We start from the raw sequence: 57671 nt of genomic DNA, 5'->3' as shown, positions 1-57671 counted from the left end.
CTACCCGGTCACCTACACACACGGCCACGGAGATCGCCATGCAGCGCTCGCCGCACGAACCGTAGGCGGCGCCCATCAGCGCGCTAACGGCGTTGTCCAGCTCGGCGTCCGGCATCAGCACCGCGTGGTTCTTGGCGCCGCCCAGGGCTTGCACGCGCTTGCCGCGCTTGGTGCCTTCAGCGTAGATGTACTCGGCGATCGGGGTCGAACCGACAAAGCTCAGGGCCTTCACTTCAGGCGCCTCAATCAGTGCGTCCACCGCTTCCTTGTCACCGTGCACCACGTTCAGCACGCCATTTGGCAGGCCGGCTTCGTGCAGCAGTTCAGCGATCAGCAGAGTCGAGCTTGGGTCACGCTCGGACGGTTTGAGGATGAAGCAGTTACCGCAGGCAATAGCCAGTGGGTACATCCACAGTGGCACCATGGCTGGGAAGTTGAACGGAGTGATGCCGGCTACAACGCCGATTGGCTGCAAGTCGCTCCAGGCGTCGATGTTTGGGCCGACGTTGCGGCTGTACTCGCCCTTGAGGATCTCGGGAGCAGCACTGGCGAATTCGACGTTCTCGATACCGCGCTTGAGTTCACCAATGGCATCTTCAATGGTCTTGCCGTGCTCTTCGCTGATCAGTTGGGCAATACGCTGCTCGTTCGCCTCCAGAAGTTGCTTGAAGCGGAACATCACCTGGGCGCGCTTGGCCGGCGGAGTGTTGCGCCAGGCCGGGAAGGCGGCTTGGGCCGAGTCGATGGCCTTTTGCACGGTGGCGCGGCTCGCCAGACCCAACTTGTGGATAGCCTGGCCAGTGGCCGGGTTGAAAACGTCAGTGGTGCGCGCATCGTCAGCGACGTGTTCACCGTGGATCAGGTGCTTGATAGTAGCCATCTTCTTTCCTCAAGCTTGGTGCCAAGCTGTTTGTTTGTTGTATGGGTGCAAGCGCGGGTGCGCAGACTGATCAGTTGATGCCTTGGAGAGCTTCTCCCACGGCATCGAACAGACGATCCAGTTCCTGGGGTTTGGTATTGAAAGTTGGTCCGAACTGAAGGGTGTCGCCGCCAAAGCGGACATAGAACCCAGCTCGCCAGAGCGCCATGCCTGCTTCGAATGGGCGGATAGCGGCATCGCCATCGCGAGGGGCGATCTGAAGCGCACCAGCCAATCCGCAATTTCGGATATCGATGATGTGCTTTGCCCCACGCAGACCATGAATGGCCTTCTCGAAATACGGTGCCAGGTCCGCGGACTGTTGAACCAGGTGCTCTTTCTCAAGCAGTTCCAGCGTCGCTAGACCGGCAGCGCAGGCCACAGGATGGGCCGAATAGGTGTATCCGTGAGTGAACTCAACTGCGTACTCCGGAGACGCTTGGTACATGAAGGTGTTATAGATTTCGCCCGAGGCGATCACCGCGCCCATTGGAATGGCGCCATTGGTGATCTGTTTTGCCACATTCATAAGGTCCGGTGTGACACCGAAATACTCTGCTCCGGTCATGGTGCCCATGCGACCGAAAGCGGTAATGACTTCATCGAAAATCAGCAAGATGTTGTGCTGATCGCAGATCTGGCGGAGGCGCTGCAAGTAACCTTGCGGTGGGACGATCACCCCTGCCGACCCCGACATCGGCTCGACAATCACCGCGGCAATGTTCGAGGCGTCATGCAGTTCGATCAGTTTCAACAGCTCATCGGCGAGCGCGACTCCACCGGTTTCAGCAGCGCCTTTGGTAAACGCAAGATCTGGTTGCAAGGTATGCGGCAGATGGTCGACATCCATCAACTGGCCAAACATCTTACGGTTGCCACCGATGCCACCCAGGGAAGTGCCAGCCACGTTGACGCCGTGGTAGCCACGAGCGCGACCGATCAGCTTCGTTTTCTGCGGCTGACCTTTCAGGCGCCAGTACGCTCGGGCCATCTTGACGGAAGTGTCGGCACTCTCCGACCCCGATCCTGTGAAAAAGACGTGATTGAGGTTGCCCGGCGCAAGGCTGGCGATTTTCTCGGAGAGCTGGAACGAGAGGGGATGCCCGTACTGAAAGGCCGGTGAGTAGTCCAGGGTCACCAATTGTTTCGCGACAGCGTCGGCGATTTCCTGTCTGGAGTGCCCAGCGCCGCAGGTCCAAAGCCCTGAGAGGCTATCGAACACCTCACGGCCATGCTCATCGATCAGCCAGTTCCCTTTCGCGCCAACGATGAATCGCGGGTCTTTTTTGAAATTCCGGTTCGACGAGAAAGGCATCCAGTGAGATTCGAGCCGGAGACCACTGGCCAGAGATAACGGTGCTTGCAAGGCCTGATTCATGACAGTGGTCCTGAACGTGGATGATGGGCGTAGCTTGTGCCGGAACCTCACATACGTTAAATCTATATTTTCTTGCGCTCAGTTATCGGATTGCTCACGCATGACAAAAAAAATACCGCTACAGCAGATCAGTGATTTTGATTTAAGGCTTTTGCGAGTCTTCAAGACCGTCGCCGAATGCGGCAGTTTCTCCGGTGCTGAGAGCGCCCTGGGCATTACTCGCTCGGCTATCAGCCTGCACATGGGCGACCTTGAAAAACGGCTGGGAATGCGGCTCTGTCAGCGCGGCCGAGCCGGCTTCGCACTGACGGATCAAGGGCGCGAGGTGTTGCGAGCGAGTGAAACGGTCCTGGTTGCCATCGAAGGCTTCCGCAGCGAAGTCAACCAGATGCACCAGCATCTGCGGGGCGACCTCAATCTGGGGATCGTGAACAACTTGGTGACGCAACCCAAGATGCGCATCACCCACGCGCTCAAGGCGGTTCGCGCTGAAGGCAGCGGGGTCCGGATCAATCTAAGCATGAGCACCCCTGGAGAAATCGAGCGCGGCCTGCTGGATGGGCACCTTCATGCGGGGGCCGTGCCACTGATCTCTCCCCTCTCAGGGCTGGACTACAGCCTCCTCTACGAGGAACGATCCAACCTGTATTGCAGCCATGAGCATCCACTGTTTGCCAAGGCATCCAGCATTAGCGACGAGGACCTGATGTTGGCCGATGCAGTCGTTCCAACCTACAGGATGACAGCCGAGGCAATCGGCTTGCACCAGTTGCTGAACTTTGCCGCTTCAGCCACTGACCGCGAAGGCATAGCGTTTCTGATCCTGACGGGTAGCTATATCGGGTTTCTCCCTGACCACTACGCCGCTTCGTGGGTTGAAAAAGGGCTGATGGCGCCCCTGGACCCTGGTAGGCTGTATTTCGACTCCAAGATCGCCATCGCTACCCGAAAAGGACGCAGACAGAACCTCATCCTTGAGCGTTTCCTAGACACACTGCACCTCAGCAATATGCCCGCCTAACATCCCGATCATCCCCTCGCGTCCTTCACCCCCACTCACAAAAACATCGTGAGCGGGGGTGCTTTGCTCCAAAAAATTATTTCCAGCGTGTTGACACACTCCGCACAACCGCAATAGCCTGAATGCACTGCTGCACACAATGCGGCACTCAACATAAAACAACGATTCGCCCGCTTACTCTTCTGCCTACAAGAACAAATCACCGGAGAGATTCAACATGGCACGGTCCTTTTCCAGCAAAGTCGGTGGCAGCCTCGCTTGCATAACCACAGCGCTGACCCTCCTGATCCAGCCCGCCGCCCACGCCGAGGAACAAACATGGCAGAGCGTGCAAAAGGCTGGGGTCCTTCGCTGCGGCGCAGCGGTAGCAGCACCCTACGTGATGCGCGATCCCTCTTCAGGTCAGTACAGCGGCTACTTCGTCGACCTTTGCCGCGATTTCGCCGAGAACGTGCTGAAGGTGAAGGCACAGTTCGTTGACACCAGCTGGGATAACCAGGTGGCCGGTTTGCAGAGTGGTAAATGGGACATGGCAATGGCGCTCAATAAGACGCCAGAGCGTGCCAAAGCGGTGGCCTTCTCCGTGCCCGCCACGGACTACCAGATCTCGTTGCTGGTCAACAAAAAGAACCCCAAGTTCGCAGGCCTCGGTAACAACCTGGCCGACTACGACAAGCCCGGCGTGACGATTGCCGTGATCTCCGGCACCGCCGCGGACAAGGCAGTCTCCGCGGCGATCAAGAACGCGACGCTGATGCGCCTTCCAGGGTCCGATGAAACCCGTATGGCACTGATGTCCAAACGTGCCGATATTCTTGCCGACGCCAACGACACCAACCATCTCTTCGCCATGGCTAACGACTGGACAAATGAAGTGCTTCCAGTGCCGGCACTGGCCAAGCAGGGCGTCTCTTTCGCCCTCGCCCTTCAGACTCCCCCCGAGGATATGGCTCAACTCGATGCTTATCTGGCCCAACGCCGCGAGGCAGGTGAGATCGACAAGCTGGTAGACAAAGCCTCTGCCGAAATCCTTGCGGGCAAAAAAGCCCAGTAACCCCTGCCGATATGCCGAGGGGCCTGACCAAGGGCACCCTCGCGGAGACGACACTGATGATCAGTCCTCATTTGGTGGCCTCGCAGCCACAGGCTTCGCTCAACCCGAATTTCGCTCAGGGCGGCTCTTTCATCCAGCTTCAAGGTGTACGCAAAGCGTATTCCGAACAGCTGGTGGTCATGGACGGCATGAACCTGGATATGCGTGCCGATGACCGCCTGGTGATCATCGGGCCGTCCGGCAGCGGCAAAAGCTCACTGCTGCGTGTGCTTATGGGCCTAGAGGGCATCCAGGGTGGCAGCATCCAGTTCCAGGGCAAACCGTACATCGACGGCAGCCGCAAACACGGTAAGCCACTCGACGAAACCCTGCACAAGCAGATCGGCATGGTGTTTCAGCATTACACCCTGTTCCCGCACCTGTCGGTGCTCGGCAATCTGATCCTGGCCCCCGTGAAGGTGCACGGATTGAGCAAAGCCGAGGCCACCGAAAAAGCCCGTGCCTACCTCGCCCGCCTGGGCCTGGAAAGCAAGCTGCACGCATATCCCAGCCAACTTTCAGGTGGCCAGAAGCAGCGTGTAGCAATCGCCCGGGCGTTGATGCTTGAGCCGCGCCTGATGCTGTTCGATGAAGTCACCTCGGCGCTGGACCCGGAGATGGTCATCGAAGTGCAGAACGTGATGATGCAGCTGGCCGAGCAGAAGATGGCGATGATCATTGTTACCCACGACATGCACTTCGCCCGTCACATCGCCACGCGCGTGGTGTTCTGCGCCAATGGGAAAGTGGTCGAGCAGGGCCATCCCGAACAGATCTTCACCCAGCCCAAGGAAGCTCGCACCCGCGAGTTCCTGGAAAAGGTCGTGCATTTCGAGTGAGGGCACTGCCATGAACTATCAATTCGACTTCCATTTCTTGAACGGCAGCCTGCCGGCGCTGCTGGACGGGCTCAAGGTGACACTGGAACTGGCCCTGGTCTCGAACCTCATCGGTCTGACCTGCGGCTTCCTTCTCTGCCTGATGACGCTGAGCCGCTGGTTCTTCGTACGCTGGCCAGCTCAGCTGTTCATCGAGTTCTTCCGCTGCACACCGGCTCTGTTGCAGATCGTCTGGTTCTTCTATTGCGTGCCGATGTTGTTCGACGTGTTCATCGACCCGATCGTCATGGGCTTCCTGGCGCTGGGCCTGAACCTCACCGCCTTCAACGCTGAGGCCTACCGGGCCGGCGTACAAGCTGTGCCGCGCGAACATGTCGACGCATCGATCGCGCTTGGCCTCAAGAGCTGGCAACGCACCGTTTACGTAATTCTGCCGCAGTCCATGCGTAGTGCATTGCCCGTGCTGATCACCAATGGCATCGGCACCCTGCAACAAAGTGCGCTGGTCGCCATCGTTGCCGTAGCTGACTTGATGTATGTGGGCAAAAGTCTGGCCACCGAGGCCTATCGCCCACTGGAAACCTACACCCTGATCGCGTTGATCTACTTCGCCCTGTCGCTGCCAATCGCGCAACTGGTGCAGTGGTTCGAGCGGCGTCAGGAACTGGCCGGCCAGCGCTGAGGAGATAGCCATGCCACTCGATTTCTCGGTTGTTCTGGCGTACTGGCCAGTGCTGCTCAAAGGCCTGCTGCTGACCTTGGCGTTCACCGGCGCCTGTGCCCTGCTGGGCAGTTTGCTGGGCTTCGTGGTTAGCATGCTGCGCCAGGTGAAGACCCCACTGCTGCGCCTACCGCTGACTCTCTACGTAGAGTTTTTCCGCGGCACGCCGCTGTTGATCCAGTTGTTCTGGGTGTTCTTCTGCTTCCCTGTGGTGTTCGGCCTGGACATCCCGCCGTATGTGTCGGTGTTGATCGCACTGACGCTGTTCATGGGCGCCATCACCAGCGAGACCTTCCGCGGCGCGCTGAAGTCGATCGCCAGTGAACAGCATGATGCCTGCACCGCGCTGGGCCTGACCTCGAAGGTCAAGGTGCTCTACGTGATCTTCCCGCAAGCCCTGCTGCGTGCCGTGCCACCCCTGCTGTCAAACGTGGTCAGCTTGTTCAAGGAGAGCGCGCTGATCTCCTCGGTGGGTGTCGCTGACCTGATGTTCGTTGGCCAGAACATTTCCAACAGCACTGCCCGCCCGGTCGAGTTCCTCTCGGCGGTGGCAGTCATTTACTTCCTCGTAGCCTTCCCGCTGACCCGACTGGTCGGCGTGGTTGAAGGGCGCCTGCTGCGCCGCTACGCCTACTGACCCGACCTGACCGGTCTTGATCAACTGAAATAACCACCTGGAGATACTGATGAAACTGAATGGCATCCTGCCCGCCCTGGTTACCCCTTTTGACGCCGCCGGCAAAGTCGACCACGACACCCTGGCATCCATCTTGGAGCACCAGCTCAAGGCCGGCGTGAGCGGTTTCGTACCGCTGGGCTCCACGGGTGAATACTACGCCCTGGCCAACGACGAGCGCCGTCAGGTGCTGGCAACTGTCAAGGAAGTGGTCGGTGACCGCGGCACTCTGATTGCCGGTGCCAACGGCTCGTGCACCCGTGAAGTGCTGGAGCAGATCAAGCAGACCGTCGAGGCCGGCTACACCAACCTGCTGATCGCCCCGCCCTATTACGCGCTGCCTTCCCAGGAAGAGCTGCTGGCCCACTACAACACCATCCTTGAGACCTTCCCTGAAATCAACGTGGTGCTCTACAACTACCCGGTGCGCACCAACGTCGAAGTGGGCCTGGATGTCATCGCCGCGCTGCACGAGCACCCGCGCGTGATCGGCATCAAGGAAAGCAGCGGCAACCTGTTGCGTGCCATCGAAATCGGTGAAAAATATAAAGGCATTCAACTGTCTTGCGGCTCCGACGACCAGGCTTTGGACTTCTACCTGTGGGGCGCCGATAGCTGGATCTGCGGCCCGGCCAACATCTTCCCGGAGAAGGTCGTTGCCTTCCATAAAGCCTTCACCGGTGGTGATATCCGCGGCGCGCAGCAGATCATGCGCAGCCTGTTCCCGGCCATGGCCAACCTGGAAAGCGGCAAGTTCGTACAGAAGGTCAAGTACGGCGCCGAGCTGGCAGGCTTCAAGGTCGGCCCAGCACGTGCCCCGCTGCTGCCGCTGACCGACGACGAAAAAGCCGAGTTCCGCAAGGTGTTCGAAGCTTCTCAGCAGTAATGCTCCACGGGGCCGCTATGCGGCCCCCTCGCACCCTCTCTTGATACGAGACAGACTCATGAACACCCCACAATCGTCATCGCAGAACGCCGTAGTCATCGGCGGCGGTATCGTCGGTGTCTGCTGCGCGCTGTACTTGCAGCGCGAAGGCCACAAGGTCACGCTCATCGACCCCGCCGCACCGGGCGACAGTACCGCCAAGTGGAGTTGCGGTCAGATGGCGGTCAGTGAAGTCATTCCATTGTCCAAGCCGGGCATTCTGATGAAGATCCCGGGTTGGCTACTGGACCAGAAAGGCCCCCTGGCCCTGCGCCCAAGTGCACTGCCGGGCATCCTGCCTTGGTTCCTGCGTTTCCTGGCCTGCGCCCGTTCCTCGAAGATCCATGAGATCGCCCAAGACATGGCCCGCCTGACCCAGCATGTTTACCAGGATTACGCCCCGTTGCTCGAAGCTTGCCCGGACAAGACCTTGTTGGGTGACCGGCCGATCCTCGAAGTATTCGACTCGCCCGCAGGCCTGGCCCACGAACGTCCCCACCTGGAGCTGCGCAAGCAGCTGGGCTTCAAATCGGAAGAACTGGATGGCGCGGCGATCGGTGACTTGGAGCCGGCATTGGCCGGCAAGTTCCAGCATGGCCTGATGTTCCCGGACTGGCGCGCTGTCAACGACACCGAAGGCTTTATCGCTGCGCTCACCGAAAGCTTCATCAACCAAGGCGGCACCCGCCTGCGCCAAAGCGCCGTGAAGATTGATGAGAACCACGACCGCGCTAGCGGCGTAACCCTGGCCGACGGCACTCGCGTGCCGGCCGACCATGTAGTGGTCGCCGCAGGCACAGGTGCCCGCCCGTTCTTCGACAGCCTCGGGGTGAACATTCCGCTGGCAGGAATTGCCGGTTACCAGGCCGTCCTGCCCCAGCCGGAGGTGGAAATCCGCCACTCGGTGATCTACGCCGACGGCGGCTTCTGCTTTGCCCCAATGACCCGCGGCTTACAGATCGGCGGCACTATCGAGTTTGCCGCACCTGGCGCCGAGCCGAACTTCAAACGCGCCGAAATCATCATGGAAAAGGCTCGCCGCGTTCTTCCGCAGCTCAATACCCAGGGAATGGAGTTCGGTGTGGGTTACCGGCCGTTCTTGCCAGATACAAAGCCAGTTATCGACCGCTCCCCCCGCCTTGACAACGTAATCATGGCCTTCGGCCACGGCCAGCTCGGCCTGACGCTAGGCGCCACCACCGGCCGCCTGGTTGCCGACCTGGTAGCACACCGCACACCAGCACAAAGTCTGACCGCATTCAGCGCCCGTCGCTTCGCCCTTATCGGAGGTACTGCATGAACCGCTACGACCAGTTCTACATCAACGGCCAATGGGTCAGCCCAATCAACGGTGGCAGCTTCGAATCTTTCGATCCCAGTGACGAGAGCCTGATTACCACCGTGGCCTCCGGCTGCGCCGAAGATATCGATGTTGCGGTCAAAGCCGCCCGCGCCGCCTTCGATGAAGGCCCATGGCCGCGCCTGAGCGGCGCCGAGCGGGGCGAGTACCTGCGCAAGATCGCCGACGGTATCCGTGCCCGGCAAGAGGAATTGGCGACCATCGAGGTACGTGACAACGGCAAGCCATTCCCGGAAGCCATGTGGGACATCGGCGACACCGCTGGCTGTTTCGACTTTTATGCCAACCTGGCCGAAGAGCTTGATCGTAACCGCGAAAAAGACGTGAGCCTGTCCGACGACCGTTTCAGCTCGATCGCCCGGAAGGAGCCGATCGGCGTTGCCGGTGCCATCGTGCCGTGGAACTTCCCGATGCTGATGGCTTCGTGGAAGATCGCCCCTGCCCTGGCGGCAGGCTGCTGCATCATCCTCAAGCCCGCCGAACAGACCTCGCTGACCGCGCTGGAGCTTGCCCGCATCGCCGACGAAGCTGGCCTGCCGGCCGGTGTGCTGAACATTGTCACCGGCCCGGGTTCAAAGGTCGGTGCAGCGCTGACCGCGCACCCAGGCGTGGACAAGCTGGCCTTCACCGGCAGCGTGCCGGTGGGCAGCCGCATCATGCAAGCCGCCGCCCAGGACATCAAGAACGTGACCCTGGAGCTGGGCGGCAAGTCGCCGTTCGTGATCTTCGCCGACAGCGACATCGAGAAGGCCGTCGAGTGGATCATGTTTGGCATCTTCTGGAACAAAGGTGAAGTCTGCTCGGCCACCTCCCGCGTGCTGGTCGAGCGTTCGGCCTATGAGCCGCTGCTCAAGCGCCTGGCCGAGGAAACTCGCAAGATCAAGATCGGCAACGGCATGGAAGAAGGCGTGCTGCTCGGCCCGCTGGTCAACCGTAACCAGTACGATGGCACCTTGCAGGCCATCTCGCGCGGGCTGGAGGCAGGCGCCCGCCTTGTATGCGGCGGCGAGCGTCCAGCGCATCTGGACAAAGGCTTCTACCTGCAACCGACCGTATTCGCTGATGTCCCAGAAGATAGCTGGATCTGGAACGAGGAGATCTTCGGCCCGGTCGTGTGCATCCGCCCATTTGACACCGAGGAAGAAGCTATCAAGTCCGCCAACAACTCGCGCTTCGGCCTGGGTGCAGCGGTCATGTCCAAAGACTTGGAGCGCTGCGAGCGTGTCGCCCGTAAGTTCCGCGCGGGTATCGTCTGGATCAATTGCTCGCAACCGACGTTCACTGAAGCACCATGGGGCGGCTACAAGACCAGTGGCATCGGCCGCGAACTGGGTGAATGGGGCCTGAACAACTACCTGGAAACCAAGCAGATCACCCGCTACGACAGCGAACAGCCTTGGGGCTGGTACATCAAGTGAGGGTATAGCCATGCGTTGGAAACAGACGCTTCAGCTGGCTGAAGTGCACTGCGAAGGCGAGATCGGCAAGGTCATCACCGGGGGCGTCATTGGCGTCCCGGGTGCCACCATGCTCGACAAGATGAACTACATCAACGAAGTCGACGACAGGCTGCGCCGCCTGGTGACGCTGGAGCCACGTGGTTGCCTCCAGATGTCGGTCAACCTGCTGCTGCCGCCAACCCGCCCTGAGGCGCATGCCGGCTTTATCGTGCTGCAAGCTGACAAGGCCCACCCGATGTCCGGTAGCAATTGCATCTGCGTGGTCACTGCATTGCTCGAACTGGGCATGGTGCCGATGCAGGAGCCGGAAACCACGGTAGTGCTGGATACCCCGGCCGGCCTGGTCACCGCCCGCGCTCAATGCGCGGACGGCCGTTGCCTGAGTGTGTCGCTGGACATGGTGCCAGCCTTCGTCGAGCACCTGGACCTGGCCATCGAAACCGAAGCGTTCGGCACGATCAACATCGATGTGGCCTTTGGCGGTGTCTACTACGCCCTGATTGATGTCGAACAGACCGGGCTTTCGATCGCCCCGGAAAATGCCCGCGCCTTGGCCGATGCCGGCGTTGCATTGAAGGACGTGATCAACCGTCAGTTGAACATCCAGCACCCGCTGCTGCCCTCGGTCAACGAAGTGGCATACGTGATGTTCCGCAACCGCCTGGACGATCGCACCTATCAAACCTGCACCACGCTGCCACCAGGGCGGGTTGATCGATCGCCCTGCGGCACCGGTAGCTCGGCTAATCTCGCCACCCTGGCAGCACGTGGATTGGTACAGCCAGGCGATCATCTGGTTTCCCAATCGACCATTGGCGGCCAGTTCCAGGTCGCCCTGCTGGGCCATGCCGAGGTAGCCGGCAAGCCTGCGGTTTTACCACGGGTGACCGGTCGGGCGTGGATTTACGGCCTGCAACAGCTGGGGGTCGATCCTGACGACCCACTCGCGGGGGGCTTCATGCTGAGTGATACGTGGGGAGTCGGCTTGAGTCAGTGACCCATTGTTTACCTGTGCTCGGGTTAAACCGAGCACAGCTGCTTAATTTGAAATTGAAAAGCCAATAACCTGCATCAGACAGGTGTTGATCGGGGCGCCCATCCCCAATGGACTTACTCTTCAGCTATATGGATGGCCACTGTTTGACGCTTAATACTCCCTCCCCCATGCTAGGGGGACGCAAAGTCAGCAGAGACTGAAAATTATCAAGGGCTGACCTGTATGATACCGGGCAGACCAACCGAGACCTGATGATGGCAAAAGATAACGACACCGAAAGCGGCCCTCGTCGGCACAGTGGACGGTACATTTATGAAGAGCTTCGTAAGCAAATTCTGACGCTCAAGCTCAAGCCTGGTGTTCAGCTAGATGAAGTATCCCTGGCCGCCCAGTTTGGGCTCTCCCGCTCCCCCGTACGTGATGCATTGGCGCGCCTGATCACTGAAGGCTTGGTTGTCATTCTGCCCAACCGTACGACGCTGGTTACACCGTTCGAGATCGAGGAATTCCCGAACTATGTTTCAGCCCTCGACCTGATCCAGCGGGCTGTTACTCGCCTCGCGGCAACCCAGCACAGGCCGGAAGATCTACAAGCGATCCGAGATGCGGATGCGGCCTACTTGAAGGCGGTGACCACAGGCGATTTCCAAGCCATGTCGGAACTGAACAAAGCCTTCCATATGGCGATCGCTCATGCAGGTCGCAACCCCTATTTCATCACTTACTACGAGCGCCTTCTCGGTGAAGGGCAACGACTCCTGCATCTGCACTTTGATCACGTCGTCAGCTCTGCAAGCGCTCACCGCCTGGGGCGCGACCATGACGAGATGATCGACGCAATCGCAGCCCGGGATGCGGACGCCGCCGAGGCCGCGGCTCATGAACATACCATGTTGTTCCAGCGTCGCTTCCTGGACTACATGCAACAGAACCTTACTGCCCGCATGTCGGTCGGCTGAGCGCCGCAACGCGCAAAAGATGCGGCCCCCGATCACAAAAATCATGGGCCGCAGCGTCGCGTCAGCTATATCCAAACTTCTCTCTTCACCTTGCACCAGCCTGGCCGCAGGGACATTGGCATGAATGAAAACCGAGCCTGACTAGCCACTTTCATGGCATGCGGAAATCAAATTGTGCACCCTCCAAATTATTGCATGCAAACTTGCATACATGATATTCATAGCTTGAAGCGCGCCACCCCTTTCACAACAACAATCGGTGAGGTCCACGCTCAATGAACAGATTTGCTAACAAGGTAGTCATCGTTACCGGAGCAGCCGGCGGTATCGGTTCGGCAATCGTTACACGCTTCGCTCACGAAGGCGCAACAGTGGTCGTCAGCGACGTAAATCTGCAAGCAGCTCAGGCAGTGGTTGATGACTTGCAGTCCGAAGGCTACCAAGCACTGGCCATCTCGGCAGATATCAGCCAGGGGGAGGCTTGCCGCGGATTGATCAAGGACGTGCTGGCGCAGTTAGGCCGGATCGATGTTCTGGTCAACAATGCCGGCATCAACCGCCGCGGCAATCTGCTTGCGTTGAGTGAAGATGACTGGCACAGCAGCTTTGCGGTCAACGTCGACTCGATGTTTCACCTGTGCCGGGCCGTATTGCCTGCGATGATCGAAGCCGGCGCTGGGGCGATCGTCAATACTGCTTCGCAATGGGGCCTTCACCCAGCTCCCGGCCATATCGCCTACAACGTCACCAAGGCAGCTGTAGCCTCTTTTACCCAGAACCTGGCGCGCGATTACGCCCCGCATAATATTCGAGTGAATGCTGTGTGCCCTGGTGAGATCCATACCCCGATGCTTGAAGCCGGCGTGGTTCGTTCGGGTCGCACCATTGCAGACCTTGACCGAATGGTGCCGCTGGGGAGGATTGGCAAACCTGGAGAAGTTGCGGCGTTGGTGGCCTTCCTAGCCTCAGATGAAGCAGCCTTCATGTGCGGCTCATTGGTCGAAATCACTGGCGCTCAGGCCGTAGCTTGACGCTGAGTAATCGAGGCCACTCGGCAGAAGTGGCCCCTTCCCTAAACAGCGATTAACTGCCTACGAGGCACAATGTTTAGATCGACAACGCTCGTTCACGTAATTCGCTGTTCAAGATGCGGTCGTTTTCGCTGTAATCGACCGGGCAGTCGATCACATGCACGCCAGGGTTGGATATGCAGTGGTCCAGCAACGGCAGCAAGGCGTCGGCGCTTTCGACACGGTAACCATTGGCACCATAGGCTTCGGCATATTTGACGAAGTCCGGGTTGCCGTAGTCCAGACCGAAATCGGTGAAGCCCATGTTGGCCTGTTTCCAGCGGATCATGCCGTAGCCGTCGTCACGCAGGATCACCACGGTGATGTGCATCCCTAAGCGAACAGCCGTTTCCAGCTCCTGGCTGTTCATCATGAAGCCGCCATCACCGCAGACCGAAATCACCGGGCGGTCCGGGTGCACCAGGTGCGCCGCCATGGCCGATGGCAGGCCGGCGCCCATGGTCGCCAGGGCGTTGTCCAGCAGCACGGTGTTCGGCTTGTGCGCCTTGTAGTTACGGGCGAACCAGATCTTGTAAATGCCGTTGTCCAGGGCAACGATGCCTTCGGACGGCAGCACACGACGGATGTCGGCGACCAAGCGCTGCGGGTACACCGGGAAGCGGTTGTCATCGGCGCCTTCGGCGGTCTGCGCTTCGTTGGCTTCACGGATGGCCATCAGGCGGGTGAAGTCCCAGTGCGAGGTATCGGTCAGCGCTTCGCTGATCTGCCAGACGGCGTTGGCGATGTCGCCGATCACTTCGACCTGCGGGAAGTACACGGCATCGACTTCGGCGGAACGGAAGCTGATGTGGATGACTTCGGTGCCACCACGGACCATGAAGAACGGCGGCTTTTCGATGACGTCGTGGCCGATGTTGATGATCAGGTCTGCGGCTTCGACGGCGCGGTGAACGAAGTCACCCGACGACAGCGCAGCGTTGCCGAGGAAACGCGGGTGGCGCTCGTCGACCACACCTTTACCCATCTGGGTGGTGATGAACGGGATGCCGGTCTTGTCGATCAGTTGCTTGAGGACCTTGGCGGTCATCTTGCGGTTAGCGCCAGCACCGATTACCAGGATAGGGCTACGGGCTTTTTGCAGTTTTTCAACAGCTGCTTCGATGGCCACATGCTCGGCCAACGGGCGACGGTGCAGGCTGCGCGGGATCGGCAGGGCATCGGTCTGCTCGGCAGCGATGTCTTCTGGCAGCTCCAGATGCACGGCACCCGGCTTCTCTTCTTCGGCCAGGCGGAAGGCTTCGCGCATGCGCGAAGGAATATTGTCGGCCGAAGCGAACTGGTGAGTGTACTTGGTGATGGGGTCCATCATGCCGCACACATCAATGATCTGGAAGCGGCCCTGCTTGGACTTCTTGATCGGCTTCTGGCCGGTGATCATCATCATTGGCATGCCGCCCAGGTAAGCGTAGGCACTGGCGGTCACGAGGTTGGTGGCACCAGGACCCAGGGTCGACAGACTGACGCCGGTCTTGCCAGTCAAACGGCCATAAGTGGCCGCCATGAAGCCTGCGGACTGCTCGTGGCGGGTCAGTACCAGCTTGATCTTCGACTTGCGCAGGGATTCCAGCAGGTCGAGGTTTTCCTCACCAGGAATGCCGAACACATACTCGACACCTTCGTTTTCCAGGCATTGCACAACGACATCGGCGGCCTTAGCCATTTCGCTCATCACCTCAGTTGCTTCATGATTACTTAGAATTTTGTCTAGTGCTTGCACACGCCAATGCGATGCGCTGACCCCCACCTCGGCATCCCTGTCGCAGAAATGCGGAAATTTTTATAGTCAACAGCTCAGTACGAGGCGCCATTCAGAAAGCACTTATTACAGGTCAGTACGGCCAACATTGTCTTAAGCCAGAGGAGACTCAGGCTTTTGCGCTGATAGCCTGCGAATAGGGCTCAGTCGGACCACCCAAAGCAGCAGTCGCTTGCGCTGCCATTCTCAATACGGTGCCACGAACGCGTCGAATCTGCTCTGCGTTGAAGCGATCGGCGGGCCCTGACAACGTTAACGCGCCGGCCAGGACATTGCCTGCATTAAAAACAGGTACTGAAATCGCAGCGGTATCGGGGTCGCGCTCGCCGAACGATTCAGCCCAATACTGCTCACGGATGGCGTCAAGGGATCGATCAGTTGAAGAGCCAAACGCGCGAAGCACCTTACCCGATGCGCCTGCATTGATAGGGAATCGATCACCCTCATGAATGGAGACTCGCACCGATCTTTTTGGCTCAACCCGCAGCAGGACGACTCGGCTTGTCCCTTCTGAGACATAGAACGAGGATGTTTCTGCGCACTCCTGAGACAAAGCTTCAAGGATCGGCAAAAGTACATCACGCAGGTTGAAGGCACCTTGGTAAAGCTGGGCAAGCCTTAGCGGTTCGTGGCCGACAGCAAACTGGCCATCCGCCAAACGGCGCACGAAACCTGCTCGCTCCAGGGACGTCATCAAACGCAAGATCGTACTCTTGTACAAACCTGTGCGCCGCGACAGCTCGGCCAGTGGCAGGCTAGGACGATGGGCATCAAAGGCAGCGAGGATTGCAAAAGCGCGGTCTACGGCGGCGACACCGCCTGCTGAACTGTCTGCGCCGTCATCACTAGGTTGATTGCTGTTGGTAGGCATAGCATCACTATATTTTGCTTGAAAAAGGCCTGCCCGTAGGCAGGCCAGCCAGAACCACTACGTCCCAACATAGAGAATTGAATATGTCTACGCAACAGAACACCGTTCTGGTCAGGCCTCACGCATAAACATCTTGAGCACCAGTGCCATCGTCGCTGCGAAGAACAGAATGCAACCCATGACCATCAGACCAGCAGTAAAGGATTGAGTCGTCTCCTTCAGGTAGCCCATCAGGTAAGGCCCAACGAACCCCCCGAATGCACCAATCGAGTTGATGAGGGCAATACCACCCGCCGCCGCCTGGCCACTCAGGAATTTCGCCGGCAGGGTGTAGAAAATGGTTTTGGCCGAAATGGTGCCAACCAGTGCCAGAGTGATGCCGATCAGTGCTGGAATCAAAGCGCTCATCTGCAAGGCGAAGATCAATGCCAGCCCAGCGAGAACCAGAGCGATCACCAGGTTGAAGATACCTTTGCCGGTACGGTCCACATGCTTCGCCCAGAACAGCAGGCCGATGGTCGAGAAGAAGTACGGAATGGCAGCGACCCAACCAATCATGCCCAACTCGACGCCCTGAGCTTTGAGCATCTGCGGCAGCCAAATGCCGATGCCGTAAGTACCGATGGTGAAACTGAACGTGATGGAGCTGAGCACCCACACCCGTGGGTCTTTTAGAGCAGCTTTGAATGCATGACTTTTTTCGGCTTTTCCACGTTCAGCAGCCAACAGCTGGTCCAGTGCGTCACGCTCTTGAACGTTCAGCCATTTGGCCTCGCTGGGACGATTTGCAAGAACTTTCAGCGTGATCAGGCCCAGAACACAGGCTGGAAGCCCTTCGATCAGAAACATCCATTGCCAACCGGCCAGCCCGAGCGTGCCGTGCATCTGGAGCAGCCAGATAGATAAAGGTCCCCCGACAAGGAACGAAATCGGTGTGGCTACAGTGAACCAGGCGAGCACACGGGTGCGGTACTGAATCGGGAACCAAAGCGTCAGGAAGAAGATAACGCCCGGAAAGAAACCGGCTTCAGCAACGCCAAGAATGAAGCGAATGATGTAGAAGCTATAAGGCCCGACGACGAAAGCGGTTGCCGCGGCCGCTAAGCCCCAGGTAATCATGATCCGGGCCATCCAGAGCCGGGCACCAAAGCGATACATAGCCAGATTGCTTGGTACTTCGCAAAGGCAGTACCCGACGAACATGATGCCCGCACCGAGGCCGAACTGTGCAGCTGTCAGCCCCAGTTGGTCAGTCATTTGCAGTGCGGCATAGCCGACGCTCGTGCGGTCGAGATAGTTGAAGAAATACGCCAAAGCCAGCAGCGGGATCAACCGCCAGGCAGCTTTGCGAAGTGCAGTTTGCTGTATCGCAGACAAAGTCACTGGCTGTGACAAAGGGGCAGAGTTTGCTGGAGTCGTGACGTTAGCCATGACAATTTCCTCGATTTTGTTCTTATGTGCGGCCAGACGGTGTCGTCAAGGTCGATGCTTGGCCAACACCCAAATTGAGCGTTGGCATTGCACGTCCATTTGCGGCGGTCCTAACCGGACCTTTCAGGTCCGAATCAATCCAGCGGATACAAGGCTATCGATGGCAGCACTCTCGTACCCCAACTCGGACAACAACTCGCGAGAATGGCTGCCGACTTCAGGGGCAGGCAGTCGCGCCCCAAATCGCTGACCGTCCATCTCGAATGGCAACATCGGGACCTTCGTAGTCTCACCATTGCTAAGCGTCAATTCGGTGAGGCCACCTGACTCATTCAGGTGCTGATCATCGAACAGGTCTTCTGGACGCTGGATCGGTGAGAACGGCAACCCTGCCGCCTCGCACATCGACATCACCGTCTCTTTGCTCATCGATTGGAGACGTGCACGGACGATTGGCATAATTCGCTCACGCGCCTGTACCCGCTGATTATTCCGTGCAAGCGATTCGTCGTTTGCGAACTCCGCAAAGTCGAATGCCTTGCAGAACGCAACCCATTGGCTATCACTCACCACGCCCATGAAAACTTGCTGGCCTTCATCAGCCGTTTCGAAAACGTCATAGATTGCCCAGGCCGAAATGCGGCTTGGCATCGGTGCGGCAGCGGCACCCGTGACGACCTTCTGCATCATGTGTTGAGCAACAAGGAATGCGGAGTTTTCGAACAGGCCAGTTTGCACGAACTGGCCTTTGCCGGTTTCCTTGCGTTGCAGCAAAGCGGCCAGTACGGAGACAGCACTGAACATGCCGCCCATGACATCGTTGACCGATGCCCCTGCGCGCAGGGGCCGGCCCACTGGACCAGTCATGTACGCCAAGCCAGTCATCATCTGAACGACTTCGTCCAGTGCGGTGCGTTTCTCGTACGGGCCAGGCAGGAAGCCTTTCATCGAGCTGTAGATGACATCGGGCTTGATCGCTTTGACATCGTCATAGCCCAGTCCCAATTTTTCCATTGCACCCGGCCGGAAATTCTCGGTCACTACATCTGCGGTTGCTATCAGCTTTTTGACCGCAGCCATGCCCTCTTCCGACTTGATGTCGACAGCAAAGCTTTTCTTGTTGCGGTTGTAGGTCAGCCAGTAGCCTGCACCGGACCCCATAAGCCGACGCGTATTGTCACCCTCGGGAACTGGTTCCACCTTGATAACTTCAGCGCCGAGATCTGCAAGCAATAAACCGCAGGTCGGCCCCATCACCATGTGTACAAACTCAATGACACGGATGCCAGCGAGGGGCAGGTTTTTTTCTGTGGACTGGCTCATACGGCCTCCTTCGCATAGGTGAAGTTCTTACCGACGCCAGCATCTGGAATGAAGCCATACAAGGCCTCTCCCGGCAGGCCCTGACGGAGCCATTCCCGGGATGCGACCAGGCGGTCGATGTCGACACCGGTGCGCAAGCCCATGGACTCCAGCAGATAAACCAAATCCTCAGTCACGATGTTGCCGGAGGCCCCAGGAGCATATGGGCAGCCGCCAATCCCACCCTGGGAAGCGTCGAAGGTAGTTACCCCAGCCTCCAGGGCAGCGACGACATTGGCCAGCCCTTGGCCGCGTGTGTTGTGAAAGTGAGCACTTCCCGCAACGGTACCGAGTTCATTGCGAAGACGAGTGAAGACGCGACGGACTTGTGCCGGGTTGGCGTAACCCACGGTGTCTGCCAGGCCTACTTCGTCAACCCCAAGCTCGGCCATTTTCACAGCCATGGCGATGCTTTCGTCATCAGTTACTACCCCTTGGAGGGTGCAACCAAACACCGTCGACAACCCTGCTTCGATTTCGATACCGGGGAAGCGCTCGTTACGCAGAGCAACTACCGCCTTGACCTCATCGAAGACCTGCGCATGCGTCTTACGAATATTGGAGAGAGAGTGCGGCTCACTGACAGAAATCGGTAGGGTAATTTTCTGCACCCCTGCGTCAAAAGCTGCCTGGGCACCTCTGAGGTTTGGCACCAACGCAGTCACGAACAGACCAGAAATCTGGCGGGCGTGAGCGACAAGCTCAGCGCAATCAGCCATTTGAGGAAGCAGCTTGGCTGGCACGAATGAGCCGACTTCAATCTCGCGCAATCCTGACTCAGCCAGAGCAGAGATCCAACGAAGCTTCAGCTCGGTGGGCATGGTCGCTTTGATGCTTTGCAGGCCGTCGCGAGGTGCGACTTCACTGACCAATACATCGATATCTGAACCGTGGTGCATGGAGGTTCTCCTCATCGGCTGGAGAGCCTTTGGAACATTCACGCGGCAGGCCACTAGGTAGCACAGATCCGTTTTTTTATGATTGTTCTGTCAGGCAGAATGACGTTCTGTGCAATAGTATTCGCGCCATTTTGTCGCACTGTCAATCCCCACTCGTCTCCAATGAAAATCCATGCGCCTATCACATTGGTTGGAAGTTGATTGGGCTTGACAGAGCCGAGAAATTTCTAAAAAGTGTTCCATACAAAGCAACGCCGTTCCACCCAATAGAACGGCGATTACAAGAATCGCGTCGTTGAATGCTCACCCATCGCCTAAGATGGATGGAGTGCTTGCACGCCTTGCTGGAGATGCTGCCAATGAGCCTGTATGCCCCTCCTCAAGACCTCCAAACCGAGGTCTTCAGCCGTATGCCCGAGAAGTTCTGGCGCGACGGTGATTCGGATTGGGTGAGAGCCAACAAACCTGGGCAGCGCGTCACATGCTTCCTTGAAGGCCCATCGTTCGACAGAGCCGGCAATCTCTACGTGACCGACATCCCTTACGGTCGAATTTTCCGCGTTTCGCCAGCAGGTGAATGGGAACTAGTGGTTGAGTACGATGGCTGGCCGAACGGGTTGAAAATCCATGCCGATGGCCGGATCTTCGTCGCCGACTACAAACGCGGCATCCTGCTGCTAGATCCCGTCAACAGGTCCATTGAGCCATTCCTCACCCACCGCCGCAGCGAAGGTTTCAAGGGCGTGAACGACTTGTTCTTCGACCACGCAGGCCACCTCTACTTCACCGACCAAGGCCAGACCGGCATGCATGACCCGTCGGGCCGTGTATTCCGATATGACTTGCAGCAGCAGCGCCTGGACTGTCTGATCGACAATGCCCCGAGTCCGAACGGCCTGGTGATGGACGTAAAGGAGCAAGCGCTGTTCGTTGCCATGACCCGCGGCAATGCCGTTTGGCGCCTGCCCATTCAGAAAGATGGCAGCACGACCAAAGTGGGGGTCTTCACACAGATGGCGGGGGGTGTCAGCGGTGCAGATGGCATGGCACTTGATGCCGAGGGCAATCTCTACGTCTGCGATGCTGGCAACGGATGTGTCTGGGTATTTGACCCGCATGCAGTACCGCTATACCGGATCAGGGCATGCTCAGCAGGCAGAACCGTCACCAACCTGGCTTTTGGCGGTGACGGCAACCGCACGTTGTTCATCACCGAATCGGCCACTGGCCACATTCTGAAAGCAGTTTTGCCACACGCCGGAAAGCCGCTTTTCTCACACGCATGAACTGATACCCGGAAACGTCTGCGCGCAGCCGCGTAGGCCTTCGTTCGTCCGCAGGATGAGCGCAAAAGTCTTCACTATAAAACAGATAAAACGAGGGACTTCATGATCACGATCCTGAGCTACAGCATGATCGTCTGCTTCATGTACCTGATCATGTCAAAGCGGCTCTCCCCGCTAGTAGCGCTGATTCTGGTACCGATTGCTTTTGCTTCTGCTGCCGGTTTTGCCGCCGACCTGGGCCCGATGATGTTCGACGGCCTGAAGATGCTCGCCCCTACCGGCATCATGTTGACGTTCGCAATCTTGTACTTCTGCATGATGACCGATGCCGGTCTCTTCAACCCGTTGATCGAAACCGTGCTTCGGGTGGTCAAGGGAGACCCGCTGAAGATCGTCCTTGGCACTGCCGTACTGGGTATGTGCGTGGGCCTGGATGGTGACGGCGCAACTACCTACATCATCACCACCGCCGCCCTGCTGCCGCTCTATCGGAGGACCGGCATCCGCCCACAGGTAATGGCGACCGTACTGCTGCTGACGATCGGCGTGATGAACATCCTCCCGTGGGCGGGCCCGTTCTCACGTGCTGCCAGCGCCATGCATGTCGACATCACCGAGCTGTTTGTCGAGATGCTGCCAATCATGCTGGCCGGCCTGGTTTGGGTACTTTTCGCGGCAGTCATGCTAGGCCGCCAAGAGCGCAGGCGGCTGGGCGTTACTCAGATTGATCTGGAACAGCTGATTGCCGAACTGGAACAATCCAAGCTGACTGGATGGCGGTTCGCTTTCAGTGCCCTACTCACCATCGCGCTTATTGCCCTGATGATGGTGAACATCATGCCGTTGCCTATCCTCTTCATGATCGCATTCGGCTTGGGCCTGGTGGTTAACTACCCTACGCTGAAGGCGCAAAAGGAAGTGATCGACAAATATGCAGGTAGCGTTCTCTCGGTGACTTTGCTGATCTTCGCCGCCGGTATCTTTGTCGGAGTGATGTCCGGCACCGGCATGATCAAGGCCGTTTCCGACAGCCTTGTGCAGATCATTCCCGACTCCACGGGGCATTACATGTCCGTGTTCACCGCCTTTATCAGCATGCCGTTCACATACATACTCACCAATGACGCGTTCTATTTCGGTATCTTGCCCATCCTCGCCGAAACGGCAGCGCATTACGGAATCGACGGGAAAGAAATGGCCATTGCCGGGCTGATCGGCCAGCCGGTTCATCTCTTGAGCCCGCTGGTAGCATCGACCTATCTGCTCTGCGGCCTGCTGAACGTGGACTACGGCGATAATCAGCGTGCCTCGATCGGCTGGAGTATTGGTACATGCATGGTCATGTTTCTTGCCGCTATCATCTTCGGCTCAATTACGGTTTTTGCTTGAGAACCTTGAGCGCAGAGCATCCTGCCGATCGAGATCGGCAATATGAAGTGGCTATCTAGTAGGTAGCCGCGACTCGACTGCTCACAAGGCAAACGAGAATTTTTAAATTGATGGCTTCGACCCCGGGTGCCACAAGCCCCGCAGGAAAAAGCTCTTGAGTTAATGCTCATACCTCGTAGCAAAAGGCCTCCACGCTCGCCCCCACGCAGGGCGAGTGTGGCTCAGCCTCTAACTTCGGCGGTCTGTCGGCCCGCTTAATTCTACTGGTATCAGCTTCGACTCAATGCCAGCTTGGCAGCGAATGCCATGAATATGGCACCCGTCGTGCGATCCATCCAGCTGATCACCGAATCACGACGAAGCACTGTAGCGAATGTTTCGGTCATGCTGATCAGCACCAGCGACCAGATCAGGCCAAGCACTACATGGATGCTGACTAGCCCGAAGGTCCAGGCAATCAACGGCTCACCCTGGGGAATGAATTGCGGTAGAAAAGAGACGTAGAAGATCCCGACTTTGGGATTCAAGACATTTCCCAGCAACCCTTTCATAAACCAGTTAGACCGCGAATCTGCTTTGGCATTGCCTTCGACCAGCGTGCGTCGGGGGCGCATCAACATGCCCAATCCCAGGTAAAGCAGATAAGCCGCGCCGCAATATTTCAACAGGCTGTAGGCTAATTCGGATACGGCGAGCAAGGCACCTAGGCCGAAGGCAACCGCCGCCCCCCAGAGCAAACAACCGGCATTGATACCGACCGCGGCTCGCATCGCCTGCCCGCGGCCTTCGACAGTCGCCGTTCTGAGAATAAGCGCGGTGTCCAGGCCGGGGGTGAGGGTCAGCAAGGTAGCTGCGAAGGTGAACGCTATGAGGTTGTCCGTATAAGGCATGGATGTCACCGATAAAAATGTCTGGCCAGAAAAAAGCAACGGCCCAGATCATAGCTTCATGATCTGGGCCGCTCGCAGCTTGCTATAAAGCCGCTTAGGGCAGCGTATAGGCAATCACACTGTCACTTCGCGTATCGGAGTGCGGCGAACCGCCTGCGAAAATTACCACGTACTGTTTACCGGTCTTCTCGGAACGGTAAGTGATCGGGCCGCTCTGGCTACCCGCTGGCAGACGCGACTTCCACACTTCTTCACCAGTACGGCTGTTGAAAGCCCGCAGGTAGAAGTCCTGGGTGCCAGCGAAGAACAGCAGCCCCGACTTGGTTGCCAGCGAAGGGCCGAGGGTCGGCATGCCCAGAGGCAGTTTCAAGCCAGTGGCGATGTTGAGAGGACCAGTGTCCTGCACCGTGCCGACCGGCACTTGCCACACCAGCTTCTTGGTCTTGAGGTTGATAGCCGACAGAGTACCGAAAGGCGGCGCCTGGCACGGCACACCCAGCGGCGACATGAAGCGCTCGCGCCAGGTGCCGAACGGCGTGCCCTTCTGCACGATGATACCCATGCCCTCGCTGCTGCCAGTGCCCGGCGGGATGTCCTTGGCCGGCACCATGTTGTAGTGCAGGCCCAGGCGCAGATCGTTGACGAACATCAGGTGGGTGGTCGGGTCCACCGACGCGCCGCCCCAGTTCATGCCACCCAGCGAGCCTGGGTATTGGATTGCCCAATCTTCACCTGGTGGGGTGAACACGCCATCGTAGCGGCTGGATTTGAAGATGATCCGGCACATCAACTGGTCGAACGGCGTGGCACCCCACATGTCCGACTCTTTGAGCACTTCGTTGCCGATGTTCGGCATACCCACGGAGTACGGCTGGGTTGGCGAATAACGCTCGCCAGGCAGATTGCCTTGCGGTACCGGGCGCTCTTCGATGTCAGCCAGCGGTTTGCCGTTGGTGCGGTCCAGCAAATAAATCATCCCGGTTTTCGAAGTAACCGATACCGCCTTGGAGACCGAGCCGTCATCGTTGGGGATGTCGTAGATCAGCGGTTGACCGGTGACGTCGAAGTCCCAGATGTCGTGGTGCACGGTTTGGAACGACCATACAGGACGGCCGGTGGAGACGTTGACGGCAACGATGGAAGAGCCGTACTTGTCGTCAGCTTCGGTACGGAAACCGGCCCAGAAGTCAGGGGTGGCGTTACCAGTTGGCAGGTAGACCATGCCCAGCTCGGCATCATAAGACGCTGCGACCCACACGTTAGGAGTGCCGCGGGTGTAGCCCTCTGGCGACAACGGCTCGCGCGTCACCTCAGGGTTGCCCGGGTCCCATGCCCAAACCAGCGTACCGGTAACGGCGTCGAAGGCGCGAACGACGCCCGGTGGCTCGTTGGTTTCGAAGTTGTCGATCACGCGACCGCCGACGATGACCAGGTTGCCCGCCAGCAATGGAGTCGAGGACTGCTGGTAGTAGCCTGGATTGACTTCACCCATGCCGGCCTTGAGATCAACGGCGCCATTGTCGCCAAAGTTGGCCACCGGCTTGCCGGTGTGCGCATCGATGGCCATCAGGCGACCGTCACCGGTCGGGAAGATCAGGCGCTGCGGGCTCACCGAGGCGTCCAGCGCTGCATCAGCGGCCACGCCTGGCACGTCAGCCACTTTCTTGGCCGTAGTTGCATCGAAATAGGCCATGCCGCGGCAGCGCTGATAGGTGGAGTTACCTTTGCCCGCCGCGAATCGCCAGTTTTCCTTACCGGTGTCGATGTCGTAGGAAATCACAGTGCTGTAGGTGGTGCAGACATACAGGCTGTCACCGATTTGCAGCGGTGTGTTCTGGTCCTCAGCGTCGCCCAACCCAGGCACAACAGCCTCACCTGTGTGAGCTGTCCAAGCGACCTTCAGGTCTTTGACGTTTGCCGGAGTGATATCGCCTACACGCGAGAAGCGGGAACCATGGGTATCACCGGCCCATGCTTTCCAATCACCTGGTTCTTTGTCGCCTTTTTCGACAGGCACATCATTCGCGGCGGCAACTGACTCAGCGTCACGGATGACATTCTTTGGCTCAAATGCGCTGACGGCAGTGATTACAACCCCTACCGACGCCGCAGCGCCCAAGGCCACGCCTGTAATACGAGCTTTGCGCGACGGAGTGAACAGCGGTACGGAGAATGCTACCGCGGCACCGATCATTGCGAATGCCAACACCCGAGATAGCAGCGGCCAGAACTGCAAGCCAACGTCCCATAGCGCCCAGACGACGGTATAGAGCACCGCAACCGCGATGAGCAGCACACCCAGCGAGCGACGACGGACGATGAGCCCACCCGCTGCAACCAGCATGAGGCCAGTAATCAGGAAGTACCAGCTTCCCCCCAACCAGGCCAACCACCCGCCGCCACCGATGAAATAGAGGCCCGCTAACAAAATTATCGTGCCGAGAGTCGCGAGCCATACGCGTCCCAAGCGACCCGGATTTACACCGTTTACCACTTTTACGTCCTTCCTAGATTACGAAAGGACAAATTGTCGCATGCATACAGTGCAGCACACAAATGGGAAGACCGAGCTGCGCACAGATATTTCGATTTATTTCGGTTTAGTCAGACCCGGAGAGCGGGCCACGGGTATGCGCATCACGACCAGAGTCGTGATGTGCGCGCAATTCACCATTTGATTGGACTAGGAAGGGGTCAGGCTCGTGGGCCCAGATCGCAGAGATAACTCATAATCACATCCGACGCGTGCTTCAAGCGGGATGCCTTGCGCTCGGGCGAATCCAGATCGACGCCCAGGACGTAGGAGAGCGTGTAGCGATTGGTGATGAAATATGCACCAAGACCCGAGATTGAAACGTATAGATCAACCCATTCCGCATCCTGGCGAAAGACACCTTGCTCCTTGCCCTGCTCCAAGATTTCCGAGAGCGCCGCCCGCAGGGGGTTGAACATCTGAGAAATCACAGTCGATTTTCGGATGTGAGCGGCCTTGTGCAGATTCTCCGTCGACAGCAGCAGGTGAAAATCAGGCTGATCAATGAAATGCTGTACCGTTTTCTGCACCAATTCTCGCATGTCGCGTACGGGGTCGCCTGACAACGACAGCTCATTTTGCCTACCACGCATCGCACCGTACGCCCGTTCCATCACCTCGATGAACAAGCCCTCCTTGCTGTCGAAGTAGTGATAGATCAGATTTTTGCTGATTTTGCAGGTCAGCACGATTGCCTCGATGCTCGCCCCGTCGTACCCCCGCTCCGCAAACTCACGGGTAGCCACCTTCAAGATATTTTCTTTCGTTAGAGCGGCATTGCGAGTTCGCGGCTTAGCAACCGTCTGAGCGTCATCTTTCATGCTGCGGCAATCCTCTGTGTAGCCATTCCTGGCGAGTGTATCAGCGGCTCCGCCGCGAAACATTCTTCCTTGCATACCCATTTGACACGGGCCCGATTTGATTCTAGCTTACCACTTACTAACTGAACGTCCAGTTAGTTAGCACCGATGATCAACAAGCCAGTGGAGCGATCATGAGCACTGCATCAACAACAAAAATCAGCAGGGGCGTACGGGTAGGATGCGACATCGGAGGCACGTTCACAGACGTCGTGCTTGCAATGCCAGATGGCCGCCTGTTCGTCAACAAAACCTCGACAACTCCCGAAAATCTTGGCGAAGCCATCGTGCAAGGTTTGAGCACCCTGCTTCAGCAAGCAGGTGTCGAGCCAGGCGATATCACCGAAATCGTGCACGGCACGACCACTGCCTCCAACACCATCCTACAAAAAGTCGGTGCCAAGACTGGCGTCCTGACCACCGCAGGGTTTCGAGATGTGCTCGAAATTGGTCGCATCCGCACTCCCACCATGTTTGACCTTTCCTGGAGCAAACCTGAACCCCTGTCTACTCGCCGCTGGAGGCGGGGTATCCAGGAGCGCATGAGCGCGACTGGCGACGTCGTAACTCCCCTGGACGAAGACCAACTGCTTCGTGAAGCAAAGTCGTTGATCGACGAAGGCGTGACTGCGATCGCGATCGCGTTCATCAATAGCTACATCAACCCAGCCCACGAACGCCGTGCCAAGCAGCTTCTCCAGCAACATTTCCCTCAGGTATTGGTCAGCGCGTCGTTTGAGGTACTGCCAGAAATCAAGGAATACGAGCGCACCAGTACGACAGTGGTGAATGCCTATATCCTCCCAGCCATGCGAACCTACCTGGCTCGTCTGCGGCAGGACCTCGAAGCGATGGGTGTTCGCGCCTCGTTGCAGGTAATGGCCTCCAACGGCGGCATGATGGGCATTGCATCGGCAAGTGAAAAACCGGTATTTGCGGTAGCCTCCGGTCCTGCGGGCGGCGTAACCGGCGCAGCACGAATCGGTGCGCTAGCAGGCGACAGCAACCAGATCATCTTCGACATGGGCGGTACTACCGCAAAGGCGGCCCTCGTTGTTGACGGTCAGCCTTCGCTGACCAACGAGTACGAGTTCCGCGACGGTATCAGTGCTCCAAGCCGCTTCGTTAAGGGTGGCGGTTATGTACTCAAGGTCCCTGCGATCGATATCGCCGAGGTCGGCGCGGGTGGCGGCTCGATCGCATGGATTGATGCCGGCGGGTTGCTCTGCGTTGGTCCTGAATCCGCGGGCGCCTATCCAGGTCCGGCCTGCTATAACAAGGGCAACGATCAACCGACGGTCACCGATGCAAACATGGTACTGGGCTATCTGAACCCAACCGCTCTGGCGGGCGGTAGCCTGCCGGTGTTCCCAGAACGCTCGGCCAAAGCCATCGAACAATACATCGGGCAACCACTGCAACTCGACCTGCTCAAGGCTGCCCATGGCATCCGCCATTTGGCAAACGTGAACATGGCCCGCGCGATCCGTGCCGTAACTGTCGAACGAGGCCTGGATCCCCGTGAAATGTCGATGATGGCATTCGGCGGCGGCGGCCCTCTTCACGCAGTTGCCGTGGCTCGCTTGCTAGGTATCCGCCGCGTCGTAGCGCCAATCATGGCAGGAGTGTTCTGCTCTGCCGGCATGCTCACAGCTGACGCTGAGCACAACTTCGTGAAAGCCATCCTCCGTCCGTTCGCACAATGCGACTTGAGTACGTTGTCGACTGAGGCGATTGCCCTCGGCGACCAAGGCTTCACCGTACTCGCGAGTGAAGGCTACGCAGCTGACGCCGCTCAAGTTGTCTACTCGGCAGACGTCCGTTACCTGGGACAAAGCTCTGAACTGACAGTCCCGCTGAGCAGTGCCCAGATCGATCAGCAAGTACTCGACCAACTGGGCAAAGATTTCAACGCCCAGTATCTGCAAACGTTCGGATATGCGAGCGACGAACCGCTGGAGCTGGTGAACCTGCGCGTCAGCGCTCGGGGCCGCAGCGCTCATCGACTGGAGTTCGCAGATTGCAAAGTCGACTCAACAGCCTTGCAAGGGTCCGAAGGTGAGCGCCTGGTCAGCTTCGATCCTGATGCCCCAATGCAATCCACCCCAGTGGTGCCAAGAGCGAGTATCGGTTTGAAGCCGGTACAGGGTCCTCTGATCATCGAGTCTTACGACACTACCATCGTTGTGCCGCCAGGCTGTAGCGCCCATGCAGACAGCATCGGGAATATCACCATCAACATCCAGGAGATCCGCGCATGAGCCAGGCCATCGATCCAATCACCTTTGCTGTCGTAAAGAACGCCATGGACTCGATCGTCGATGAAGTGGCCTACACCGTGCTGCGCACCGCTCGCTCGGAAATCGTCAAGGACGTCATGGATTACTCGGCGGCCATCTGTGACCGCCATGGGCAGATGATCGCTCAGGCCAAAACCATCGCACTCCACCTGGGTGCCATTCCCGAGGCAATGGCGCAGGTCAAACTTCGCTATGGCGATAGCCTGCAACCTGGGGATGCAGTGATCGTCAACGACCCGTACCAGGGCGGCATGCATCTGCCAGATATCTTCATGTTTGCTCCCTTCTTCTACAAAGGCGAGATCGAAGGCTACAGCGTGGTGATCTGCCACCACACCGATGTCGGTGGGCGAGTTCCAGGCTCCAACGCCAGCGACTCTACCGAGATCTACCAGGAAGGTCTTCGCATTCCGGTGGTGAAGCTGTACGAAGCCGGAAAGATCAACGACATCATGGAGCGCATCATCGCGCAAAATGTCCGCGTGCCTGACCGAGTGCTGGGCGACCTCCGTGCGCAATACGCCGCTTGCCAAGTAGGCAGTCGCGAACTGACGCGCCTGCTCGATCGCTACGGCCGTGACGACAGTCGCCGCTACTTCGCTGAACTGCTCGACTACGCCGAGCGCCTAACGCGAGAAGAAATCCGTAATTGGCCTAAAGGCACCTTCGTCTTCGAGGACTTCATCGATGACGATGGTCTGTCGGAAGATCCCATTCCCGTGCGTGTGGCAGTCACCGTCCATGAGGACCGGGTCAGCGTAGATTACACCGGCAGTTCCCCACAGGTACGCGCCGCGATCAACTCGACGCTGTCCTACACCAAGTCCTGTACTTACCTGAGTGTGCGCTGCGCGCTCAAAGGTGACGTACCGAACAACGAAGGACTGTTCCGCTGCGTCGATGTGCATGTGCCGGAAGGAACCGTTCTGAATCCACTGGAACCTGCTGCGGTGGCTGCTCGCGCACTCACTGGCTATCGAGTGTTCGACGCCATGTTGGGCGCATTGGCGCAAGTCGTCCCCGATCGCATTCCGGCAGCAGGTGAAGGCGGCAATACCGTCGTGTGCCTGTCCGGCAAGAAAGACAATGGCGAGGGCTACATCATCGTCGACATGGTCTGCGGTGCTTGGGGCGCGCGACCACATGCCGATGGTGTGGAAGCAATCACCAACGCTTCGCAAAACCTCTCGAACACCCCGGTCGAAACTCTGGAAGCACAGCATCCGGTGCGTGTTGAAGCCTATGAGCTGGTGGCCGACAGTTTTGGCGCCGGTCGTTACCGCGGCGGCCTGGGCGTGTTGCGCAGCTACCGTGTGCTGGCTGACGACGTCCTGCTGCAACTGCGGGCCGACCGTATGAAATTCCGCCCCTACGGCCTGCAAGGTGGCCTACCTGCAAGCCCGGCGGTCAATGCATTACAACACGGCAGCGAGACTCGTTTCCTGCCGAGCAAGGTGGGTATCACCATTGCCCGGAACGACGTGGTTTCACACACCCAACCTGGCGGCGGCGGTTTCGGTAACCCTCTCGATCGACCGCTGGAGGACATCGAGCAGGATGTCTGGAACCACAAGATGACCGCGGCCTTTGCGCGGGAACACTATCGGGCAGTCGTAGACGCCGATTCAGGCCGAGTCGATAAGATCGCCACCGCCGAGTTACGTGCCATGGCCAAATAGCAGTGGGGCGAAAGCCCCACTTCCCGTTTACAAGCCGTACGAGTACAACAAGATGAATAATAACGTGCTAGACGTGCATACCTTCCTGGACAACCGTCCTATTGGAAGGCAACAGAAGACCGTGATCATCCTCGGCCTCCTGATCCTGATGCTGGATGGCTTCGACACCATGATGATGGGCTTCATCGCCCCTGCTCTGCTTCAAGACTGGGGGATTAGCCGGGGTGACCTGGGCCCTTTGATGATGAGCGGCATCGCGGGGCTCTCGATCGGCTCTCTTCTGGCTGGTCCCTTGGCTGATCGATTCGGCAGACGCTGGGTCATCATCGCGGCCGTGTGTGCGGTAGGCATTTTTTGTCTCACTTGCGCATTCATGAGTGGTCTTCACTCACTCACCGCAGCCCGCTTTCTCACCGGTGTTGGATTAGGCGCGACAATGCCAAACATCACCACCCTGCTGGCTGAGTGCGCTCCGCTTCGCCGGCGCTCACTCCTGGTAACTTCGGCGTGGTGCGGATTCGGTATGGGTGGGGCTCTGTGTGGCTTGGTCAGCGAACATCTGATACAGCTGTACAGCTGGCGTGCCGTGTTCGCAACTGGAGGCGTACTACCCCTACTGCTCGTTTTGGCACTCATCATCTGGCTTCCAGAGTCACTTCGATTCCGTCTACAACGCCAACAATCTCATGAACGCCTAGTAGCGGCAGCCAACGAACTGATGCCAGGTAGCGCCAGTAGTTCGACGAAGTTCATAAACAGTGAACAGGTGGTCAGCGAGGAAACCATCCGTGGTCCGGTAGCTTTATTGAACCGGAACTATCGCCTTGGTACCTTGACTATCTGGCTCGCGATGTTCATGGGCTTTTTCCACCTCTACTTCCTGAGTAATTGGCTTCCCCTCACGGCGAGTGCTGCCGGCATGTCTTACTCCCAGGCTGTGATGCTGGGAATCATCCTCCAAGTCGGCGGTGCCATAGGCAACTTCACGGTTGGCCTGAAAATGGATCGGTTTCACCCGGACCGGATCGTGAGCATCATGTTTGCTGGCTGCGCAGTGTTCACCTTGCTGATTGCTCTTTTCAGTAGCTCATTTGCCATGGTCGGTACACTGGTCTTCTTCCTCGGCTACGTGCTGATGTCCGCGAATGCAGGTTGTTTCGCACTAGGCGCGGCTCACTATCCAACGCCGATCCGTGCGACAGGAGTCAGCTGGGTGTTCGGGATCGGCCGAGTAGGAGCAATTCTGGGGGCTGGGTCTGGGGCGATCATCACCACGTGGGGGCTGACGATCACCGACATCTTTATCCTGCTGACCGTGCCCGTGATGATTGCGGCGTCGGCCATCTGGTTCAAACGGCGCATGCATGCCAAAACCGTTTCAGCCGTTGCACAGCACCGCGCCTGACATCCTGAGCACCTAGGCACCTGCGGCGACAAGACCCACCGATCTCTCTGGGCTCAATCCTGGACTCAAAATGCCCGGACACTACCGGCTTTGGGTGGTTACCGCTGGAACGAAAAAAGGGCCCTAAGGCCTTTTTTTCAACGACTTACAGACTTCCATGGAACTCTGTAGATCTATAACTGTAGCGGGAAACGAGACTCGCATCGGGCCTGCGAGCCTTTGAAATCAAAGGGTTTTCAGCCATCCCTGAAACAGGGATAGCCTTGATTCTGGACTCATTTGCCCATGCTTTCAACCGGTACCGGCTTCAGGACGATCCAAAGTCGACAGCTAATTTATTTACACTCCCAGGCTCAGACTGCCAGCGCTCTCGCACGTAGCTCGCTATTCAGGATCCGATCATTCTCGCTGTAGTCCACCGGGCAATCGATCACATGCACGCCCGGGTTGGAAATGCAGTGGTCGAGCAGCGGCAGCAGCGCATCGGCGCTTACCACCCGGTGGCCCTGGGCACCATAGGCCTGGGCATACTTGACGAAGTCCGGGTTGCCGTAGTCCAGGCCGAAATCGGTGAAACCCATGTTCGCCTGCTTCCAGCGGATCATGCCGTAGCCGTCGTCGCGCAGGATCACCACGGTAATGTGCATGCCCAAGCGCACCGCAGTTTCCAGCTCCTGGCTGTTCATCATGAAGCCACCATCACCGCACACCGAGATCACCGGGCGGTCCGGGTACACCAGGTGCGCAGCCATCGCCGATGGCAGGCCAGCACCCATGGTCGCCAGGGCGTTGTCCAGCAGCACGGTGTTCGGCTTGTGCGCCTTGTAGTTACGGGCGAACCAGATCTTGTAGATGCCGTTGTCCAGGGCGACGATGCCTTCGGATGGCAGCACGCGGCGGATGTCGGCGACCAAGCGCTGCGGGTAGACCGGGAAGCGGTCGTCGTTGGCGCCTTCGGCGATCTGGGCTTCGTTCGCTTCACGGATGGCCATGAGGCGGGTGAAGTCCCAGTGCGCGGTATCGTTCAGCGCTTCGCTGATCTGCCACACGGCGTTGGCGATGTCGCCGATCACTTCGACCTGCGGGAAGTACACGGCATCGACTTCGGCGGAGCGGAAGCTGATGTGGATCACTTCGGTGCCGCCACGCACCATGAAGAATGGCGGCTTCTCGATCACATCGTGGCCGATGTTGATGATCAGGTCGGCGGCTTCTACAGCGCGGTGAACGAAGTCACCGGACGACAGCGCAGCGTTGCCGAGGAAGCGTGGGTGGCGCTCGTCGACCACACCTTTACCCATCTGGGTGGTGATGAACGGGATGCCGGTCTTGTCGATCAGTTGCTGGAGGACCTTGGCGGTCATCTTGCGGTTGGCGCCGGCACCGATCACCAGGATCGGGCTGCGTGCGTTCTGCAGCTTTTCAACGGCGGCTTCAATCGACCTGTGCTCGGCCAGCGGGCGGCGGTGTAGGCTGCGCGGGACCGGCAGGGCATCGGTCTGCTCGGCGGCGATGTCTTCCGGCAGCTCCAGGTGCACGGCGCCAGGCTTTTCTTCTTCAGCCAGGCGGAACGCTTCACGCATGCGCGCCGGGATGTTGTCGGCCGAGGCGAACTGGTGGGTGTACTTGGTGATGGGGTCCATCATGCCGCACACGTCGATGATCTGAAAGCGGCCCTGCTTGGACTTCTTGATCGGCTTCTGGCCGGTGATCATCATCATCGGCATGCCGCCCAAGTAGGCGTAAGCACTGGCGGTCACCAGGTTGGTCGCGCCAGGGCCGAGGGTCGACAGGCTGACGCCGGTCTTGCCGGTCAGGCGGCCATAGGTGGCCGCCATGAAGCCCGCGGACTGCTCGTGGCGGGTCAGTACCAGCTTGATCTTCGACTTGCGCAGGGATTCCAACAGGTCGAGGTTTTCCTCACCCGGAATGCCGAACACATACTCGACACCTTCGTTTTCCAGGCATTGCACAACGACATCGGCGGCCTTGGCCATTTTGCTTCGTACCTCAGATTTTGCTTCGGATTGGAGATCACATCGCCCGCTGTGCAGGCGATTAGGTTCAGTCAGCGTGGGGCGCTGACATCGGTCTGACCGGAGGCAAGCAACGCACCTCGGACAAACCCACTGCGCAGGCTGCGTTCGACGAACTCGCGCACATAGGCAGCCGCCGCATCATTGCCCCTGGGCACCGCCATGGCCTGGCGAATGGCGGTGAAGGCGCCATCCAGCACCCGATAACGAGCGTCACCGTCCGCCACTTTCTGCAGGGGCTGGCGAACACCGGCAGCCGCGTCCAAGCCTTGGTCGATAAACAGGTCGACGGCGCCAGCCGAGGTTTCGGCGCGAATCAGCTCGGCATGCTCTAGCGTGCGACTCAGGTACAGGTCGTAAGCCGCGCCTTTGCCGACGGCCAGGCGAAGGCCTGCAGCGTCCAACTGATCGACGCTGGCGAACGGCGCATCCTGCTTCACCAGGTAAGTACCCTCGATCAGCACGTAGGGCTCACTGAAGAAGATTTGCGCTTCGCGGACCGGTTCGATGGCCAAGAAGGCCAGGTTCCAGGCCCCCTCCTCCAGCGCGGCGAAAACTTTGCCGGCGGCATCGAAGGTGCGCATCTTCAAGGTTACACCGAGCTCTTCGGCCAGCGCCTTGGCCAGTGCGACCGATACGCCCTGGGGCTCGCCGTCGGGACCGCGCTGAGCTAGAACCGGATTACCAAAATTGATAGCGGCAGTGAGGACGCCGTTAGGGGCCAGTTCGGCCAAGACTTGCTGGGAGATTGTGGTAGACATTCGGTTCTCCATTGTCTGTGAGGACCTCTTTGCAGCTGAAGAAGCTCATACAGGACCGTGCTTTTCCTGCTGTAGCAACTTCGGCCGCAAATGGGCCTTACCAGATGGGTAAGGTGTACGACACGATCAAGCGATTTTCATCGGTGCCGCGGGCAAAATTGGAGCGATACGCCGCATTACGCCAGCGAATGCCCACGTTCTTCAATGCGCCCGACTGGAATACATAAGCGATATCGGTGTTGCGCTCCCACTCGCGACCTTCCTCGCTGCTGGTGGCAGGATCGGCATGGTCGCCTTTGACGTAGCGGGTCATGAAGGTTAGGCCGGGGATGCCGACCGAGGCAAAGTTGTAGTCGTAACGCAACTGCCAAGAGCGTTCGCCCGGCTCGGCGAAGTCGTTGAGCTGGATGTAGTTGGTGAGGTAGGGGTCCGTACCGTTGAGGAACGGCATCGACGTATCGCCATTCATTTTCTGCAGCCCCAGACCAAAGGCGTGGCCACCCAGGCTGTAAGTGAACATGCCGCTCAACGCACCGCTGTCGATAGCACCACCTTTGGCGGTGCCCGTATCGTCGCTGAGCATGTAGCGCAGGTCGCTTTTCAGCTTGCCCGGGCCGATGCTCCAGCTGTGATTGACGCCGAAGAAACTCTGTCGGTAGACGTCCTGCAGCTCGGCATACTGGTAGCTCAGGGTCAGTGCCTTGCTCAGCGCATAGTCGGCACCACCGATCCAGTAGTCATCCCCCTCCACGGCCCCAGCAAAGCGCCGGTTCTTGTTGTTGAGGGTGATCTTCTGCGCATCGGTGGAGTCGCGGTCGGTCATGCGGTTGAAGCGCGCGCCGGTAAAGGTCAGGCCGTCGATTTCGTTACTGGTCAGCAGCCCCCCCTCAAAGGTCTGCGGCAGGATGCGTCCGGTGTTGGCCTGCACGGTTGGCAGCTTGGGGATCAAGGTGCCGTATTTGAGCTCGCTCTGCGATACCTTGACTTTGGCAGTTAGGCCCAAGCGGCTGAATTCGTCGGCCGCACGGCCGTCATCGTGAACCGGCAGCAGGCCGGTGCCGGCGCGGTCGGGGCTTGAATCGAGCTTGATTCCGAGCATGCCCAGTGCATCAAGGCCGAAACCGACGGTACCTGGGGTGTAGCCGGAGCGAAAGTCCAACAGGAAACCCTGGGCCCATTCTTCACGCTTGGATTGCGCGCTACCGTCACGAAAATCACGGTTTAGATAATAGTTCTGCATCTGCAGGTTGAGCTTGCTGTCTTCGACGAAGCCCTCGGCACTGGCAACGCTGGCGATCATGCAAGGAGACAGGGTGACAAGGGTACGCAGGATGTTCTTGTTGTTGTGCATCTGGCGATTCCATCTGGTTGGCATGAGCCTGCCCGGCCCGGGGCATAGCACCGGGCAGTCAAAGGAAACGGAACGGGTCAGCAAGGGGCCAGGTTGCGGCCCCTTTCAGGATCAATGTGCGGAGGCGGCCACTGGCTGATCTGGGTCTTTGTTAGTGACGCGCATCAATGCCGTCATCAGGAAGGCGATGACCAGCAAGGCGCTGAGGAACAGCAAACCCGTGGCTGCGCTTTGGCTGTTGCCCTTGACCACACCGATCATCGACGGCCCGACGAAGCCGCCGAGGTTGCCGATCGAGTTGATCACGGCAATCGAAACCGCTGCGGTAGCACGGTCGAGGAATAACGTCGGCAGTGCCCAGAAGGGAGACTTAAAGCTATACAGGCCGGACAGCGCGACGCAGATCATGGCCATCGAGGCCACCGCACTTGGCAGCATGCCCGCACCAATCAGGCCGAGTGCTGCGACCGCCAGCGGAATGGCCGAGTGCATCTTGCGCTCGTTGCGCCGGTCGGAGCTGCGCGACCAGATAATCATCGCTGCGGTGGCAACGATGTACGGCACCATGGCAATCAGGCCGATCTGGGTATGGCTCAGGTCGCTGGAGAAGCCCTTGATGATCTGCGGCATCCAGTAACCAACACCCAGGCTGCCGCACTGGTAGACGAAGTAGATAAAGGCCAGGTACAGCACCTTCTTGTTGACCATGGTTTGCAACACGCCCAAACGCTTGACGTTCTTGCGACTCTGGCGATCGCGCTCAAGCTCGGCCAGCAGCCAATCCTTTTCCTGCTGGGTCAGCCATTTGGCCTGCTCCGGCTTGTCGGTCAGGAAGAGGAAACAAGCAATGCCGAGGAAGACTGCCGGCACGCCCTCAAGGAACAGCATCCAGCGCCAGCCGCTCCAGTCGAACCACTTGATGTTGTCCATGATCCAGGTAGAAAGTGGCGCACCGATGATGTAGCTGACGGGAATCGCGGCGGTGAACAGCGCCACGGTGGTTGCCAGTTCCTTGGCGCGGAACCAGTAGGTCAGGTAGACGATCACGCCCGGGAAGAAGCCGGCTTCGGCCACACCTAGGAAGAACCTCAGCACGTACAGCTGGTTGGCGGTCTGGGCAAAGGCGGTAGCGGCGGCAATCGCACCCCAGGTCACCAGGATCCGGGCAATCCAGACCCGCGCACCGTACTTGTTGAGCATGACGTTGCTAGGCACTTCGAAGAGGAAGTAGCCGATGAAGAATATTCCGGATATGAAGCCGAACGCCTCGCTGGTCAGGGCCAACTCCTTGTTCATCTCCAACGCGGCATAGCCGATGTTGGCGCGATCCAGGTATGACACGATGTAGAGCAGGAACATGAAGGGAATGATGCGCAGGGTGACCTTACGGACAGTGGCCTGTTCATCGACAGTCTTGTTGTTGTTCATGACGACCTCACTGAAAGGCGGACCTTGATCTGCCTTTTCTAATTGTTATCTGTAACAGCCGGTTCAGGCAGAAAAAACCATGCAGACCGGACTGCCGGTCGAAACCGAAAAGCCCGTCTTGCTCAAGCGTCCGTGCTGCGCATCGATTGACAGGGCAACGATGCTGTCGCTGTCTTCGTTGAGGGCGAAGATGAAGCGTTGATTGGGAGTCAGTGCGAAGAAACGTGGCGTTTTTCCAGCAGTTGGCTGCACCTCGACCAGGTTCAACACACCCGTTTCGGTGTTGAAGGCATACACCGCGATGCTGTCGAAACCACGGTTGGACGCATAAACAAATCTGCCGCTTTGATCGACTTCGATTTCCGAGGCACGGCTATTGCCGGTGTAGGATGAAGGTAATGTCGACAGCACTTGCAGAGGTTCAAGGCCACCCGTTTGGCTGTCTAGGCGATAGCTGGTGACTGTTGAATCCAATTCATTGATGGCGAATGCATAGGGTGCGCTCGGGTGCTGAGCGATATGCCGCGGGCCAGCTCCCTCACGGGTTACTACGAATGGGATTTCTGCTGGGTACAATTTGCCGTTGTCGAAACGGAAACTGAAGATCCGGTCCAAGCCCTTATCCGGGACCAGGACGAAATTGCCAGATGCATCAAAAGGATTGAAGTGAGGCTTGGCAAATGGTTGCTCGACACGATGTGGACCAACCGGACCTTCGAGTTGCACCAGTTGACATACTTCACCAATACGCCCGTCTTCTAACACGTCAAGAACAGCCAGCGTTCCGGTGACGTGGTTTGAAACAACCATGAAACGCTCACTAGGATCCAATGCCAGGTGAACGGGGTTGCGGCCTTCACAACTTTGAGTGTTGAGTAGGCTCAACGTCCCATCGTTCCGATCGACAATGAAGGCACTGACTTCGCTGCGATCACCGTGTACGGTGTAGAGCCGGTCACCTGCCCGATTGAGGGCGAGGAACGACGGATTGACCAGATCATCCAGCACCTGGATCTGCTCCAGAGTGCCAGCGTCCTGATCTACCCGGTAAACGGTGATGCCGTCACCCCGGGCATTACGCTCGCGGGTCGTTCGCGAACCTACATAGGCGTACATTGGGTCATTCTCCCGATTGCTGATGCAATTCCCAGCGGGTACATGCCTTGATGAGGTAGCAGTACCCATTGCGGCGGCATCGCTGCCACCGCAGTTGAAGGTTTGAGTACCGTGCGAATTATCCGCGGGTTCGCTTCACTACCTTACGGATCACGTAGGGCAGCACCCCGCCGTTGGTGAGATAGCGAATTTCCTGCAGGGAGTCGAATCGAGCAATCAACTCAAATTGATCGCGTGCGCCATCGACTCGGACGACTTCAAGGCCTATTCGATTCTCACCAACCACCAACTCATCCAGGCCGACAAAGTCGAAGTGCTCGCTACCGTCAAGTTTCAAATCCGCAACGCTCTGCCCTTGCTTGAAGACCAGAGGTATCACTCCCATACCGATGAGGTTGCTGCGGTGAATACGTTCGATGCTGCGCGCCACTACCGCTTTCACTCCCAACAGCGCCTGGGCCTTGGCGGCCCAGTCGCGACTGGAGCCCGCGCCATAGTTAATGCCAGCGAACATGATCATCGGAGTGCCGGCATAGGTCTGAGCGGCTTCGTACAACGGCAGGCACTCGCTGTGATCCACATTCCACGCCCAGCCACCTAATCCAGGCTGAGACTCTCCAAGGAGCTGATTCTTCACTGTTTTATTAGTGAAGGCCCCGCGCAGCATGACCTCGTGGTTGCTGCGTCGGGTAGAGTACTGATTGAGATCCTGAGCATCCTCTCCGCGCTCCAAGAGCCAGTGTCCAGCAAGGCTACTGGCTGGAATGGCGCCCGCCGGTGAAATGTGGTCTGTGGTGACGTTATCGCCAAGGACCATCAGTGGCCGAGCACCCTTGATGGCCAGGCTGGTCTTGGGTTCAGCCTGAATATCGGCCAGGTATTGGGGACGGCGCAGGTAGGTTGACCGCGGATCCCAAGGGAACTGGACGCTGCCTTCGGCAGACAGTGCTTGCCAATGATGGGTGCCATCCCAGACGGTGGCCAAGCGCTGCTGGAAGAACTCCGGTTTGACTACCTGAGCGGCCAGCGCCGCAACTTCCTCGTCGCTAGGCAACAGGTCGTGCAGGAACACCGGATTCCCTTTCCCGTCCTGACCCAGCGGTTCACTTGTGAGGTCGACCTCAATGGTACCGGCAATGGCAAAAGCAACGCATAGGGCTGGAGAGGCAAGATAACCTGCTGGCACTTTGGGGTTAACTCGCCCTTCAAAGTTGCGGTTACCGGACAGCACTACCACGCCCTTCAAACCCTGATCGGCAAAGACCTCCACATGCTCTTCAAGCTTGCCGGAGTTGCCGATGCAGGTCATACACCCAAAGCCCGCCAAGTCGAAGCCAAGTGCTGAGAAGTCTTCAAGCAGACCGGCCTCAGCGAGGTAGTCAGAAACAACTTGCGAGCCTGGGGACAGGGATGTCTTGACCCACGGTTTACGATTCAACCCCAGACGGCGTGCATTGCGAGCCAGCAAGCCAGCTTGGATCATTTGTGCTGGATTGGCTGTATTTGTGCAACTGGTGATCGCGGAGATGACTACAGCACCGTGCGTGATGGGCTCGCCGAACGACGGCTCGAAATATTGTTCGACAGAAGGCCCGGCGATCAGGTTACCACCACCCAAAACCTCATCGCGGAAGGAGCTACCTGATTTCGACAATGCTTGCCGCTGATGCGGCTGGTAAGGACCAGCAACGCTCGGCTCGATACTGGCCAGATCCAGATCGATGAGCTCGTCAAACGACGGCTCCGGAAGCTCATTGCTTCGATACAGGTCTTGCGCGTGCATGTAGGTGGCGGCTTGCAGGCACAGTTCCGATGATCGACCGCTAAGCTGCATGTAGCTATGAGTCTGATCGTCGAACGGGAAGAAAACGACCGTTGCGCCATATTCGGGGGCCATATTTGACACGGTGCCGCGAGCAGCCCAGCCAAGCGTAGAGAGGCCTGGGCCGGTGAATTCGACGAATTTTCCAACGACCGAACGCTTGCGCAGAATCTCGGCGACATGGAGAGACAGGTCAGTTGCTGTGACACCTGGACGTAGCGCGTTTGTCACTCGTATCCCGATGACCTGTGGGAAGCTGATCGGTACAGGCTCACCGACCATGGCAGCCTGCCCCTCCAGCCCGCCTACACCCCAGCCCAACACCCCGATAGCATTGATCATAGGTGTGTGACTGTCGGTAGCGACCATGTCGTCCGGATGCAGCAAGCGCCGGCCATCATCAGTGCGACTTTCCCAGACAACCTTGGCCAGAGCCTCCATGTTCATCTGGTGGATGATTCCGGTACCTGGTGGGATTACACCAAAGTTGTCCAGGCTTTTCTGAGCCCATTTGATGAAACGATAGCGCTCACTATTGCGGCGAAAATCGATGTCCAGGTTCTGCTCGACCGCATCGGCATCGGCATAGCTTTCGACGATCACCGAGTGGTCAATGGTCAGCACCGCAGGGATCAGCGGGTTCATCGCGCTTGGATCACCGCCGAGTTCGGCTACTACATCGCGCATGCCCGCAAAGTCGGCCAGGGCCGGCAAACACGTGGTGTCGTGGAACATGAGGCGGTTGGGCTGGAATGGCACTTCGCAGTCCGGGCCATCGCCGATTGCCCTAGCCAGGACTGACTCCAGAGCTTCGGGAGAGCAACGGGCCACATTCTCCAAGAGAATACGAATGGAGTAAGGCAGGCGCTGCAGTTGGCTGGTGCTCAGCAGCTTTTTAAGATCGATGTAGGCGAATTGCGTCCGGTCGATCTCAAGGGTGCTCATCAGGTCGCGGGCAGTCTGGGTCATGCTCGAATCGCTCTGCGTCTTATCGTTGTGACAGCGTCAGCTCAGGCAAGCGACACTGGTGATGGACCAATGCTAGGTCCAGCGCCCCAGGTTGAAAATTGATAAATCGCCATGGCAGCGTTCTCCAAGAGAGAACGCTCGCTTTGAGGGATCAAGAATGAGATAGGGAATGGTCTGGTCGAGATTGCAGCAACGACTACCCTGCAGGCGCCCGTATCTTGTCGATAAAACTGCGCAAAGTCGGCGCCGCTGTATCGTAGCTTTGCAATACCAAAAGCAGTTGTCGAGCGGACCAGTCTTCATCGAGACGCACAATCTTGAGCTTGAGACTGCGCTGGTAAGGCTTTACCACTGATCGCGGTAAGACAGCTATGCCCATGCCGGCCGAAACCATGCGACAGATGCAATCAAAACTACTGATGCGGATTCTGAGCTTCAGAGGCATTTCGAGCGCTTCAGCCTCCCGAGTCAGTAAGCCATACACTGAGCTTTCCTGATGAGGTCCGACCATCTCGTGTTCCAGTACCTGAGCGAATCGCACACTGGCGGCATCAGCTAACTGGTGATCCAAGGGCGCCACCAGGACCAATTCATCCGAGCGATAAGGGATTGTCTGCAAACCTCTGGCAGCCGTCTGTGAGGCAATAACCCCCAGGTCGGCGCGCCCTTCTGCCACTGCGCTGATGACTTCGGCCCCAACCCGTTCCTGAATATCGAACCGAATCAACGGATACTGAGCTGCAAACTCCGTGACGTCAGCTGGCAGGAATTGAGACAGCGCCGAGGTAATTGCGTGTATACGGATATGCCCCTTCACCCCTTCAGAGAACTCGCCGAGCTCCGCATCAAGGTTTTGCAAGGTCTGTCGAACTTGCCGGGCGTAAAATAGCAATGACTGGCCGGCAGGCGTCAACTCAACACCACGCGCCCGGCGTATTAGAAGGGGCGCACCCGCGAGCTCCTCCAATTCACTGATTCGCTTGCTCACTGCCGAGACAGCAAGGTGCCGAAGGCTTGCGGCATGCGTGAGATTCAATGTTTCAGCCACCGCGATAAATACATCGAGGCTGGTCAGGTCGTAGCGCATTGCTTCTCCAAATGCTTACTGCAGACTAAGGGGGGTGGACCCGAGCCTTGGCACACCAAACGAACAGCCCTACGCACAGTGAGGCTAGAGTGAAAACGATAGCTCTCGGTCCAGATAGCGCGCCTCAATCACATGCCCCTTCTCCAAGAGATCGAAAGGCTCGCACAGCGCCCCTGTTGAAATGACTTCACCCGCACGTATCGTGATCCCCCGCTCGGCTGCATGCGCATAAAGGGATTGAAGCGCCATGACCGGATCGGTTGCCAAATCCCCCCGCAATGCTCTAGACCTCTCAACGCAGTCAACCGACACCACCGTTGTCTCGACAAGCTTATCCAGGATCTGCTGGCTAAACCCTGAACATGCCAAAGGGCCCAAGACCAAGGCCTCGAATCCAACATTATCAGCCACGAAGCTTGGCCATCCCACTGTCTTGCGATTAATGAAGCGTGATCGGACGATTTCGAAGGTCAGCAAGGTACTGCGGATATCTTCTGCCTGGATAGTTCTTCCAAGGAGCGGGGGCAGATCGCGATCAATTATGAAGGCAATCTCACACTCAATGGTCAGAGGACTGGGGCCGGGCCAAGCCAAGTGCACACCACTCTCATGGCAGCGAACCCGGTCTAATTGACCGATCAATGGACGAGACAACCCTGCCGTGTCCATCGCCGCACGGCTGCCCACCCCTAGCTTCCATCCACCACGCCCACTCCCAACTGCTTTGAACAGCTGGTCCTGGGCGTCATAACCCTGCGATAGAGAAACGGGCCGAATGCTGGCTGGCAATTCCGCCAGCACATTTCTTGAGCGCCACGTCTCAAGAAGCAGGGATGCGGTAGCATTGGTATCAATTGACGGTAGATTCATCGCGACTCCAACAACTCAAGAACATGCGCTTTAGGTAAAATTCAGTTCACGCTTCATTAGCAGCTGCTCGGAATCTCACACCAAGAGACCGCTCATAAACTTTGATCATGGCGCCTTTGTCCTCATTGCCATACCCCTGAAGCAAAGCGGCTTGATAGATCCCAGAGGCCGCCGATAGCAACGGAGTCGGAAGACCATGCCTGTAGGTTATAGCAGAAGCATTTACCAAATCTTTGTAAGCGTCTTGCAATGGATAGGCGCTGAAAAAGTCACCCTTAAGAATACGCTCCAAGAAGTAATCAGACGCATGACTTCTACCAGTACCACTGTTCACAATCTCGGCTACTTTTTCGCTATCCAGACCGAGCTTGACAGCCAATGGTAAAATTTCAGCCAGGGCTGCACAATTTATATTGTACAGAAGCTGATTGATCAGCTTTGAAAGCTGACCCATCCCAGCATCACCCATGTAGAAGGCTTTACTTGCCATCGAATGCAAATAGGGCAGCACTTCGTCATACGCTCCCCGATCACCTCCACACATCATAGTTAGCGTACCGTCATGAGCGCGCTTTGCCATGCCGGAAACGGGAGCATCTAGAAACCTAATCCCCGTCACCGCAAGCTCATCATTCACTCGCAATGCGGCCTCTGGACTGATAGTGCTTGTATCAACTACAAGACTTCCAGGCTTGAGTCGGCTCGCCAATCCATTCGAACCGAACAATACCTCCGACACCACACGGTCGTCTGGCAATGAGAGAAATACAATATCGCTGGCACTCAGGTCGTTCATACTGGAAGCGATTGTCGCTCCACGGGTGGTTAAATCAGGGTACGCTCGATTGCTTCGAGAGATCACTGTCAACTGGGAATGGTAGCGAAGAAGATTAGCCGCCATCGGCTTGCCCATTTGTCCCAGCCCAATAAAGGCTATTTTCATACGATTCACCATGATTTAAATTTTAAAGGCTGGCATCCAGCCACCCTCCCCACGATCAAGTCGAACTCATTGGAAACAATCCGAACATCAACGAGAGCGCCATGATCAGGAAGCTCAATGCAAATGCCCATTTCATTGTAAACTTCTGATGATCGCTGAACTCGACTCCGGCCAACCCGCAGAGCAAATATGTAGAGGCGACTAAGGGGCTCAGCAAGTGAACGGGCTGACCGATCAAAGATGCCCGGCCGATCTCTGCATGCGTGATGCCATACACCTCTGCCGCCTTGGCCAGTACAGGCAGTACGCCGTAATAAAACGCGTCATTGGACATGAAGAACGTGCCTGGAATGCTAGCCAGTGCAGTTATGGGCGCCATATATGGGCCCCACGTTTCCGGCAACAGCGACAGGAAGCTTGTAGACATTGCATCTACCATACCTGTTCCCGATAAGATTCCCGCAAGAATACCTGCCGCCAAGAAAATCGAGATCTGATTCAGGGCAGTCGGAGCATGCGACGAAATACGCCTGCGCTGATCATGAATGTGTGGGTAATTGATAAGCAGGGCAATGGAGAAGGCCACCATGAAAAGCACGGCAACAGGTAAAACTTCCATCACCAAAGCCGCCATCAGCCCTAGTGTGAGAATCGCATTAAGCCAAAACATCTTAGGTCGACGCAGTTCCGCATCTTCCTCGGACATTGCAGGGGTCCATCCTTCATTTGCATCTTCATCGAATACCGTTGCTGCAGCGCCTACGGACAAGCGAAGCGTACCCAGCCTCTTGCGCTCGCTCAGCCCTACGAAATAGGCCAGGGCCAAGACGCCGAGGAAGCTGATGATGAGCACGGGAACGAACGGCAGGAATAGTTCAGAAGTTTCCACTTGGAGCGAAGAGGCAGCCCGCGCCAGTGGACCACTCCAAGGCAGCAAGTTGGTAACACTGGCTGCGAGGATAACCATGCAGGTCAGGCATAGCGGGTCCAGGCGAAGACGCTTGAATAAGGGCAACATGGCAGTCACGGTGATCATGTAGGTCGTGGAGCCATCACCGTCGAGTGAAACAAGGCCCGCAAGCAAAGTGGCATACACCACCGCTTTCAGCGGATCGCCTTTGATAAGCTTCAGAAACGTCCTGATAATCGGATCAAAAAGACCAGTATCAAACATCACTCCAAAGTACATGATCGCAAACATGACCATGATTGCCGTAGGGGCCACCTTTCGCAGCCCCTCGATAATCATGTCGCCCATCTCTGGGCCAAACCCGCCCATCAATGCAAACGCAATAGGAACTGTAGTCAACGCAACCAAAGGCGAAAGGCGCTTGGTCATGATCAAGGCCATAAAGGTCGCGATCATGGCATAACCGAGAAATGAAAGCATATGAGACACCTTGATTTAAATCGATTTTATTTTTGTACAATAGCGCCATCGCGCCTCAAGGTTGTCGCTTGGCTCAAAGGCTTTGCGACATTCAGTATTTTCAACTAAGCTTTTAACTCATATGCAAACCGCCATTAAGAGAGAAATCCGCTCCATTCGCATAGGCTGACTCTTCAGAAGCCAGCCAAGCGCAGATTGAAGCAATTTCTTCCGGGGTGCCAAGTCGTCGGGCAGGGATATCTTGAATGACGCGATCCATGAGCTCGCTTCGTGTAATAGCCTTGAGCCGCTGCGTTCCAATATAACCCGGCGATACCGTATTGACTGTCACACCACGAGAAGCTACTTCCCTAGCCAAGGCCCGGGTAAAACCTCTAATGGATGACTTAGCTGTTGCGTAGTTCACTTGGCCTACATGGCCTAACTGTGCATTGACTGATGAAATATTGATAATGCGCCCCCAGCCCTGGGACGTCATACCGTCGACTACCTGCTTAGTGACGTTAAACAGCGAGTTCAAATTGGTGTCTATTACTGTCCTCCAATCCGAGGGTCCCATATCGCTAAAGCGCACATTGCACGCTGTTCCTGCGTTATTGACCAGCACGTCAACCTGCCCGACATCACGCTTCACTTTGGCGAACGCTTCAACCGTAGATGCCCAATCGGCAACATTGCCTTCGGAAGCGACAAATTCAAAGCCAAGACCCTGTTGTTGCTCCAGCCACTCGGCACGTATAGCCGAATCGGGACCGCACCCCGCAACTACCAAAAACCCATCCGAGAACAGGCGCTGGCATATCGCCGTACCGATACCGCCCATGCCGCCAGTGACAAACGCAATCCGCTTTTTCATATCGTTCTCTCTTATTACAAATAATTATTTTTATTCGAGCAACAACGTGAAAATACTCGACCATCTACTAATTAAATAGTCAATAGCACCTCATATTACCGACTACACGGCAATTGAGAATTGAGCTTTGCGCAAAGGTCCGTTCTCCGTTGGAGAACAATCATGAATGCCTCAGCTTGCTCTGAGGCAGGACCGAAACTCAATGAAATCACAGCTATCTGTAACAATATATTTCATATTGAGACGGACGTACTAAACAGCACTCTTGAGGTAAGCCTGCCGGCCCGCCGGGTACTACTACAGATGCACTTTCACACGACCAGGGTTACTGAATCTGACTGCTGCCTTTCTTGCGCTTGCTCAATCAACTGCTCAAGCACAAAAGGCAGAATGCCGCCACTTTGGAAATAAACCGCCTCAATCGCAGTATCAATACGCGCCCGCAATGTCACATTCAGAACCGATCCATTCCGGCGGGTGATACGCATAATCACGTTTTGACCAGGCTCTACACCGCCATCGACTCCTAGAAAATCGAAAGATTCTGTGCCGTCCAAGCCCAGGCTGCGCGCATCCTCACCCGGCTGGAACTGGAGCGGCAACACGCCTAAGCCTGCAAGATTGTTGCGGTGAATACGCTCGAAGCTCTTGGCGATCACGGCCCGAACCCCAAGCAGACGGGTACCCTTGGCCGCCCAATCACGGCTCGATCCAGTACCGTATTCATCGCCGGCAAAGATTACTGCCGGAACACCCTCGTTGAAGTACATCCGAGATGCCTCGAACAGGTCGGTACGTGTGCCGCAGGGTTGCAGCAGAGTGAAAGGCCCCTCATCCGCTGCACCGTTTAGTTTGGCCGGCAACATCAGATTCTTTAGCCGCACGTTGGCGAAGGTGCCACGCACCATCACTTCATGATGCCCGCGGCGGGCTCCATAAGTATTGAAGTCCTGAATGTCGACGCCCTGCTCCGCGAGCCAACGGCCGGCGCTTGAATCTTTGGCGATACTGCCTGCAGGGCTGATATGGTCAGTCGTGATGGAATCGCCCAGAATTGCCAAAGCCCGAGCATTTCGGATCGGCTTGCCGACGTCCCGCGTGTCGAAAAAATCGGGCTCAGCCGCATAAGTGGAAGCTGGCCAATCATAGATATCACCGGTAGCGGCCGCGATGCTGTTCCACAGATCATGGTCACGGGTCAAATCGGCGTACCACTCATTGTAGAGTTTGGGGTTCGCAGCCTTGATCGAAAGCGCTTTGACCTCATCGTTGTTGGGCCAGAGGTCGCTGAGCATGACCGGGCGGCCTTCAGCATCGTACCCCAGAGGTTCAGTGGATAGATCGCAGCGGCTGCTACCCGCTAAAGCAAAGGCAATCACCAGCGGTGGACTGGCGAGGAAGTTAGCGCGCAAGTTACCGTGGATGCGCGCTTCGAAGTTGCGATTGCCCGAAAGCACGGCGCTGCATACCAGGTCCTGACCCACCACAATTTTTTCCAGGGCCGGGTCGAGCGGCCCGATATTGCCCACGCAAGCACCACATCCGTAGGCCGCAATATCGAAACCGAGCTCACTCAAGGGCTCAATGAGGCCGGCATCTCTCAGATACGCTGTGACCACACGGGAGCCAGGTGTGAACAGGGTTTTAACCCAAGGTTTCACTTTGAGTCCGCGGCGGATCGCGTTGCGCGCGAGAAGGCCAGCGGCAATCAGTAGCTCCGGGTTTGATGTGTTGGTGCAGGACGTGATTGCAGCGACCAGTACGTCGCCATGCCCGATATCGTAGCCATGCTCGTCAACCGGGAAGCGTCTTTCGAGTTGATCGGCGTGCTTGGCATAACCACCGCTCTTCGCATCCTGGAGCATCACTTCGTCGAAGCGTCGACTAAGGTCACCAAGCTCGACGCGATCCTGTGGCCGTTTAGGGCCCGAAACGCAGGGGATGATACTTTCGAGGTCGATCTCGATTACCTCGGAATAGTCGATAGCACCCCTGGCTGGCGAGCCGAACAGTCCCTGTGCTTTGAAGTAAGCGCGGATCAACTCCACTTGCTCTTCGCTACGCCCGGTCTGGGCGTAGTAGTCGAGAGTCTTCTCATCGACAGGGAAGAAACCGGTAGTTGCCCCATACTCGGGCGCCATATTGGCGATAGTGGCGCGGTCAGTGGCGGTGAGGGAGGCGGCGCCTTTACCGAAAAATTCCACCAGCTTGCCGACGACCTTGGCAGCGCGAAGGATCTGCGTGATCTGCAGAACTGCATCTGTGGCCGTCACGCCGGGGCGTAGCTGACCTTTCAACTCAACCCCTACGACATCAGGCATGAGCATATACACCGGCTGACCGAGCATGCCGGCTTCTGCTTCGATTCCCCCAACGCCCCAGCCAAGTACCCCGATCCCATTGATCATCGTGGTATGACTGTCGGTGCCGACCAAAGTGTCAGGGTAGATCAGTCCGTCTTTCTCGATCACGCCTTGGGCGAGATATTCCAGGTTGATCTGGTGGCAAATGCCGATCCCCGGCGGTATCACCTTGAAGGTATCGAACGCCTGCATGCCCCACTTCATCAACTCGTATCGCTCACGGTTGCGATGAAATTCGACTTCCATGTTTTTGCGTAGAGCATTTGGCACGTTGGAATGCTCTGTCTGAACTGAGTGGTCCACCACCATGTGAACGGGCACGAGAGGCTCTATCGCTTTAGGGTCAACGCCACGTGCAGCAGCCTGGCTGCGCATGGCTGCCAAATCGGTCAGCAGAGGTATGCCGGTGAAGTCCTGCAGAAGGACGCGACCGACAACAAATGGGATTTCCTTCTCACGCGGCGCATTGGGCTTCCAGCTCGCCAATTCCGTGACGTGGCTCATCAAGATTTTCTTGTCGTCTCGATTGCGCAGCACCGACTCCAACAAAATCCGAATCACCACTGGGAGGCGATTGATTCCCAGAAATCCCGCCTCTTCAAGGGTCGTCAGGTTGTGGAAAGCGTGCTGGCGGCGATCCGGGGTTTCAAAGGTACGAAGACTGCTGAACGGGTGATTTGCATTCATGCTCTATCTCGACAGGCTGTGCATTTGGAGACTCGGCTCAACAGGGTCCCCATTGCAGTTGGCAGGTTCTCAGACCTGTGCACCGAGTGACATCCACCACCTCGACAGCACCAAGCCCTCAACCGATTGCTTATTTTCTACCTAAAGCGCAATCAGAGTAGGCTGTAAAAATTGTAGATGTCAACGCGAAAACGCAATAATCGTTTCCCTTCGCGAAAAAAAACCGCCTTGCGGCGGTTCGAAAGAAAAATTGGGTATGCGCTCAATCGGCCTTAAGCGGGTGCTGAAACACAGCAGATATCGCTTTTTTCCGCCTCGCTGCCTCGATATGTTGGCGCATCAAGCTGGCAGCCAGAAGGTTATCACCCACTTCAATAGCGCTGAGGATGTCCAGGTGCTCGCGAGCCAATGCCTGACGCGGGAGGTCTTGGCGCGACTGACGGTACTCTGCAAGTCGACGCAGCTGATCGAGACGACGAATCGTCTGGAGGGCGAAAAGGTTACCTGACCACTGAGCGATCGTCTGATGGAAACGGGCATTGGACTCGAAACGCTCGATGCCACTGATGGTCTCATAACCACCATCTAGAATCGCCTGTTGCTCGTGCCTTAACGCCTGCAGCTGGCTCAAGTCAGGTCTGAACTTCGGACTCAAAATACCCGCGGGCTCAATCGCAAGGCGCAGACTGTACATATCATCATACGCGTCGAGTGAGTCGATCATCGGCAGGAAACGCCAGCCATAGCCGACTTCCTTCTCCACCCAGCCCTCGCTCTGTACCCGGTTGAGGACCTTAGCCACCTCTCCACGAGACGCATCCAGCAGACGGGTTAAATCAGCCTCGGTAACCGAGTCAGGTACGAGTCCATCGAAGCGCGCTTCCGCCAACTTCAAGTAAAGAGGGTCATCTACCTCTTGCAGGTACGCCTTGAGCGTTACAGGCAACGGGTCGAACTCACCTTCGAGTCGATAGCCACGATTGCGATCAAAGCGCATCAACCCTGCATCTACTAGACATTCTAGGGCAACCTTGACTGGGGAGCGTGAAGTCCCGATGAGCTTGGCCAACGTCCACTCAGGCAAATGTGCACCTGGCGCAAGGCGTTCGCGCCTGACGTAGCTGATGATTTCTCGCAACGCTTTGCGCTGACTTGAGGTGAGATCGAGGGTCATCCGAGGATTCTACATTTCAAGATAAGCAAGAATAAACACAAGCTGGAGCCGGGCGCGATCGTTGCGTGAAAGCGCCCCACACGACCCCTTTCAATTACATATTGCCTTTGCGATAACATAAACGCAACAATGCAGACTGACGCTCAAATCAGGGGTTACTCGCGCATGTTCACGACCTGGAAAAAATGGTGGCCTACGCCATTGGTAGGCATCACAGGTGCGATCCTCGCTCAATTAGCCAACTGGCCATTGCCCTGGATCATCGGCTCCATGCTGGCTGTAATCCTCGTGAGATGTGCAGGCTGGCTGGTGATTGAAGTCCCTCATGGACGCCAAACCGGCCAGTGGCTGATTGCTACCTCTATCGGCCTGCACTTGACCGAAAGTATGGTGATGCAGATCGTGGGGCACTTCCCGCTCATGCTGATTGCCGCGTTTTTGACGTTACTCCTTGCGCTGCTAGGCATCGGGCTAATGAGCCGTTTTGGTATGGATCGAACTACTGCATACCTAGCCTTCATGCCTGCGAACTTTTCGGAAATGATCCAGATCGGCATTCGCTACCGGGCGAATGTGGGCCAGATCGCCGCCGCCCACAGCGTACGAATGGTCGTCATTATCCTGACCGTTCCGGCGGCAATGTTTTACATGGCGGACGTTTCGCCGAATGCAGTTCAAGCTCACCTGCCGACGGACTGGCACTGGCTAGTCCCCATGCTCGCAGCAGGCGTAGTGGCAGCTTGGGCCTGGAAACGGATGGGATGGGCAAACCCATGGATGTTCGGGCCGCTCACACTTTGCGGCTTGATAACTGCCAGCTTCGATTTGCACATGGCGCTCCCTGCGGAAATGAGTCACTTCGCGCAGCTGATGATTGGCTGCTCACTTGGCAGTTTCATCGACCGAAGTTTTTTCCGAGAAGCACCTCTGTACCTCCTGAAGGTCCTCATATTCACCCTCAGCATGATCGCTGGCACATTTTTGTTCGCCTGGGTTTTTGGCGCGATCTCTGATTTTGCCCAGCCGACAGTGGCGCTGGGCATGATGCCGGGAAGCAGCACTGAAATGTATCTCACTGCAGAGGCTCTGCATCTGGGTGCGGGTATGGTGACAGCGATGCAAATCATGCGACTGGTGGTCGTCATGGCTTGTGCCGAGCCCATCCTAAAGTTGTGGCTCAAATCAGACAGTACGCGTTATCCCGGGCGAGAAGACGAGAGCTAGCGACCTTCCCCCCTATCGTGCATTCAACAATTGCATTCGAGCCCAAGTCCATGTGCGACCAAGGTTTCTGGATGGACCGAAAAAAACCGCGATCAAGGAGGCTTTTGGCCAATGAATGCAGTCACGCATTCCCTTGTCGCGGGAGAGGAGGAAACACAAAGGAGCAAATCTTGACGCGGTGACACGGCCGAACATACCAGTAGGACAAGCGATTTACGGTGCAGATCTTTACGACAGCCTCTGGATGAGCCCTGCCAGGACGCGCAGCAAGGCAAAGCTCAGCCTAAATTGCACGAAATGCATAATAAGAGCACGGTCATAGATCAATTCACCAGCCATCCTTGAATCATCCAAATTATATTGACTTTACTAAAAACAAAATGCAATCTGATTTTGTATTGACTGCTTGAGCGGATCACACGATTAGCAGGCCTGCCCCACCCACCGCGGGGCATCTGAAATGCCGGTATAGCTTTGCTTACCCAAACCTTCCGATCACTCCAGCTTGTACCCGATCGAAGCCTCCTGCCTTGCTCTGCGCACGGATGATCGGCATCACTTCGGTATCGAGGCCGGATGAAGAGTGGCGCGTGGAGAGCTGACAGGCTGATTCGCCGCCCACAGATCCAGCTCATGCACTGGCCTGACAATAATAAACCGGCCGCTATGCGGCCCTTCCAAGCCCTGAAACACCCGAGAGAATGTGCATTATGGAATGGCTGACGAACCCAGAAATCTGGATCGCCTTTTTCACGTTGACTGCTCTGGAGATCGTCCTCGGCATCGATAACATCATCATGATCGCCATTCTAGTCGGTCGAATGCCTCCCCATATGCAAGCACGCACGCGCTTCTTCGGCCTTGCACTGGCGATGGTCACGCGAATCATGCTTTTGCTGTCGATCACGTGGATCATGCGGCTGACCAACGACCTTTTCGAAATCGCCGGTCAAGGATTTTCCGGGCGCGATCTGATCCTATTCTTTGGCGGGCTGTTCTTGCTCTGGAAAAGCAGCACCGAGATGTATCAAAGTCTCGAAGGGGAAGAAGAATCTGAAAGCAACCCTAAAAGCTTGGCCGGCGGCTTCATCGGGACGATCATCCAGATTGCAATAATCGACATCGTTTTCTCTCTGGACTCGGTAATTACCGCAGTTGGCATGGTTTCCAACGTGCCGGTGATGGTGGCAGCGATTGTTGTCGCGGTGTTGGTCATGATGGCGTGCGCCGGGGCCATCAGCGGTTTCATTGACCGTCATCCCAGCTTGAAAATGCTTGCCCTCTCCTTCTTAGTCGTTGTGGGTACCGTCCTCATTGCAGAGGCTTTCGATGTGCACGTGCCGAAGGGTTACGTCTACTTTGCAATGGCATTCTCCCTGGCTGTTGAAGCACTCAACATCCGCATGCGTACAGCTCACGCCCGCAAGCCAGATCCTGTGAAGCTGCGCAAAGACGTGATCGATCACTGATCACCCCGTAAGTCCCATCACCTTCCCGATACTTCGCTAAGCCCAGGCTTGAGTGATCGGGAGGTGTTCGTCACGATTAGGAAAAGGACGCCATGAGCACGAGATCGATCGGGATTGCGCTGCGCGCTACCTTGGGTTTTTCATGCATCACAGCCCTCAGTTTCTTCTTGGGGTTCTTCGCTCTGCAGCAAATCAGTGAGGTTCGCACACAAGCGCTGGAGATCCAGGACAACTGGCTTCAACGCGTACGAGCCCTCGCCGCTGCCAACACCTCCTTGAACCGCTATCGCATGGGTTCGATGCAGCACATTCTCACCAACTCCTCCGAGGAAATGAACGGCTACGAAGCGAAGGCAACATTGCGTTTATCCCAAATCCGCGAGCAGATGGCCGAGTACAGCAAGCTGTTGCGTACTGACAGCGAGAGGGAGCAGCTCCAGGCCTTCAACCAGAGCCTGGATGCATATGCCACAAGGCATCAGGAACTGCTGCAAGTGTCCCGAGCCGGCGACAAAACAGGTGCAAGAAGCCACCTGGCATCAATCCGTGATGCCTACGACCAGATGACCAAAAGTTTTGAGCTTTTGATCACCCAGGCTGATCAAGGGGCGAAAGCTGCAGCAGATAAGTCTACAGCCTCATACGCAGACGCCAAAATCGGAGTATTAGCCGTCATAGGGCTAGTTCTGCTTGGGACGATCGTCATCGCATGGCTGCTGACCCGCAGCATCATCCAGCCGCTAAACGAAGCACTCAAGTGCGCTCAAACCGTGGCTTCAGGTGATCTGACCAATGCAATCAGTCCATCAGGTAACGATGAAGCTACTCGGCTTCTGGAAGCGTTGAGCTCGATGCAGCGAGTGCTGCTATCGACCCTCAGGCAAATAGGTGGTACTTCCACCCAGCTGGCGTCTGCGGCTGAAGAGTTGAATGCGGTCACCGAAGAAGGCGGCCGCGAGACTCATCGCCAGCACCTGGAAATTGAACAGGCTGCAACCGCTGTAACCGAGATGTCTGTCGCCATCGAGCAGGTTGCACGTAACGCGGCCTTCACCTTGGAGCTCACCCAAACCTCGCAACAAAATGCGGTCAATGGGCAACGTTCAATGGAAGAAACGTTGGCCTCACTTGGCAACCTGGCGAATGAGGTACTGTCTAGTGTCCAAGAGGTGGAAGGGCTTGCTGATCAGGCGCAGGGCATTGGAAAGGTACTAGAGGTCATCAGGACAATTGCCGAGCAAACCAATCTTCTAGCGCTCAACGCTGCTATCGAGGCTGCCAGAGCGGGTGATGCTGGTAGGGGCTTTGCAGTTGTCGCTGACGAAGTTCGTGCGCTCGCACACCGCACATCACAATCAACGAGAGAAATCGAGGAGATGATAGGGAGTATCCAATTGGGCACCGAGAAGGCGGTCAAATCCATGCAGCTCAGCAACGCCCGCTCCCAAGAGGTACTGCTCAAAGCAGAGCAGGCAAATGCTGCACTGGAAAGCATCGTCGAAAACAGCAGTGAGATCAGCCGCCAGAACCTTCAGATCACCACTGCAACCGAAGAGCAGGCTCGTGTTGCACGTGCGGTAGACCAGAATATTCTGACCATACGTAATGTCTCTGTTCAAACCTCCGAGGGAGCGAAGCAGGTCACCGCAGCCTCACAATCTCTAGCAGAGCTAGCAGTGGAGCTGCATTCCATGGTGAAGAAATTCCGCACGGATTGACCATTGAGCTTGATGATCTGCAGCTTGATGAGAAGGGATGACACATGCGCAATTTTGACTTGAACCTGCTCCGTGCATTGCGGGCCCTCCTGGGAGAACAAGACGTTGAAGCGGCAGCTATGCAGATCGGAGTACCGCCAGCTGTCATGGATGCAATGTTGACCAGGCTAAGGCTAGCTTTGTGTGATCCCCTGTTGGTGCAGAGTGCGGGCGGAGTGGTGGCAACTGAACGGGCAAAAGTGATCGCTGAAGGCGTTGAACGAATCTTTGAAGAGCTCGACCGACTGATAGTACCTTCACGATCCTGAAACCATTCTTCAGTCACAGTGAATTTCAGAAGGCGTCGAGCAGACGATTGAACGTCAAGCCGACTCATCACCGAGAGAGGCCTGCTTGGCCTCTCGCGCCGCTTTAATCAACCCCTTCAGCCAATCTTGATGGCCGTTGATCATAGGATTGGGCTCGGCGTTGGCCAACTCTATTGCAGGTTTTCCCTTTTGCGTCTCCTGCGTGAGGATGCGGACTCGGCCATGCGGCAGGTTCTCAACCAGCCAAGCGTGATGCACATCAAGCCGTGTGTCGCCCTCACCTGCCCATCCGTGCCATGCGATGCGCCCAGGATTGGTAGCCGAAGGAGGCAGGTACTCATTGCACTGGGCTTCGACGGGAAAACCGAACGTCTCGAAGTAGAAGCGCATACCCTCCTTCAAATCGGGTCCGCCATGGTCATGGAAAACCACATTCGCTGAGTTGCTGTAGTAGGACGGCCACTTGGCAGCCTGGCTGAGTAGCGGCCAGATTTCCTCAGCTGACAGACCTGTGACAATCATCTCATTGGAGGCGAAGTTTTCTGTCAAGCCAGGCAGATAACCTTCAGGCCAGATGATTTCATTCATGATGCGTACTCCTGGATGCCATGGATTTACACCAGCATGAATGCTAGCTTGAGATAACTCCAATCGTGAAAAATTATTCAATCCATCATGGCTGCTGATATCAGGAAACTGGACCTCAATCTGCTCAGGGCATTGGATGCTCTTCTGGATGAACGTAGCGTGACGCGAGCAGCTGAGCGCCTCTCCCTCACGCAGCCGGCCGTCACTGGCATGCTCAACAGGCTGCGCGAAAGCTTCGATGACCCCCTCTTCGTCCGAGCTCAACGAGGTATCGTGCCGACCATTCGGGCTGAAGCGCTTGCTCGACCTGTTAAGCAGTTGCTAGCGGATGTCGAAGGCATGCTGCAACCTGATTCATTCGATCCTCAGACCGCTGAGATGATCATCAAAGTAGCCTCGACCGATTACGCATTGCGGGCAATCGTAGTCCCGTTCTTGAGCGCCCTTCGTCAGCAAGCGCCAAATATCAAAATTTCGATTTTACCGATCGATGACCAATTGCTTCACGTACAGATGGATCGAGGCGATGTTGATATAGCGCTCGTCGACACCGATGCGGCAGTGCCGGGACTTCACACCCAGTTTCTTTTCAACGAGCGCTATGTATGCGTTATGCGCGCCGATCATCCCGATGCCAAATCGAGCACGCTCTCTCTGGATCGATTCTGCGCACTGGACCATGTTCTGGTTTCCCCATCAGGCGGAGGATTCTGCGGGGTGACCGATGAGGCCTTACGAAGAATTGGCAGGGCGAGGCGAGTCACGGTGTCGATCACGAGCTTTTTGGTTCTGCCAGAAATCCTGTCGGTAAGCGATCTGATCGCTGTTGTCCCTCACCGCCTGGCAATTCGGCAGACTGGGCTCGCGATCGTAGATCCACCCGTTGACATCCCAGGCTTCAGCAAACTGCTGGCTTGGCACGAGAGAACGCAACGCGATGCAGGTCATCGCTGGCTGCGTGCATTGATGGCACAAACAGCAACTACGCTCTGAGGGCGGGAAGTACACAAGAGCGTCCGGCTCCTCGCCAATCAAGCTTCGGTACGCTGCATTACGGTTTCTGGCCAGTTCGTTCAGTACCACGGCTGAAAAAAGATTGTGGATCCCCCTCCCGCTGACAATGTTGCAAATGAACTTACTACGCATCAGCTTGGCTGCTGAGCCCACCCGCCGCCAAGCGATACCATCAAGCCAATGCATGCTTCTACCTGCTTAGTCTGAAGCCGTTGAAGATCCTGCTTCGTCTGCAGTGCATCCAGCTGGGCAGTGATAACGTCGAGCAAGCTTACTGCTCCCTGCTTGTAGCTATCCATGGCAATGCTTTCTGCTGCTGCGGCGGCACTTGCGGCGGTTTTCACGTCCCTGGCCTGTTGAGCAAGGTCGCTGATCTGAGCCAGGTTATCTTCAACCT

General features: G+C 57.1%; 46 protein-coding genes and 1 pseudogene (2 of these 47 cut by a window edge). 22 read left to right on the top strand and 25 right to left on the bottom strand.

Features of this window, described 5'->3' with window-relative positions:
* Both ACZ6YA_RS02295 and aptA read right to left on the bottom strand, forming a co-directional pair.
* On the bottom strand, nucleotides 1-880 hold the 5' portion of the coding sequence (locus ACZ6YA_RS02295; RefSeq protein WP_465895141.1) for a CoA-acylating methylmalonate-semialdehyde dehydrogenase. It extends 617 nt beyond the left edge of the window; only the first 880 of its 1497 coding nucleotides appear in the window; the start codon lies at nucleotides 878-880; its stop codon lies off the left edge, out of view.
* A gap of 70 nt (nucleotides 881-950) precedes the next feature.
* Nucleotides 951-2297 carry an omega-aminotransferase AptA gene (gene aptA, locus ACZ6YA_RS02290; RefSeq protein ID WP_465895140.1) on the bottom strand — a complete coding sequence of 449 codons (1347 nt, stop codon included), beginning with the start codon at nucleotides 2295-2297 and terminating at the stop codon, nucleotides 951-953.
* A 100-nt stretch (nucleotides 2298-2397) separates the two neighbouring features.
* On the opposite strand from aptA, the gene ACZ6YA_RS02285 reads away from it, so the two are divergent.
* From ACZ6YA_RS02285 to ACZ6YA_RS02235, 11 genes are all read left to right on the top strand, one after another.
* Nucleotides 2398-3318: a LysR family transcriptional regulator gene (locus ACZ6YA_RS02285; RefSeq protein WP_465895139.1), complete on the top strand. Its 921-nt coding sequence runs from the start codon at nucleotides 2398-2400 to the stop codon at nucleotides 3316-3318.
* A 217-nt stretch (nucleotides 3319-3535) separates the two neighbouring features.
* Nucleotides 3536-4372, top strand: a complete 837-nt coding sequence (locus ACZ6YA_RS02280) for a transporter substrate-binding domain-containing protein (RefSeq protein ID WP_465895137.1) — start codon at nucleotides 3536-3538, stop codon at nucleotides 4370-4372.
* A gap of 56 nt (nucleotides 4373-4428) precedes the next feature.
* Nucleotides 4429-5250 (top strand): amino acid ABC transporter ATP-binding protein, encoded by an 822-nt coding sequence (locus ACZ6YA_RS02275; protein WP_465895136.1) that lies wholly within the window; start codon nucleotides 4429-4431, stop codon nucleotides 5248-5250.
* A 10-nt stretch (nucleotides 5251-5260) separates the two neighbouring features.
* Nucleotides 5261-5932 carry an amino acid ABC transporter permease gene (locus tag ACZ6YA_RS02270; protein ID WP_465895135.1) on the top strand — a complete coding sequence of 224 codons (672 nt, stop codon included), beginning with the start codon at nucleotides 5261-5263 and terminating at the stop codon, nucleotides 5930-5932.
* Between the two features lie 10 nt (nucleotides 5933-5942).
* Nucleotides 5943-6608, top strand: a complete 666-nt coding sequence (locus tag ACZ6YA_RS02265) for an amino acid ABC transporter permease (protein WP_100851659.1) — start codon at nucleotides 5943-5945, stop codon at nucleotides 6606-6608.
* A 49-nt stretch (nucleotides 6609-6657) separates the two neighbouring features.
* Nucleotides 6658-7533, top strand: coding sequence for a dihydrodipicolinate synthase family protein (locus ACZ6YA_RS02260; protein WP_400794539.1), 876 nt, complete (start codon nucleotides 6658-6660; stop codon nucleotides 7531-7533).
* A 58-nt stretch (nucleotides 7534-7591) separates the two neighbouring features.
* Nucleotides 7592-8872 (top strand): NAD(P)/FAD-dependent oxidoreductase, encoded by a 1281-nt coding sequence (locus ACZ6YA_RS02255; protein WP_465895133.1) that lies wholly within the window; start codon nucleotides 7592-7594, stop codon nucleotides 8870-8872.
* On the top strand, nucleotides 8869-10350 hold the full coding sequence (locus ACZ6YA_RS02250; RefSeq protein WP_465895132.1) for an aldehyde dehydrogenase family protein: 1482 nt from the start codon (nucleotides 8869-8871) through the stop codon (nucleotides 10348-10350). Before ACZ6YA_RS02255 ends, ACZ6YA_RS02250 begins: the two co-directional genes overlap by 4 nt.
* A gap of 10 nt (nucleotides 10351-10360) precedes the next feature.
* Entirely contained in the window at nucleotides 10361-11389 is a 1029-nt protein-coding gene (locus tag ACZ6YA_RS02245) for a proline racemase family protein (RefSeq protein ID WP_465895131.1), read from the top strand.
* A 251-nt stretch (nucleotides 11390-11640) separates the two neighbouring features.
* The gene (locus ACZ6YA_RS02240; protein WP_465895130.1) at nucleotides 11641-12348 is read left to right on the top strand and encodes a GntR family transcriptional regulator; all 708 of its coding nucleotides are present in this window, start codon (nucleotides 11641-11643) and stop codon (nucleotides 12346-12348) included.
* Between the two features lie 275 nt (nucleotides 12349-12623).
* Nucleotides 12624-13379, top strand: a complete 756-nt coding sequence (locus ACZ6YA_RS02235; protein WP_465895128.1) for an SDR family NAD(P)-dependent oxidoreductase — start codon at nucleotides 12624-12626, stop codon at nucleotides 13377-13379.
* 76 nt (nucleotides 13380-13455) lie between these two features.
* On the opposite strand, the gene ACZ6YA_RS02230 is transcribed toward ACZ6YA_RS02235, so the two are convergent.
* From ACZ6YA_RS02230 to ACZ6YA_RS02210, 5 genes are all read right to left on the bottom strand, one after another.
* Nucleotides 13456-15099 carry an acetolactate synthase large subunit gene (locus tag ACZ6YA_RS02230; RefSeq protein WP_465895127.1) on the bottom strand — a complete coding sequence of 548 codons (1644 nt, stop codon included), beginning with the start codon at nucleotides 15097-15099 and terminating at the stop codon, nucleotides 13456-13458.
* Nucleotides 15100-15304: 205 nt separating this feature from the next.
* Nucleotides 15305-16066, bottom strand: coding sequence for an IclR family transcriptional regulator (locus tag ACZ6YA_RS02225; protein WP_465895125.1), 762 nt, complete (start codon nucleotides 16064-16066; stop codon nucleotides 15305-15307).
* A 111-nt stretch (nucleotides 16067-16177) separates the two neighbouring features.
* Nucleotides 16178-17497, bottom strand: a complete 1320-nt coding sequence (locus ACZ6YA_RS02220; protein WP_465895124.1) for an MFS transporter — start codon at nucleotides 17495-17497, stop codon at nucleotides 16178-16180.
* A 123-nt stretch (nucleotides 17498-17620) separates the two neighbouring features.
* Nucleotides 17621-18820 carry a CaiB/BaiF CoA transferase family protein gene (locus tag ACZ6YA_RS02215; RefSeq protein ID WP_465895123.1) on the bottom strand — a complete coding sequence of 400 codons (1200 nt, stop codon included), beginning with the start codon at nucleotides 18818-18820 and terminating at the stop codon, nucleotides 17621-17623.
* Complete coding sequence (locus ACZ6YA_RS02210) at nucleotides 18817-19758, bottom strand: hydroxymethylglutaryl-CoA lyase (protein WP_465895122.1); 942 nt, start codon at nucleotides 19756-19758, stop codon at nucleotides 18817-18819. The genes ACZ6YA_RS02215 and ACZ6YA_RS02210 overlap by 4 nt, the downstream gene beginning before the upstream one ends.
* A 359-nt stretch (nucleotides 19759-20117) precedes the next feature.
* Here ACZ6YA_RS02210 and ACZ6YA_RS02205 point away from each other — a divergent pair, with 359 nt between their 5' ends.
* Both ACZ6YA_RS02205 and ACZ6YA_RS02200 read left to right on the top strand, forming a co-directional pair.
* A complete protein-coding gene (locus tag ACZ6YA_RS02205; protein WP_465895330.1) occupies nucleotides 20118-21044 on the top strand; it encodes an SMP-30/gluconolactonase/LRE family protein in 927 nt (308 codons plus the stop codon).
* Between the two features lie 102 nt (nucleotides 21045-21146).
* Nucleotides 21147-22433 (top strand): CitMHS family transporter, encoded by a 1287-nt coding sequence (locus tag ACZ6YA_RS02200; protein WP_400794518.1) that lies wholly within the window; start codon nucleotides 21147-21149, stop codon nucleotides 22431-22433.
* A gap of 269 nt (nucleotides 22434-22702) precedes the next feature.
* On the opposite strand, the gene ACZ6YA_RS02195 is transcribed toward ACZ6YA_RS02200, so the two are convergent.
* From ACZ6YA_RS02195 to ACZ6YA_RS02185, 3 genes are all read right to left on the bottom strand, one after another.
* Nucleotides 22703-23323 (bottom strand): LysE family translocator, encoded by a 621-nt coding sequence (locus ACZ6YA_RS02195; protein ID WP_465895121.1) that lies wholly within the window; start codon nucleotides 23321-23323, stop codon nucleotides 22703-22705.
* Between the two features lie 94 nt (nucleotides 23324-23417).
* Complete coding sequence (locus ACZ6YA_RS02190) at nucleotides 23418-25817, bottom strand: membrane-bound PQQ-dependent dehydrogenase, glucose/quinate/shikimate family (protein ID WP_465895120.1); 2400 nt, start codon at nucleotides 25815-25817, stop codon at nucleotides 23418-23420.
* Between the two features lie 200 nt (nucleotides 25818-26017).
* On the bottom strand, nucleotides 26018-26677 hold the full coding sequence (locus ACZ6YA_RS02185; protein WP_108079234.1) for a TetR/AcrR family transcriptional regulator: 660 nt from the start codon (nucleotides 26675-26677) through the stop codon (nucleotides 26018-26020).
* 173 nt (nucleotides 26678-26850) lie between these two features.
* On the opposite strand from ACZ6YA_RS02185, the gene ACZ6YA_RS02180 reads away from it, so the two are divergent.
* From ACZ6YA_RS02180 to ACZ6YA_RS02170, 3 genes are read left to right on the top strand one after another with little or no spacing between them, the layout of a single operon-like run.
* Nucleotides 26851-28977 carry a hydantoinase/oxoprolinase family protein gene (locus tag ACZ6YA_RS02180; RefSeq protein WP_465895118.1) on the top strand — a complete coding sequence of 709 codons (2127 nt, stop codon included), beginning with the start codon at nucleotides 26851-26853 and terminating at the stop codon, nucleotides 28975-28977.
* A complete protein-coding gene (locus ACZ6YA_RS02175) occupies nucleotides 28974-30695 on the top strand; it encodes a hydantoinase B/oxoprolinase family protein (RefSeq protein ID WP_465895117.1) in 1722 nt (573 codons plus the stop codon). Before ACZ6YA_RS02180 ends, ACZ6YA_RS02175 begins: the two co-directional genes overlap by 4 nt.
* A gap of 52 nt (nucleotides 30696-30747) precedes the next feature.
* Nucleotides 30748-32100 carry an MFS transporter gene (locus tag ACZ6YA_RS02170; RefSeq protein WP_465895116.1) on the top strand — a complete coding sequence of 451 codons (1353 nt, stop codon included), beginning with the start codon at nucleotides 30748-30750 and terminating at the stop codon, nucleotides 32098-32100.
* A 353-nt stretch (nucleotides 32101-32453) separates the two neighbouring features.
* On the opposite strand, the gene ACZ6YA_RS02165 is transcribed toward ACZ6YA_RS02170, so the two are convergent.
* From ACZ6YA_RS02165 to ACZ6YA_RS02105, 13 genes are all read right to left on the bottom strand, one after another.
* Nucleotides 32454-34097, bottom strand: a complete 1644-nt coding sequence (locus tag ACZ6YA_RS02165) for an acetolactate synthase large subunit (RefSeq protein ID WP_465895115.1) — start codon at nucleotides 34095-34097, stop codon at nucleotides 32454-32456.
* A 71-nt stretch (nucleotides 34098-34168) separates the two neighbouring features.
* Entirely contained in the window at nucleotides 34169-34897 is a 729-nt protein-coding gene (locus ACZ6YA_RS02160) for a transporter substrate-binding domain-containing protein (protein WP_465895114.1), read from the bottom strand.
* Nucleotides 34898-34994: 97 nt separating this feature from the next.
* Nucleotides 34995-36248: an OprD family porin gene (locus tag ACZ6YA_RS02155; RefSeq protein ID WP_465895113.1), complete on the bottom strand. Its 1254-nt coding sequence runs from the start codon at nucleotides 36246-36248 to the stop codon at nucleotides 34995-34997.
* 111 nt (nucleotides 36249-36359) lie between these two features.
* Nucleotides 36360-37676 carry an MFS transporter gene (locus ACZ6YA_RS02150; RefSeq protein WP_465895112.1) on the bottom strand — a complete coding sequence of 439 codons (1317 nt, stop codon included), beginning with the start codon at nucleotides 37674-37676 and terminating at the stop codon, nucleotides 36360-36362.
* 63 nt (nucleotides 37677-37739) lie between these two features.
* The gene (locus ACZ6YA_RS02145; RefSeq protein WP_465895111.1) at nucleotides 37740-38792 is read right to left on the bottom strand and encodes a lactonase family protein; all 1053 of its coding nucleotides are present in this window, start codon (nucleotides 38790-38792) and stop codon (nucleotides 37740-37742) included.
* 118 nt (nucleotides 38793-38910) lie between these two features.
* On the bottom strand, nucleotides 38911-41583 hold the full coding sequence (acnA, locus tag ACZ6YA_RS02140) for an aconitate hydratase AcnA (protein WP_465895109.1): 2673 nt from the start codon (nucleotides 41581-41583) through the stop codon (nucleotides 38911-38913).
* Between the two features lie 196 nt (nucleotides 41584-41779).
* Nucleotides 41780-42670 carry a LysR family transcriptional regulator gene (locus tag ACZ6YA_RS02135; RefSeq protein WP_465895108.1) on the bottom strand — a complete coding sequence of 297 codons (891 nt, stop codon included), beginning with the start codon at nucleotides 42668-42670 and terminating at the stop codon, nucleotides 41780-41782.
* An 84-nt stretch (nucleotides 42671-42754) separates the two neighbouring features.
* Nucleotides 42755-43540 carry a 2-keto-4-pentenoate hydratase gene (locus ACZ6YA_RS02130; protein WP_465895107.1) on the bottom strand — a complete coding sequence of 262 codons (786 nt, stop codon included), beginning with the start codon at nucleotides 43538-43540 and terminating at the stop codon, nucleotides 42755-42757.
* Nucleotides 43541-43586: 46 nt separating this feature from the next.
* Nucleotides 43587-44483, bottom strand: coding sequence for an NAD(P)-dependent oxidoreductase (locus ACZ6YA_RS02125; protein ID WP_465895106.1), 897 nt, complete (start codon nucleotides 44481-44483; stop codon nucleotides 43587-43589).
* Nucleotides 44484-44538: 55 nt separating this feature from the next.
* Nucleotides 44539-45873, bottom strand: coding sequence for a CitMHS family transporter (locus tag ACZ6YA_RS02120; protein WP_404670951.1), 1335 nt, complete (start codon nucleotides 45871-45873; stop codon nucleotides 44539-44541).
* A 112-nt stretch (nucleotides 45874-45985) separates the two neighbouring features.
* On the bottom strand, nucleotides 45986-46729 hold the full coding sequence (gene phbB / locus ACZ6YA_RS02115) for an acetoacetyl-CoA reductase (protein WP_400620677.1): 744 nt from the start codon (nucleotides 46727-46729) through the stop codon (nucleotides 45986-45988).
* Between the two features lie 311 nt (nucleotides 46730-47040).
* Nucleotides 47041-49779, bottom strand: a complete 2739-nt coding sequence (gene acnA, locus ACZ6YA_RS02110; protein WP_465895104.1) for an aconitate hydratase AcnA — start codon at nucleotides 49777-49779, stop codon at nucleotides 47041-47043.
* A gap of 262 nt (nucleotides 49780-50041) precedes the next feature.
* Nucleotides 50042-50953, bottom strand: coding sequence for a GntR family transcriptional regulator (locus tag ACZ6YA_RS02105; RefSeq protein ID WP_465895102.1), 912 nt, complete (start codon nucleotides 50951-50953; stop codon nucleotides 50042-50044).
* Nucleotides 50954-51118: 165 nt separating this feature from the next.
* Here ACZ6YA_RS02105 and ACZ6YA_RS02100 point away from each other — a divergent pair, with 165 nt between their 5' ends.
* From ACZ6YA_RS02100 to ACZ6YA_RS02080, 5 genes and pseudogenes are all read left to right on the top strand, one after another.
* The gene (locus ACZ6YA_RS02100; protein ID WP_465895101.1) at nucleotides 51119-52177 is read left to right on the top strand and encodes an AbrB family transcriptional regulator; all 1059 of its coding nucleotides are present in this window, start codon (nucleotides 51119-51121) and stop codon (nucleotides 52175-52177) included.
* Nucleotides 52178-52887: 710 nt separating this feature from the next.
* Nucleotides 52888-53646, top strand: coding sequence for a TerC family protein (locus tag ACZ6YA_RS02095; protein WP_465895100.1), 759 nt, complete (start codon nucleotides 52888-52890; stop codon nucleotides 53644-53646).
* Between the two features lie 92 nt (nucleotides 53647-53738).
* Nucleotides 53739-54497 (top strand): annotated as a pseudogene (locus ACZ6YA_RS02090) (MCP four helix bundle domain-containing protein); the annotation flags it as partial.
* A complete protein-coding gene (locus ACZ6YA_RS02085; protein WP_465895329.1) occupies nucleotides 54498-55364 on the top strand; it encodes a methyl-accepting chemotaxis protein in 867 nt (288 codons plus the stop codon).
* Nucleotides 55365-55408: 44 nt separating this feature from the next.
* Nucleotides 55409-55672, top strand: coding sequence for a hypothetical protein (locus ACZ6YA_RS02080; protein WP_465895099.1), 264 nt, complete (start codon nucleotides 55409-55411; stop codon nucleotides 55670-55672).
* A 54-nt stretch (nucleotides 55673-55726) separates the two neighbouring features.
* On the opposite strand, the gene ACZ6YA_RS02075 is transcribed toward ACZ6YA_RS02080, so the two are convergent.
* Nucleotides 55727-56260 carry an SRPBCC family protein gene (locus tag ACZ6YA_RS02075; RefSeq protein ID WP_465895098.1) on the bottom strand — a complete coding sequence of 178 codons (534 nt, stop codon included), beginning with the start codon at nucleotides 56258-56260 and terminating at the stop codon, nucleotides 55727-55729.
* Between the two features lie 87 nt (nucleotides 56261-56347).
* Between ACZ6YA_RS02075 and ACZ6YA_RS02070 the strand changes: the two genes are divergently transcribed.
* Nucleotides 56348-57253 (top strand): LysR family transcriptional regulator, encoded by a 906-nt coding sequence (locus tag ACZ6YA_RS02070; protein WP_465895097.1) that lies wholly within the window; start codon nucleotides 56348-56350, stop codon nucleotides 57251-57253.
* A gap of 152 nt (nucleotides 57254-57405) precedes the next feature.
* Here ACZ6YA_RS02070 and ACZ6YA_RS02065 read toward each other — a convergent pair whose 3' ends face one another.
* Nucleotides 57406-57671: the end of an efflux transporter outer membrane subunit gene (locus ACZ6YA_RS02065; RefSeq protein ID WP_465895096.1), read on the bottom strand. It continues 1150 nt past the right edge of the window; 266 of the gene's 1416 nt are visible here — the last part of the coding sequence; its start codon lies off the right edge, out of view; its stop codon occupies nucleotides 57406-57408.

It is taken from the genome of Pseudomonas sp. NPDC090752 (assembly GCF_055584805.1).
This window is presented reverse-complemented; position numbering and strand designations above follow the sequence as displayed.

What these genes read in the sequence shown, in the direction of transcription:
- aptA (WP_465895140.1), bottom strand. Translation starts at nt 2,297, where the DNA reads ATGAATCAGGCCTTGCAAGCACCGTTATCTCTGGCCAGTGGTCTCCGG.
- ACZ6YA_RS02285 (WP_465895139.1), top strand. Translation starts at nt 2,398, where the DNA reads ATGACAAAAAAAATACCGCTACAGCAGATCAGTGATTTTGATTTAAGG.
- ACZ6YA_RS02280 (WP_465895137.1), top strand. Translation starts at nt 3,536, where the DNA reads ATGGCACGGTCCTTTTCCAGCAAAGTCGGTGGCAGCCTCGCTTGCATA.
- ACZ6YA_RS02275 (WP_465895136.1), top strand. Translation starts at nt 4,429, where the DNA reads ATGATCAGTCCTCATTTGGTGGCCTCGCAGCCACAGGCTTCGCTCAAC.
- ACZ6YA_RS02270 (WP_465895135.1), top strand. Translation starts at nt 5,261, where the DNA reads ATGAACTATCAATTCGACTTCCATTTCTTGAACGGCAGCCTGCCGGCG.
- ACZ6YA_RS02265 (WP_100851659.1), top strand. Translation starts at nt 5,943, where the DNA reads ATGCCACTCGATTTCTCGGTTGTTCTGGCGTACTGGCCAGTGCTGCTC.
- ACZ6YA_RS02260 (WP_400794539.1), top strand. Translation starts at nt 6,658, where the DNA reads ATGAAACTGAATGGCATCCTGCCCGCCCTGGTTACCCCTTTTGACGCC.
- ACZ6YA_RS02255 (WP_465895133.1), top strand. Translation starts at nt 7,592, where the DNA reads ATGAACACCCCACAATCGTCATCGCAGAACGCCGTAGTCATCGGCGGC.
- ACZ6YA_RS02250 (WP_465895132.1), top strand. Translation starts at nt 8,869, where the DNA reads ATGAACCGCTACGACCAGTTCTACATCAACGGCCAATGGGTCAGCCCA.
- ACZ6YA_RS02245 (WP_465895131.1), top strand. Translation starts at nt 10,361, where the DNA reads ATGCGTTGGAAACAGACGCTTCAGCTGGCTGAAGTGCACTGCGAAGGC.
- ACZ6YA_RS02240 (WP_465895130.1), top strand. Translation starts at nt 11,641, where the DNA reads ATGATGGCAAAAGATAACGACACCGAAAGCGGCCCTCGTCGGCACAGT.
- ACZ6YA_RS02235 (WP_465895128.1), top strand. Translation starts at nt 12,624, where the DNA reads ATGAACAGATTTGCTAACAAGGTAGTCATCGTTACCGGAGCAGCCGGC.
- ACZ6YA_RS02230 (WP_465895127.1), bottom strand. Translation starts at nt 15,099, where the DNA reads ATGGCTAAGGCCGCCGATGTCGTTGTGCAATGCCTGGAAAACGAAGGT.
- ACZ6YA_RS02225 (WP_465895125.1), bottom strand. Translation starts at nt 16,066, where the DNA reads ATGCCTACCAACAGCAATCAACCTAGTGATGACGGCGCAGACAGTTCA.
- ACZ6YA_RS02220 (WP_465895124.1), bottom strand. Translation starts at nt 17,497, where the DNA reads ATGGCTAACGTCACGACTCCAGCAAACTCTGCCCCTTTGTCACAGCCA.
- ACZ6YA_RS02215 (WP_465895123.1), bottom strand. Translation starts at nt 18,820, where the DNA reads ATGAGCCAGTCCACAGAAAAAAACCTGCCCCTCGCTGGCATCCGTGTC.
- ACZ6YA_RS02210 (WP_465895122.1), bottom strand. Translation starts at nt 19,758, where the DNA reads ATGCACCACGGTTCAGATATCGATGTATTGGTCAGTGAAGTCGCACCT.
- ACZ6YA_RS02205 (WP_465895330.1), top strand. Translation starts at nt 20,118, where the DNA reads ATGAGCCTGTATGCCCCTCCTCAAGACCTCCAAACCGAGGTCTTCAGC.
- ACZ6YA_RS02200 (WP_400794518.1), top strand. Translation starts at nt 21,147, where the DNA reads ATGATCACGATCCTGAGCTACAGCATGATCGTCTGCTTCATGTACCTG.
- ACZ6YA_RS02195 (WP_465895121.1), bottom strand. Translation starts at nt 23,323, where the DNA reads ATGCCTTATACGGACAACCTCATAGCGTTCACCTTCGCAGCTACCTTG.
- ACZ6YA_RS02185 (WP_108079234.1), bottom strand. Translation starts at nt 26,677, where the DNA reads ATGAAAGATGACGCTCAGACGGTTGCTAAGCCGCGAACTCGCAATGCC.
- ACZ6YA_RS02180 (WP_465895118.1), top strand. Translation starts at nt 26,851, where the DNA reads ATGAGCACTGCATCAACAACAAAAATCAGCAGGGGCGTACGGGTAGGA.
- ACZ6YA_RS02175 (WP_465895117.1), top strand. Translation starts at nt 28,974, where the DNA reads ATGAGCCAGGCCATCGATCCAATCACCTTTGCTGTCGTAAAGAACGCC.
- ACZ6YA_RS02170 (WP_465895116.1), top strand. Translation starts at nt 30,748, where the DNA reads ATGAATAATAACGTGCTAGACGTGCATACCTTCCTGGACAACCGTCCT.
- ACZ6YA_RS02165 (WP_465895115.1), bottom strand. Translation starts at nt 34,097, where the DNA reads ATGGCCAAGGCCGCCGATGTCGTTGTGCAATGCCTGGAAAACGAAGGT.
- ACZ6YA_RS02160 (WP_465895114.1), bottom strand. Translation starts at nt 34,897, where the DNA reads ATGTCTACCACAATCTCCCAGCAAGTCTTGGCCGAACTGGCCCCTAAC.
- ACZ6YA_RS02155 (WP_465895113.1), bottom strand. Translation starts at nt 36,248, where the DNA reads ATGCACAACAACAAGAACATCCTGCGTACCCTTGTCACCCTGTCTCCT.
- ACZ6YA_RS02150 (WP_465895112.1), bottom strand. Translation starts at nt 37,676, where the DNA reads ATGAACAACAACAAGACTGTCGATGAACAGGCCACTGTCCGTAAGGTC.
- ACZ6YA_RS02145 (WP_465895111.1), bottom strand. Translation starts at nt 38,792, where the DNA reads ATGTACGCCTATGTAGGTTCGCGAACGACCCGCGAGCGTAATGCCCGG.
- acnA (WP_465895109.1), bottom strand. Translation starts at nt 41,583, where the DNA reads ATGACCCAGACTGCCCGCGACCTGATGAGCACCCTTGAGATCGACCGG.
- ACZ6YA_RS02135 (WP_465895108.1), bottom strand. Translation starts at nt 42,670, where the DNA reads ATGCGCTACGACCTGACCAGCCTCGATGTATTTATCGCGGTGGCTGAA.
- ACZ6YA_RS02130 (WP_465895107.1), bottom strand. Translation starts at nt 43,540, where the DNA reads ATGAATCTACCGTCAATTGATACCAATGCTACCGCATCCCTGCTTCTT.
- ACZ6YA_RS02125 (WP_465895106.1), bottom strand. Translation starts at nt 44,483, where the DNA reads ATGAAAATAGCCTTTATTGGGCTGGGACAAATGGGCAAGCCGATGGCG.
- ACZ6YA_RS02120 (WP_404670951.1), bottom strand. Translation starts at nt 45,873, where the DNA reads ATGCTTTCATTTCTCGGTTATGCCATGATCGCGACCTTTATGGCCTTG.
- phbB (WP_400620677.1), bottom strand. Translation starts at nt 46,729, where the DNA reads ATGAAAAAGCGGATTGCGTTTGTCACTGGCGGCATGGGCGGTATCGGT.
- acnA (WP_465895104.1), bottom strand. Translation starts at nt 49,779, where the DNA reads ATGAATGCAAATCACCCGTTCAGCAGTCTTCGTACCTTTGAAACCCCG.
- ACZ6YA_RS02105 (WP_465895102.1), bottom strand. Translation starts at nt 50,953, where the DNA reads ATGACCCTCGATCTCACCTCAAGTCAGCGCAAAGCGTTGCGAGAAATC.
- ACZ6YA_RS02100 (WP_465895101.1), top strand. Translation starts at nt 51,119, where the DNA reads ATGTTCACGACCTGGAAAAAATGGTGGCCTACGCCATTGGTAGGCATC.
- ACZ6YA_RS02095 (WP_465895100.1), top strand. Translation starts at nt 52,888, where the DNA reads ATGGAATGGCTGACGAACCCAGAAATCTGGATCGCCTTTTTCACGTTG.
- ACZ6YA_RS02085 (WP_465895329.1), top strand. Translation starts at nt 54,498, where the DNA reads ATGCAGCGAGTGCTGCTATCGACCCTCAGGCAAATAGGTGGTACTTCC.
- ACZ6YA_RS02080 (WP_465895099.1), top strand. Translation starts at nt 55,409, where the DNA reads ATGCGCAATTTTGACTTGAACCTGCTCCGTGCATTGCGGGCCCTCCTG.
- ACZ6YA_RS02075 (WP_465895098.1), bottom strand. Translation starts at nt 56,260, where the DNA reads ATGAATGAAATCATCTGGCCTGAAGGTTATCTGCCTGGCTTGACAGAA.
- ACZ6YA_RS02070 (WP_465895097.1), top strand. Translation starts at nt 56,348, where the DNA reads ATGGCTGCTGATATCAGGAAACTGGACCTCAATCTGCTCAGGGCATTG.